Genomic DNA, 54,351 nt, shown 5'->3' with positions numbered 1-54,351 from the left:
CACCGGCCCCGCACCGACGGCAACCCGTTCGACCGGGTGGAGTACCTGCGGTTCCTCGCCCAGCCGAGGAACCGAAACTGAAAGGGCCCGCGCGAGATGCGCGGGCCCTTTCAGAATGCGATCAGCGCCAGCCGCGTGGGCCGAGCACCGGCTTCCAGTTGACCGCCGCGTTCGGGTCACCGCTGCCGTCGTAGCCTGCCCGCAGCGGGTACGCGTACACCGGACGTTCCGTCGTGGTCACGCCACCGCTCACCTTGCTGGCCAGCACCGACGTCGGCGCCTGACCCCGCTCAGTCCAGGCGCGGATCGCGCCGAGCCAGTCGACCCGGTCGGCGCCGGGACCGCCGGAGCAGTGGTAGACGCCGGGCAGCAGGAACAACCGGGCGAACTGCTGTGCGCGGGCCAGCGAGCCATACCGCTTCACCACGTCCTCGTAATACTGGATCGTGCCGAACGGGGTGATCAGCGGGTCAGCCAGACCGTGGTAGAGCATCAGCTTGCCGCCCGCCCTGCGGAAGGCGTCGAGATCGGTGGTGTCGGCGTTGTAGACCTTCGCCATCCTGTCGAGCTCTGCCGCGTCCCGGCTCGGGTCGAAGTCCCAGAGCGAGTAGCCCGCCCCCGGGTCGGTCGGGAAGGCCAGGTAGCGCAGGACCTGTTCGGCGAACGCACCGCCACCGCTCAGACCGGTCGGCGACGTGCTGATGTCGGAACCGACCCAGCCGCCCTCGGAACCCAACGGCAGCCCGCCCGGATACAGCGCGCGACCACGGTTGTCGCGCGGGCTGTCGTACCACTTCTTCACCACCGCGACCTGCGCGGCGCTGAGGCAACCTGCTGCGGCTGCCCCCTGCGGGCAGAGCAGCGTCGCCGGGTCGAACCGGCAGGCGCGTGGGTCGTCCACGACACCGTCCTTCACGACACCGTCGCAGGCGGCCTGCACGCCCTGGTTGACGACCGCCGCGGCGGCGGCGTCGACGATCTGGTTGCGGTCGGCGTTCCGGTTCTGCTGCTCGCGCACGCCCTGCGAGAGCGGGGCGAGGTAGTTCTGCCGGTTGGCCGGTGCGCCGGCGACGATGCCGTCGAAGTCACCGGGCCAGCGCTGCGCCTCGATCAGCGCCTGCCGACCACCGGTCGAACAACCCACGAAATAGGAGTACGCGGGAGCATGGCGGGTCATTCCCTTGAGGAGCGTCTTGGCCGCGAGCGCGGTCAGGTGCTCGGAGAGGTAGCCCCAGGTGTTCTGCGCGGCCTTGTTGTTGAGTCCGAACGAGGCGTCCGAGCCGCTGCCGACGTGGCCGGTGTCGTCGGAGGCGACCGCGTAGCCGAGGTCGACGTTGCCGTTGCCGGAGGTGCCGGCCGTCGGGATGCTGCCGCAGAAGCCGCCGCCGCCCAGCTGGACGTAGCGGCGGTTCCAGTCGGTAGGCACCTGCAGACGCAGCTGGATCACCGAGGTGCTGCCGTCGTCGGCACCGACCGTGATTGCGGCCCGGACGTCGCAGTAGGCCGTGGCCGCCGCCGTGGCGCCGGTCGTGGCGGAGCTGACCGTCGTCGGGTAGCCGACGGCGCGGCTGAGCTTCCCGGCGGCGGCGGTCGTGGAGCAGTCGAGTCGCGGCTTGGCGTGTGCGATGCCGGGCGCCGCGGCGACGGTGAGACCGGCGGCGACGACCACGGCGGAGAGGAGACGTAACCTGTGGAGCACATTGGCCTCCGATGTTTCGCTAGGCGGAACGCGGCAATATCGCCACGGCCTGGGAGTGACGCTAGAGCTGGGCGAATACCCTGTCAACATCCACGCCTGTCGTTCCGCTGGGCGGAACCTACCCGAGCACGTCGCGCTCCCGCAGGGCCGCCATCTCCTCCGCCGACAGGCCCAGCTCGTCGCCGAGCACCGCGTCCGTGTCGGCACCCAGCGCGCGGCCGGTGAACCGGATCCGGCCCGGTGTGCGGCTCATCCGCCACAGCACGTTCTGCATCCGGACCGGCCCCAGGTCCGGATCGTCCACGGTGGTCACCAGTTCCAGTGCCCGCACCTGCGGGTCGTCGAGCAACTCGCTCGGCTTGTAGACCGGCGCCACCGCCGCCCCCGCCTCCTCGAACGCGCGCAGCACCTCGTCGCGGGTCCGCGCCCCGATCCACTCCCCCACGTAGCCGTCGAGCAGGTCGGCGTGCTGCGCCCGCTGGCGACCGGTGGCGAACCACGGCTCGTCGATCACCTCCGGGTGGCCGACCAGCGTCAGCACCCGCCGAGCGATACTGTCGGCGCTCGTGGAAATGGCCACCCACTGCCCGTCAGCCGTCCGGTAGGTGTTGCGCGGCGCATTGTTGAGTGACCGGTTGCCGGTGCGCTGCTGATCGATGCCGAGCTGGTCGGCGTAGATCACGCCGGGCCCGACAGCCGTCATGATGGGGCTGAGCAGGTCGAGGTCGATCTCCTGACCCTGGCCGTCCTTCTCCCGCTGGAACAGCGCCATCGAGACCGCCGCCGCACCCGCCATCCCGGCGATCGAGTCGGCCAGACCGAACGCCGGCAACGTCGGAGGGCCGTTCGGGTCGCCGGTCAGGTGAGCGAAACCGCTCATCGACTCGACGAGCGTGCCGAAGGCCGGCCGCGCCGCGTACGGGCCGGACTGACCGAAGCCGGTGACCCGCAGCAGGATCAGCCGCGGATTGTCCGCGGAGAGCACGTCGTAGCCGAGGCCCCAGCGCTCCAGCGTGCCGGGCCGGAAGTTCTCGATCACGACGTCGGCGGTGGCGGCGAGCTTGCGGAAGATCTCCGCCCCGGCCGGGTCACCGAGATAGAGCCCGACCGTCCGTTTGTTGCGGGCGACCATCTTCCACCACAGCGGCTGGTCGTCCTTGGCCAACCCATGCCCGCGCATGCCGTCCCCGCGGCCAGGGTACTCGATCTTGATGACCTCGGCGCCGAAATCGCCGAGCATCTGCGCCACCAGCGGGCCGGCCAGGATGGTCGACAGGTCGAGCACCCGCAGGCCGGCCAGCGGTCCGTCGTTCACACTGGACATACTCACCCCTGGTACGGACGGTGCACGTAGCGGCCGCCGGGGGTGCCGACGATGTTGCCGGCGTCGAGCACGCGCTGCCCCCGGACCCAGGTGTCGGTGACACGGGCACCGAGTTCGAAGCCCTCGAACGGCGTGTACTCCTGGGTCGACTCGGAGTCCGCGGCGTGCACGGTCCAGGTGGTGTTCTCCACGAGGCACAGGTCGGCGTCGAAGCCCACCCCGATGGTGCCCTTGCCCGGCAGTCCGTAGCGGCGGGCCGGATTCCAGGAGGCCAACTGCGCGATCCGCTGGTGCGACAGGCCGCGCTTGCGCCCCTCCGAGACCAGGCCGGGCAGCAGGTATTCCGCCCCGCCGAAGCCCGACTTCGCGGCGAAGATGTCCTCGCGCGGGTCACCGAACTTCGTCTCGTCCTTGCAGCACGCGTGGTCACTGACCACCCAGTCGACGCTGCCGTCGAGCACGTACTCCCAGAGCGCCTCCACGTCCTCCTGCGGGCGCAGCGGAGGGTTCACCTTGCCACCCAGGCCGTGCGCGCTGTCCACACTGGCCAGCAGGTGCCCGAGGGTGACCTCGCGGCGGAAGTCGACATGCGGAAACGTCCTGGCCATCAACATCGCCGCCCGCAGGGCCTTGCGCGAGGAGAGGTGCAGCAGGTTGATGTTGGGCAGCCCGGTCTCGTCGGCCAGGAACGCCGCGATCGTCACCGCGAGCCCTTCCGAGTGCGGCGGTCGTGACGCGCTGTAGGCAGCCAGGCCCTGCAACGACGCGTCCTGCTCGACCAGCTTCGTGTAGGCCGTCATGATCTCGGCTGTCTCGCAGTGCAGCGACAGCGACACGTGCGGTGCCGCGTCGGTCAGCTTCTCCCGGGCCGCCTGCACGCCGCGCATCACGAACTCGAAGTGAGCGAGGTCGTAGCGCTCGTTCGGCGGGATCATCAGGAACGAACTCTGGTCGCTGGACCGCCCGTGCAGCCCGTGGCTGCCGTAGAACATGAAGATCTTGAAGGAGGTGACGCCGAAGTTCTCGATGATCGAGGGAATCTCGTCGATGTGCTCCCTCATCATCGGCGCGAGGTGGAATCCGTAGTCGATGAACGAGCGTCCTTCCGAGGCGGCCAGCACGTGCGGGAAGAACTCCGCGTACGAGCCACCCCGGTTGAGGTAGTACTGCCCCGTACGCATGTAGGTCAGTCCGGTCGTCACACCGCCCTGGGCGCTGGCGCGGCTCTCGGTGGCGGTGTCCTCGGCCAGCGAGTTGTAGATGCCCCAGTGCTGGTGCGCGTCGACCGCGCCCGGGTACGCGAGCCGGCCGCGCCCGTCCACGACGGTCTGCGCCTCGTCGGCCGGGATGTCGGCCTCGATCCGCACCACCTTGCCGCCGGCAATGCCGATATCCAGCCGGTCGCCATCGGGCGAGCCGGCGTCGGGCCGGACCACGGTTACGTTCTTGATCAGGGTTTCCAGCAGTTTCATGCGTTTCCTCCCGTGGTTCGAGCGACGTGGTTCGCCGCGAGGTAGGCGAGGCCGAGGGCGGGCAGGAGGCCGTTGCCGGCCAGGTAACCGGCCGCGCCATGGCCGGAGATGCCGGCCGCGGCACCGCCCGAGGCGTAGAGGCCGGGGATCGGCGCGCCACCCGGGCGCAGCACCCGGGCATGCTCGTCGACCAGCAGGCCGCCCTGGGTGTGAAAGAGCGCCGGCACCACCCGGGCGGTGAGGTACGGCGGCTCCAGTGGTGCTTCGAAGAACGTGCGGCCGAAGCGGTCGGCCCGCTCGCCGCGAGCCACCGCCGCCGTCTCGGCGAGTTCCGCGACCACGGCCTCGGCCGGCAGCCCGGTGACCGAGGACAGCGCGGCCTCGTCGGCCGCGTCCAGCAGCGCGCCCGACTCCACGCTCTGCCGAAAGTCGGTGAACGCGAGGCAGGCGTCGTGAATCCGGCGGTCCAGCACCAGCCAACCGAACGCGTCCGGGCGGGCTGCGAGCGCAGCGGCGTACTCGGAATAGCCGGTCGTCTCGTCACCGAACCGCCGTCCGGTGGTGTCCAGCAGGACACCGCCGTGCATCACTGTCGCCCAGCCGACCAGCGTCGCGGAGCGGGCCGAAAGAGCGGCATGCCCCTGGTACGCGTCGAGGAAGGCGCTCTGCGCGCCGAGCTCGGTGCCGATCCGCAGCGCATCGCCGCGGGACATCTCACTGCCGTGGTAGACCGCCGCCGCGATCTCCGGCAGGTGCTCGCCGACCATGGTCCGGTCGGCGCCGTAGCCGTTGGTGGCCAGCAGCACCGCCCCGGTCGGGATCTCCTCACGTGTGCCGTCCGGTCGCTCGACCACGGCGGCTCGAACCACGCCGGAGTCGACGACCACGTCGACCAGTCGGGCCGGGACCAGCATGTCGATACCGACCCTGCCCAGCCGCTGGACGAGATGGTCGAGCAGCACGGTGCCGTGCCGGCCCTCGACCGTGTGGCAGCGGTCGACCGAGTGGCCCGGGTAGTGGAAGTCGGTCACCAACGACAGCTCCAGCCCGACGGTGTCAGCCAGCCACTCGACCAGCTCGGCGCTCACCGCGCCGAGCGCACGGGCGAGCCTCTGGTCGCCCTGCCCCTTGGTCTTGCGCGCGACGTCCGCCGCGAACAGCTCGGCCGAGTCGTCGATGCCGGCGGCCCGCTGCCACCGCGAGCCGGCGCCCGGGATCATCGCGGTCGACATCGAGGTGTTGTTGCCCCGGCGGAAGTGCTCGCTGGCCTCAACCACCAGCACGTCGAGGCCGAGCTGGGCGGCGCGCAGGGCGGCGACGAGCCCTCCCCCGGCACCGGCGACCACGAGGTCCGGCCCGCTCACGCGCCCACCTCCCCAGCACCGATCAGCCGCAGCGCCAGGGCGGTCGGGTCGACCACCCGAGCTGGCAGGCTGACGCCGGCCGGCAGGTCGACGGCCGAGCAGCCGTTGATCACCGAACGCGCACCGCCCGCGGCGAGCGTGCCGACGGCACCGCCAAGCGTGCTGGCCCAGCGGGAGGTGTCGGCAATCGCGTGCACGTCGAGGTCGAGCACCTCGACCCCGAGCAGGTCGGCCGACCACCCGTACACCCCGGCCCGGGCGGTGATCTCGTCGGCGATCGCCTTGTTGCGGGCCACCGCCGCGCACCTGCGCCCGCTCAGCACGGCCCAGCCGAGGCTGAGACGGAGCAGTCCGAACACCGGCACCGGCAGGGTGCCGGCGAGGTCCGCGACACCGGGGTCGAGGACGCAGTCCGGCAGCAGCGCGTCGAAGCCGGCCGGCGCGCCGCGCAGCGCCGCGGTGACCAGCACCTCGCTCTCCCGCACCTGCTCGTCGGTGTCCAGGGCGCGCGGTGCGTCCGCTCCGATGTCGTGCAGCACGACGTCGACGCCCGGCGGCGACAGCGCCGCGTAGCGCGCCTGCCGGCGGGCCAGTTCCTCGGCGTCGACATGGATCGGGGTCACGGCATAGATCCGCACGGTCTCTCTCCTAGATCTCGGCGAGCCGGCGCAGGTCGGGCCCGACGTCGGTGGTGGCAGCCAGGCCAGCGGCGATTTCGTGCACGGCTCGGACGGTGTCGGGGTCGAGCAGGCGTCCGAGCAGCGTGAGCACGTCACCCTCGGTCATCGGGTGGTAGGCCGCGTCGCCGACCGGGTTGGGCACCTCAATCACCCTGGGTGCTCCGCCGAGGGTGCGGACGGTGACGCGGGCCGCACGTTCGTCGGGCAGTCGGGCGTCGAGGTCCGGAGCCACCCGCAGCACCACCTTGGCGGCCAGCGCGCGTACCCGCGGGTCGTCACGCTGGTCGTCGGCGGAAACGGCGGGGTCGACGGTGCCGTGCACCAGCGCGGCGGACACCACGAACGGCGTCGAGAACAGCGCGGCCAACCGGCTGTCCCAACTCGTCCGGCCGAGCCCGCCAGCCAGCGAGTGGGTCTCGACCAGGACCTCCTCGATGGAGTCGAGCGTCAGCCCGTCGGCTCGCATCAGCAGGGCCGCGTCGGCCGCCGGGTGGGTGAACGAGCAGGACGCGTGCCGCTTGAAATAGCCGAGCTGCACGTCCCACCGCGTGCCGAGCCCGTCGCTGAGCGGCGCGGGGTCGAACCGGCCGAGCACGTCGCCGAGCGACAACGAGGGGGTACCGGTGTTGCGGGCGACGCCGGCCGCGGCCATCCGTGCCGCCGCCAACCCGGACACGTTGGAGGCTCCCAGCCAGGCGTCGCGGACCGGGTTGCCGTCCAGGGCGCTGGCGAAGTGCCCGGCCACCGGTAGGCCGGCTCCCGCGTCGATCGCTGCGGCGACGCCCTCACCGGACAGGCCGAGCAACCGCGCGCAGCCGGCCGCCGCACCCGCGACGCCCCAGCTGCCGTGCGGATGCGCGTCGGCGCGAAGGGTGGTGGCCCGGCCGAAACGCGCCGCCACCTCGTAGGCCGCCAGCAGCGCCGACATCGTCTCCGGACCGGACGCGCCGAGGTCGGCGGCGAGCGCCAGCACCGCGGGCAGCCCGTGCGCCGCCGGATGACCCTTCGCGTACTTGTGACCCTCGTCGAGCTCAAGCCGCGCCATCGCGGTCGCGTTCAGCCAGGCTGCCGCCTCGACGGTGGTGGTCGCGCCTGCCCCGACCAGCGGCGCGGGCCCGGACCCGGGACGCCATGCGGCGACCAGGGCCCGCTGCTCGGACTGCCGGGCACCGACCACTGTCACCCCGAGCGAGTCGAGCAGCACGAGCCCGAGCCGGTCGCGGACGGTGTCCGGGACGTCCGACCAGCGGAGCGCGGCGGCCCAGGTGCCGAGCCGGGCCACCGCCTCCACTGTGGATTGCACGTCAGAGCCCCAGGTAGGCGGCTCGGACCCGGTCGTCGCGGGCGAGCTCCGGCCCCGGGCCTTCGAGGACCAGGCTGCCGCTCTCCAGCACGTACGCCCGGTCGGCCAGGTTGAGCGCGTGCGCGGCATTCTGCTCGACCAGCAGCACCGAGACACCCCGGTCGCGGATCGCCTTGATCGCGTCGAGCACGGTCCAGGTCAGCTTCGGCGACAGGCCGGTGGACGGCTCGTCGAGCAGCAACAGCCGTGGACCGGCCATCAACGCCCTGCCGATCGCGAGCATCTGCTGCTGCCCGCCACTGAGCGTCTCGGCGGCCTGGGCGCGCCGCTCGGCGAGGATCGGGAACAGGTCGAAGACCTCGCGCAACGGCTCACCGAGCGGCTTGCGGCCACGGGTCCAGCCGCCCATCCGCAGGTTCTCCTCGACGCTGAGCGGCCCGAACAGCGCCCGCCCCTCCGGCACGTGCAGCAGGCCACGGCCGACCAGTTCGCTCGGGCGTACGCCATCGGCCCGTGCGCCGTTGAAAGTGATCGTGCCCGCGGTCGGTTTGACCAGCCCGGAAATGGTCTTGAGCGTGGTGGTCTTGCCGGCACCGTTGGCGCCGACGATCGCCACGATCTCGCCCTCCTCGACCCGCAGGTCGAGCTCGTGCAGGATCTGCAGGCCGTGGTAGCCGGCGCTGACCCCCTCAAGCGTGAGCATGCGGGTCCTCCCCGAGGTAGGCCTCGATGACCCGCGGGTCACGGGTCACCTCCTGTGGTGGGCCCGAGGTGAGCACCCGGCCCAGATCGAGCACGAGCACCGAGTCCGACAGCCGCATGACCGCAGCCATGATGTGTTCGACGAAGACGAGCGTCACGCCGTCCTCGGTGCGCAGCCGCTCCAGCAGCTCCATCACCGGTGCCCGCTCCGCGGGCACCAGGCCGGCCAGCACCTCGTCGAGCAACAGCACGCGGGGTTTGCTGGCCAACGCCCGGGCCAGTTCCAGCCGCTTGAGGGCCGCGGTGGGCAGGCCCTCGGTCGCCGAGTCGCGCCACCGGCCGAGGCCGACCCGATCGATCAGCTCGGCGGCGGTGGTCCGGGCCGTACGCTTGGCGGCGCCGCCGGCCAGCACCGCGATCGTGACGTTCTCCAGCACGGTCATCGAATAGAATGGCCGCATCAGCTGGAACGTGCGGGTCATGCCCGCCGCGGTCACCTTGTGCGGCGCGTGCCCGGTGATCTCCCTGCCGCCCAGGTACACCCGGCCGGTGTCCGGCCGCAACGCACCCGCGATCAGGTTGAACACAGTGGTCTTGCCTGCGCCGTTGGCCCCGATGACGCCGAGGATGCTGCCCTCGGCGACCTCGAAGCTCACCTCGTCGACCGCCCGCAGGCCCTTGAACGACTTGGAGATTCCGTCGACCCGAAGCAGTGTCATCGCCGGGACCACCTTTGGCGGATCGTTCCGTATATGCCTTTCGGCAGGAGCAGCACAATGATGATCAACAGGGTGCCGTAGACGATCACGTCCAGGCCGCTGCGCCCCTGAAGGAACTCCAGCGCGGGCGGCGGGTTGCGCAGCACCGTCGCCGTCACGTCGTTGAGCGGGCCCATCACCACGGCGCCGATCACCGGCCCCCAGATGGTCGCCACCCCGCCGATCACGGCCGGCAGGATCGCCTGGATCGACACGCTCGACCCGAACGCCAGGTCCGGATCGATGAACAGGAAGTACTGCACGTAGAAGGCACCGGCGACAGAGGTGATCGCGGCGGACAGCGCCATCGTCACCAGCTTGTAGCGCATCACCGGGATGCCGACCGCTGAGGCCGCGTCCTCGTCGTCGCGGGCAGCCTTGGTGAACTGTCCGGCACGCGAGCGGACGAACTGCACGCTGATCACCAGTGCGGCGACGGTGAGCGCGAGCGCGATCCAGAAGTAGTTCGGCGAGGCCGGCTCGAACTGGATCCACCACCACGAACTGTCGGAACGAAGCGGCACGTGGTAGCCGACCGCGCGGTTGACGAAGTCGCTGTTCGTCGCCCAGAGCCGGAGCATCTCGGCGAACGCGAAGGTGGCCAGCGCGAAGTACGCGCCGCGCAGCTTGTACCGCAGCGCCAGGAAACCGATCAGCGCGGCGAACGCCGCGGCCATCACCATGCCGGCGAGCATCCCGATCCACGGCGACACGCGGTGCTCGACCAGGAGCCAGGCGCTGGTGTACGCGCCGATTCCGAAATAGGCCGCGTGCCCGAAGCTGAACATGCCGCCGAAGCCACTCATCATGTTCCAGCCGATGCTCATCAGGGCGAAGATGAGCACCCGCACCGCGACCGATGCCTGCGCCGACGGAAGGATCAGCGGCAGCGGCACCAGCAGCACGGCGAGTACCGCGATGGCCAGCAGGTGCTTGTTCCACGGCAGGCGAGGCAGTGGCCTGCTGGCCGCTGTCTCCGCTGCCGGCGTGTCGGTGGTGGTCGTCATGCCGACCTCCCGAAGAGTCCCTGCGGGCGCAGGAAGAGCACGAGGACGAAGACGATGAACACCGACAGCAGGGGCGACTGTCCCGGCAGGTAGATACCGCCGAGCTGCTCGGCCAATCCGATGACCAGACCGCCGACCAGCGCGCCGACGACGTTGCCCATGCCGCCCAGCACCACCACCACGAAGGCAACGATGTTGAACAGCGAACCGGTGGTGGGCTCGATGGTGACCAGCGGGGCGACGAGCGTGCCAGCGGCGCCGGCGCAGGCGGTGCCGAGCGCGAATGTCACCGCGTAGATGACCCGGGTGTCGATACCGACCAGCTGCGCGCCGGTGTCGTTGGCGGCCACCGCGCGGATCGCGGTGCCCAGCCGGGTGCGCTGCAGCAGCAGGTAGAGCAGTCCGGCCAGGACGAGTGCGCCGACGAAGGCGAGGATCCGGGACAGGTTGGCCACCGCTTCGAAGATCGGTACGCCGCGGTCGCCGGGCAGGGCCACCGAGCGCGGGTTCCCGCCGAAGAACAGCAGCAGCGCGTTCTCGATGATCAGCGAAATGCCCAGCGTGATCAGCAACTGGTTCTCCAGCGGCTTGCCCATCGCGCCGGCCAGGATGCCGCGTTGCACCAGCAGGCCGAGCACGAACATCGCCGGCACGCTGACAGCGAGCGCGAGGTAGGGATGCAACCCGGCCTGGGTCAGCCCGAACGTCAGGAACAAGGCCAGCGCCAGGAAGCTGCCGTGGGCGAAGTTGACGATGTCGAGGACACCGAAGATCAGCGTGAGGCCCATCGCGATCAGGCCATAGACGCCGCCGATCAGGACACCGGTGGCCATCGCCTGCACGACGACGACCCCGCTGCCGGAGCGGACGTACGCGAGCACGACCGCGAGCACGACCAACGCGGCGATCACCGCGATCCGCAACCACGGCACGGTACGGACGGGAGTCGGGCGTACCTCGTCGGGATCCAGGGTTGCCACGCCGCCGCTGCCGGCGGCGTGGCCCTGGTCGGCTGGCGTGGTCACTGGCTCTTGAAGGCGGGGTAGAGGGGCTTCTCCTCCGCCTTGTCGGCCGGGAACACCTGCTTGACCACGCCACCCTGGACCTGCATGAGGATCGGCGTGGCGTTCTCGTTCTCTCCGGTCGGGCCGAACTTGATCGGGCCGTTGCCGGCGATCAGGGTCGGCACCGAACCGCTGGCGATCGCGTCGCGCACCTTGGCCGGTTCGGCGCTGCCGGCGCGCTCCAGCGCGTCGGCGATCACCTTGACCGAGTCGTGTGCGAGCACCGCTCCGGTGCGGATCTGGTCGTTGTAGCGCTCCTGGTAGAGCTTGGCCAGCGCCTGCGTGTCGGCGTTGGTCATGTCGGCGTGGTAGTTGGCGTCGAAGAAGCCCTCGGCTGCGGCGCCCGCCTCCTTCGGGAACTGCGGGAGGTCGAACGCACCGTTGGCGACCCCGTAGACCGCCTTCAGGGCCGGCGGCTTGACGGTGGCGACGGCCTTGGCCGCCAGCACGCCGTCGCGGTAATAGCCGGCCACCATCAGCACGTCGGCGCCACTGGCCTTGACCTGGGTGACCTGGGTCGTCAGGTCGGAGACGTTGGCGGCGTCGTAGGCGAGCGCCGGGCCGACCTTGATGCCGGCCTTCTCCGCCTCGGCCTTGAAGGCGTCACGTACGGCGCTCCCGAACGGACCCTGCTCGTGCAGCACCGCCACCGTCTTGACCGGCTGGTTGGCCGCCTTGGCCACCTGGTCGAGGAACTGCGCGCCGGCGGTGCCGAGCACTGTGGAGCTGGGCTGCACCCGGAACGTGTACTTGTAGCCCTGGGAGAGAATCGAGTCCGCGCTGGACACGTCGATCACCAGCGGCACCTTGTTGCGTTCGGCCACCGTGGACACGTTCGCGGTGACCGCGCTCTGGTAGGTGCCGACCAGGCCGACCACGCCGTCCTGAATGAGGCGCTGCGCCTCGCTCTGGCCGACCTCCGGCTTGCCCTGGGTGTCAGCGCTCACCAGTTCCAGCTTCTTGCCGCCCTGCGACTTGATGCCACCGGCGTTGTTGATCGCCTCGACGGCCAGCTTGGCTCCGTTGTCCATCTGCTGCCCGTCAGCCGCGGCCGCTCCGCTCAGCGGGTGCAGGGAACCGATCTTTATGGTGCTGCCGGACTGGGCGCCGCCGCCGTTGGTCGTGCCGGCGGGCCCGGACCCGCCGCACGCGGCGAGGGCCAGCGGCAGGGTCAGGGCGAGGCTCAGGGTCCAGGTCTTCCTCATGTCAGCTCCTGGGGTGACCGTGTTCCGCCGCACGGAACATCGCATGGGGCATGATGCTGGCACTGCCCCTTCGCCTGGGTCAAGGGTTCACCGAATAATCTTCTTCAACCCTGGATAGCGCCTCATTGGGGACTTGACCCCCGGGCCGGTCGGTGCTGCAATCGTGTTCCGCTGGCGGAAACACCCGCATTGGGAGATGAAGACTTGGCAGAGAGTCAGGGCACTGAGGCGGCGAGCCGCGTGGCCGACGTCCTTCTCCTGTTCACCGACGGGCCGGACTTCCTCGGGGTCACCGCGATAGCGCGCAGCCTCGACCTGTCCAAGGCCGTGGTGCACCGGATCCTGCAGACATTGGTCGAACGCCGGTTGCTGGTCAGCGACCCGGCGAGCCGTGGCTACCAGCTCGGCCCGGCGGCCGCCGCACTCGGCGCCCGCGCGCTGCGCGAATCGCAGCTGCGCACGGTCGCGATGCCGGTCCTGCGCGAGCTGCAACTGGCCACCGGCGAGACGGCGACCGTGTCGGCGCACGTGCACGGCGGCCGGGTCTACCTCGACCAGGTCGAGTCCACCCGGGAAATCAAGATGACGGTCGAGGTGGGCCGCCGTTTCCCCCTGTACGCCGGCAGCTCCAGCACCTGCATCCTGGCCTTCCTGCCCGACACCGAGCGGGAGTCCCTGCTCGCCACCGAACTGCCGTCGCTGACGAACCGCACAGTGACCGACCACGACCTGCTCCGCGCGCGGCTCACCGCGATCCGCAAGACCGGGGTGGCCAACTCCGACGGCGAACGCCAGGAGGGCGCGGGCTCGGTCGCCTCGCCCGTCTTCGGCATCGACGGCACCGTCGTCGGCGCCGTCTCGGTCTGCGGCCCGGCGCACCGGGTCGACGAGGCCGCCCGGGAACGGTTCGGTCCACTCGTGTGGGAGGCCGCCGACAGCATCTCGCGGGCGCTGGGCTGGTCCGGCGGGCTCCCCAAGTGACCCCGCGATCCTGGCTCTACGTGCCCGGCCACCGCGCCGACCGGGTCGCGAAGGCCCTCGCCGCCGGCGCCGACGCGGTGGTCGTCGACCTTGAGGACGCGGTGCCGCCGGACCAGAAGGAGACCGCCCGGGCAACCGCGCTGCGGCTGGCCTCCCAGGGCCCCCACGAGCGACCCCTGTGGGTACGCGTGAACGACCCGACCGGCCCGTGGGGCGAGGACGACATCGACGCGCTGGCCGGGTTGGAGCTGACCGGATTGCGGGTGCCCCGGTGCGAAGACCCGGCCGTGATCCGCGACGTCGCCACCCGCGCCGGGCTGCCACTGCAACTGCTCCTGGAAAGCGCTGCCGGGCTGGCCCGGGCGGCCGAGTTGGCCACCGCGCATCCACTGGTCGCCGGGCTCGGGCTGGGCGAGGCCGACCTGTCGGCCGACCTCCGGGTGACCGGCGACGACGGGCTGGCCTGGGCGCGCGGCTGGGTGGTGGTCGCGGCCCGCGCCGCAGGCCTCCCCTCACCCGTGCAGAGTGTCTACACCGACGTCGCCGACCTCGACGGCCTGCGCGTCAGCACCGAGCGGGCCAGGGCCAACGGCTTCGTCGGCCGGTCCGTGGTGCACCCCCGACAGATCCCGGTCGTGCACGAGGTCTTCACGCCGACAGCCGCCGAGGTGGCGGCCGCGCGGGCCGTCCTTGCCGCAGCGGCACGCGCACAGGAGGCCGGCGAGGTGGCCGTGCTCGACGCCGACGGCCGGTTCGTCGATCCCGCTGTGGTGCGCCGGGCCCGACTCGTTCACGACCTGACCGAACCGTCCGACCCACCATCCGGAGGAACGAGTTGACCACCGAGCCGCAGGCCCGCCCGGCACGCACGACCGACGACGCCCTACTCGCCGCGGTGACCGCGGGGGTACGGCTCGTCGAGCTGGGGCACCCGCATTTCACGGGCATGCCGTGCTCGCCGAACCATCCCGGTTTCCGAATGAGCCTGATCCGCCGCCACGGCGACATGGTCCGCCCGGACGGTGGCTCGGCGGCCAACGAGATGATCGTGACCGGGGGGCACGTGGGCACCCACGTCGACGCGCTCTCGCACGTCAGCCACGACGGCAGGCTGCACGGCGGCGTGGACGCCGCGGCGGCGCAGACCGGTGGCCGGTTCAGCGCGCTCGGCGCCGAGCACACGCCCGCGCTGCTCACCCGGGGTGTGCTCCTCGACGTGGCCGCCGTCCACGGGGTGGACGTGCTACCCGCCGGCTACGGCGTGACCGCGGCCGACCTGGCCGCCGCCGCCGAACGGGCCGGTGTCGAGCCGGGGCCCGGCGACGTCGCGCTGGTGCGCACCGGCTGGGCGCGGCACTTCGACGACGCGACGACCTATCTCGGACAGGCCGCCGGCGTACCGGGCGCCACCACCGACGCCGCCGAGTGGCTGGCCGCGCGTCAGGTGGTCGCCACGGGCTCGGACACCACGGCGTACGAGCAGATCCGTCCGGGCAACGGCCACAGCGTGCTGCCCGTGCACCGAGTACTGCTGGTCGATGCCGGCGTCTACATCATCGAGCACCTCAACCTGGAGCACGCGGCCGCCGAAGGGCTGACAGCGTTCGTCTTCGCGATGGCGCCGTTGCGCATCGTCGGCGGCACCGGCTCGCCGATCCGACCGTTCGCGGCGGTGGCGGCATGAGCACGCCGACCATCGTCCAGCGGCTCGCAGCGGTGGCCGACGACGTACGGCGCGATGGGCTTCCCGGCGACCTGCGGCAGGACGTGGCCCGCAGGGTCCTCGACCTGATCGGCAACAGCCTCGCCGCCACCGGGCTGCCGCCCGCACGGGCGGTCACCGCGTACGTCCGGGCGGCTGGCGGCACGCCGGAGGCCGTCGCCATCGGCACCGGGCTGCGTGTCCCGGCCGCGAACGCGGCGCTGGTCAACGGCACGCTGGCGCACTCGCTCGACTTCGACGACACCCACCTGCCATCGGTTCTGCACCCCTCCTCGCCGGTGGTGCCGGCGGCGTTGGCGGTGGCCGAGGCGCGCGGCGCGTCCGGCGCCGCGCTGCTCGACGCGGCCGGAATGGGCATCGAGGTCGCCGTGCGGCTCGGCATGGGCGGTTACGACCGCGCGCTCGGAAATTCCGAGTTCTTCGAGCGCGGGCAACACGCGACTTCGATCTGCGGCGCGGTCGGGGCAGCCGTGGCCGCCGCGATGGTCGGTGGCGCCGACGCCGAGGGCATCGCGCACGCGGCCGGGATCGCCGCGAGCATGGGTGCCGGCCTGCTGGAGGCCAACCGGACCGGCGGCACCGTGAAGCGGGTGCACTGCGGCTGGGCGGCGCACTCCGGCGTGGTCGCCGCAGAGTTGGCCCGGCACGGGCTCACCGGCCCGCCGACCGTGGTCGAAGGGCGGTTCGGTTTCCTGCACGCGTTCTGCGGCGAGCGGGCCGACGTCGACGCGGTGGTGGACCGGCTCGGCACGCACTGGGAGCTGCCGGGCATCTTCTTCAAGCCGTACCCGTGCAACCACTTCACGCACGCGGGCATCGACGCGGCGCTGGCCCTGCGCGAGCGCGGCGTCGACCCGGCCACGATCGAGTCGATCGAGTTGGGCGTCCCGTCGCCGGTGCTGCGCACGATCGCCCAGCCGCCGGAGGACAAGGCGCGGCCGGAGTCCGGCTACCACGCGGCGTTCAGCGGCCCCTACACGGTGGCGGCCGCGCTGCTCGGCGGCGGCGGCCTGGGCCTGGGCCACGAGGACTTCACGGACGCTGCGGCAGCGGACGAGACGCGGTTGGCGCTGGCGGCGAAGGTGCGCTGCGTGGCGGACGCCCGCTGCGACGAGATCTTCCCGAACCAGTTCCCTGCGGTGCTGCGGGTGGTGCTGCACGACGACACCCGGCACGAGGTACGGGTCGACGTCAACCGGGGTGGACCGGGCAACCCGCTCAGCTCGGCCGAGCTGGCCGCCAAGTTCGCGCTCAACGCCGCGCTGGTGCCCGACCGCGAGGACATCGCCGCGGCCGTGCTGGACCTGGCCGCCGCGCCCGACGTGGCCGGTCTGATGGCCCGGGTGCGGGAATGATCGAGCGGCTGGCCGCGACCGCCGCCGGCACCGAGTGGGTGTCGGCACCCGCCCGCGTCCAGGACCGGGTGGTCGACCTGGTCACGGACACGATCGCGGTCGCCGCGCTGGGCAGCGGGCGGGCCGAGCTACGCGCGCTGGCCGCCGGGTCCGGCGGTTCGGGTGAGTCGACAGTGGTGGGCTCGTCACGCGGCTGGCCAGCCGCGGAGGCTCAGTTCCTCAATGGCAGCGCGATCGCTGCGGATCAGCTCCAGGACGGCCATCGGCCGGCCCGTGGCCATCCGGCATCGCACGTGGTCCCGGCCGTGCTGGCGCTCGCCGAGGACCGGGACCTACCGGGTGTGGAACTGCTGTCGGCGGTGCTGGCCGGTTACGAGGTCGGTGTCCGGGTCGGCCGGGCGATGGGGGGCACGCCGGACGGCGTGCACGACATCGGCACCTGGGGTCAGGTCGGCGCGGCCGCCGGGGTGGCCCGGCTGCTGGCGCCCGGCGATGCGGCCGCCATGCGCCGCGCCATCGAGCTGGCCGGCTCGGCTGTGCTGCTCAGTGACGCGGCGACCATTTTCGCCGGGCGTGCCGGCGGGCACGCGTTCCTGGGCGCGTCGGTGCAGCTGGGCGCGAGCCTGGGCGCGGCCGCCGTGGCTGGTCTGGAACCGCTGCCCGGCGCACTGGATCGGCATTTCGCGACGGTCGCCGCCCGTGACTGGTCGGGTATCGGGCAGGACCATGGCCACGAGGTGCTGCGTGGCTACACCAAGGCGCACCCCACCTGCGCCCACCTGCACGGCGTGAACGACGCGGTGGCGGACATCGTCTCCGTGACCGGCCCGTTGTCGGATGTGGAACGCGTCGAGGTGCGCACGTTCGCGCACGCGGCCCGGTTCGACGCGGTCGCCGACAGTGAGCTGGCCGCCCGGTTCAGCGTGCCCACCTCGGTCGCGGTCGCGCTGCTCACCGGCACACTCGACGAGACCACGCTGACCGCGGAGACGGTCTGCTCGGCGACGGTCCGCGACTTGGCCGCGCGGGTCGAGGTGCGGCACGACAGTGAGCTGGACGCCGGCTATCCGGCCGGCCGCCCCGCCCGGGTGCGGGTCCTCCGCGCCGACGGCAGCGTGCTGACCGGCGCGGCGGACCTGCCACGCGGCGACGGTCCACGGGCCTTCGACCGGGACGCGTTGCGCACGAAGGCCCGGCGGCTGCTCGACCACCGCTTTCCCGGGCATGCCGACGGGGTGCTCGCCCTGATCGACGGACTGGCGGCCGGCGGCACCGCCCGCTCGCTCGGCGCCGCGCTACGGGCGGCGGCCGCGTGATCGTCACCCGACGCGACGGCGCGCTGCGCCTCGTCGAGCAGGTCGAACACGGACGGGTCGCTGGCGAGTTGGCGGCCGTGTGGGGCAACGACCGGTTCGAGACGCCGACGCCCGGTTCGCCGGTGCGCACCGCGGCCACACGGCACGACGAGGGCTGGCGGGCCTGGGACGCCCGGGTGCTCTTCCACGAGCTGGAACGCCGGCCGCTGCACTTCCTGGAGATCGACGCCACCGAACACGTGCGGCTCTACCGCCAGGGCGTCGAGCGGGTGGCGCTCGGCGACGTGTACGCGGGCGTGCTGGTCGGCATGCACTGGACCGGCCTCTACCGGGGTCGGTGGTCGGCCCCGGACGCCCGAGGCAGGCTGAATCTCGGCCCCGAGGGCCGGGCGGCGCAGGACGCGGCGGTCGACGCCGAGGAGCGGCGGTGGGTGACGGCGAAACGGCTGGCCTGGGCGGCGGCCGAGCCCCGGGCCGCATTCGAGACCAGGCTGTGGCACAACTACGAACTGCTTCAGCTCTGGGACCTCCTCTCGCTGTACCTGTGCGTGATGCCGCCACAGCCGGCGGCCGTGCCCGGACCGGCGCGGCCCTGGGGTCCGCAACTGGCCGACCTGGAGCATTCGGCCCAGGACGTGCTGCTGCCGCCCGTGCGCACGCACCCGTTCGGCTCGGTCGAGCGGATCACCGTCGGTGTCCGTAGACCGGGCGTGCTCTGGCTCGACCCGTACCCGTTCACCCGGCCCGGCGTCACCGTCGACGTGCTCAGCGCGGTCGTGCCGGACCGGACCTACAGCCATGCGGAACTCGCCGCACGAGTCGGACGGACGCCGGCCACCGTGATGACCTGGCACCTCGCGCCGTGGACTCGCTGATGGACCTCGCCACGGCCCGCGCCGCCGCACACGCCTTCGTGCTCGGCGAGGCCGGCTTCGCCCAGCTGACCACCATCGACTCCGACGGCTTTCCGGTGAGTCGCACGATGACCGCGTTCCTCGAACCGGACTGGTCGGTCAGCCTGGTGCAGCGGGCCGGCCACCGGCGGCTCGAGCAGTGGCGACGCGATCCGCACACGCTGGTCACCTGGGTCGGCACTCCCGCGCCGGGCGCCACCAACGAGCGGCCGCATGTCTTCGACATCGGCCTGCTTCCGCCCCGGATGGTGTCCATCCGCGGGACGGCGTCGGTCATGCCGCCGAATTGGACGATCGCTGTGTACCGGCGTGAGGTTGCTCGGCAGCGGGCGTCCGGCTTCACCAAGGCGCCCTTGCGCTCGGATGACGAGGTGACCGCCGAGTTGGCCGGGGTGCGGATCGAGCCGGCGCGAGTGCGACTTGAAGGGTTCGGCGTGGGCGCCGAATCCCATCTGTGGACCGTCAGAAAGGCAACCACATGATCAAAACCATTCTGGGTTACGAGATCGAGGAGGGCGTCAGCCCCGAGGAGTACGAGTGCTGGCTCTTCGACGTGCACGCGCCGGACCTCCTGACCAACCCCTACCTCGACCGGATCGTCTTCAACAAGGTGCTGCGCCCGGTGCGGCAGGCCTCCGGCGGCACGGCGTCCGTGCCGGAGGGTTACACGTTCTACCGGATCGCCGAGATGCACTACGCCGACGAGGAGGCGTACGCGAACTACCTGCGCTGGTTCGAGGAGCACCCGCTGCCGGCCGAACGCGGCCCGGCCGGCCGCACGAAGTTCAAGTTCTACCTGGTCACCGACAGCACTGAGGTGAACCGGGAATGAGTGTCGTCGCGCTGCTCGCCGGGTTCGCCGCGCTCTCACCACCGGAGGGGTCCCTGGCCAGGTGGGCGGCCCGGATCGGCACACCGGACGGGGAGTTCCCACTGATCGGCGCCGGCACCCGGGCGGAGACCTACGTCGCTCTGCAGTGGAATGGCGAACGGTGCGCGTCGCTCGGCCCGGAGGTCGCGCCGACGCTCGTCGGTCTCGCGGTCGGCGCGGCCCGGCGCCGGTCGGCGGCCCAGCTGTCGGCGGCCGTCGACGCCGGGCTGGCCGCCGCCGCCGAGGTGTCGACGCCCATGGTGCCGGTGAGTACCGGTGTGCTGGCCGCCACCGTGTGCGCGGCGCGACTGGCCGAGGTGCCGGAGAACGAACTGCCGGCGCTGCTGGACCTCGCGGCGAGCCTGATGGTGATCGGCCCGCCCGGTGTCGCGCCCGGGCACGACCCGGCCGCCGCCTGGCTCGCGATGCGGGCCTGGGATTCCGGCATCACCGGCATGCCCGGCGGGCTGGCCCACACCCTGTCAGTGGTGTCCAACGGACTTCCCGACCGTGCTGCGGCCGACCTGGATGTCTTCGACCTCGTGGAGGCGCTGCGATGATCGTGCTCAACGTGGCGCGGCCGGTCGGCGAGGCGGACCCGGTCGAGCTGGCCGGCGCCGCGCTCGCAGCCGGGCTCGACGGTGTCGCCCTGGCCGACAGCCCACGGCTGTTTCCCGACTGCCTGGTGGAGACCGAACGGGTGCTCAGCGCCACCCCGGCACGGCTCGCCGGGCCGTGCGTGCTCAGCCTCGGGCTGCGGCACCCGGCAACGGTGGCCGGCGCCGTGCGCACCCTGGAGGCGCACCATCCCGGCCGGGTGCTCACCGTGGTCGGGCGGGGCGAGAGTTCGGTACGCAACGAAGGGCTGACACCACCGTCTCTGCGTGCGTATGAAGCGGCACTCGACGTGCTGCGCGAACTCGTGCCGGCGTCGGCGCTGCTGCTGGGCGCCGCGTCCGGACCCCGCACCATCGCGGCCACCGCCGCCCGGCTCGGCGGCGTACTGATCGACGCTGGGGCGGACCCCACGATCGTCGGCAAGGCGGTGGCGTTGGCCCGCTCAACGCGGGCAGATGTGCCGGTCTGGATGTTCGTCCGCGCGGTAGTGACCGACGACGAAACGGACGCCGACGCTGCCGCTGCGCCCGTGCTCGGGTCGTGCGCGGCCCGGCTGGTGCAGGCGCCGGACTGGTTCGACGTGCCGGCCACGCTGCGCTCCGGCGTCGCCGCCGTGGCCGAGGCGCACGACTACCGGCGGCACGGCACGGCCGATGCCCGCGGCGCCGGCGACGTACCCGCCGAAGCCGACCGGTTCGTGCGTGAACGCTTCGTGGTGACCGGAGACCGGCGCGCGGTCACGGAACGGTTCGCCGCGTTCAGCGCTGCCGGCGTCGACGGCGTGGTGCTGGCCGGCGCTGTCGGTGGGGTCCTGGACCGGCTCGACGAGCTGGGCCGGGCGGTCCGCGATGGCCTGACGAAAGGCTGATGATGCAAGGAATCGACACCACCCGGATCGCCGCCTTCGCACACGACACCAGCCTCGGGGACCCGCCCGAGGAGATCCTCACCTTCACCCGCGCGCTGCTGCTCGACACCCTGGGCGCAATGCTGGGTGGCCTTCGGTATCCGGCCGTCCGGGCGCTGGCCGAGTCACTACGCCCGTCGGCCACCACCGACCTACCGTTCGGCCGACTACTCACCCTCGGTACGGCTGCCACCTGGCTGGACGCGGATTCCGGTGGGTCCTTCCATCCGCAGGGACACCGGCTACCACCGGTGCCGACGGCGCATCCGGCACCGCACTCGCTGCCCGTGCTGCTGCACGCCGCGGCCCACGGCGTCGACGACCGGCGGCTCGTCGAGATCTTCCTGATCGCCAACGAGATCGGCATGCGTTTCGGCGTCGGCACCACCCTTCGGCCCGGGTTGCACCCCCACGGCATCCACGGCCCGATCGCCGCAGCGGTTGCCACCGCTCTGTTGGATGGCCTTCCCCCTGCCACCACCGCCACTGCCATCGAGCTGGCCGGCGCGGTGCCGATGGCCGCGACCCTCGCCGTCCCGATGCGCGGCGGTACCGTCCGGAACCTGTGGACCGGCCTGGGCGCCTACTACGGCGCCTCCGCCGCCCGTCGCGCCGCCGATGGCGCCACCGGGTCGGAGGCCCTGCTCCGCGAACTGCTCGACGGCCTGGTCTGCACGGATCTGTCCGCCGCGGAGCTGACCACGGGGTTGGGCACCCGCTGGCGGTTGACCGACAGCTATCTCAAGCCGTACGCCTGCGCACGCTGGGTGCACCCCGCGCTGGACGCGTTCCGCGCCGCCGTCGCGGGCGTGGCCGACCCGGTGCGTGAGCGCGGGGGCCTGGCCGCGATCGAAGTCGACACCTTCGCCTTCGCCGCGTCGCTGTCCACCGTCGACGTCTCCTCGGATCTGCAGGCGCGGTTCTCGGTGCCGGTCAGCTTGGCCACCCTGGCCCTCGACGGCGAACTGGCCGCAGCGGGTTTCCTGCCCGACCGGCTGGCCCGCCCCGAGGTTGGCGCGCTGGCAGCTCTGGTCCGGCTGCGCGAGGAGCCGCTGTTCACCGCCGCCCTCCCGCACGAGCGGCCGACGAGGGTCACGGTCCACTGGCGGGACGGTTCCACGGCGTCGGCCACGGTTCGCAACGCCCGCGGCAACCCGGACGACCCGCTGACCGCCGACGAGGTGGCCGCCAAGTTCCGGCGCAACGTCGAGGACGTACTCGACCCGACGACCGCCGACGCGGTGGTGGCCGGGCTCCTCGATGGTGCTGGCGGCGACACCATGGCACGCGCGGCTGCCGAGGTGATCGGCCGGTTCTGCCCGTAGGGCCCGCCCGTCGGCGCTCGTCAACTCTCGGAGCGGCGCTCCGCCACGGCGGCGTCGAACCAGTCCCGCAGGTCCTCCGCGGCCGGCGGGGTGCGCGGGTCCACCGGGTCAGGGTTGCGCAGGTGGTAGACCTTCCCCATGAGCGGCCTCAGCGAGCTGATCGGCTCAAGGTCATGACCACGCCCGGCCAGCACCGGCTGACCCGCGTACACGTATCCCCGGGTTTCCCCGTGCCCCACCTGCCAGCTCAGCTCGGGTACGGCGTGGCGGACGCACTCCGCGGCGTAGAACGCGACCGCGTCGATCAGCGCGAGGGACTCGTCCGACCAGATGTGCGGGGCGAGGAGCGCACTCCGCCCGTACCACATCGGCAGGACGGCGTCCGTCGGGCGTTGGAAGACGCTCCCGTTTTCGAGGATCACCTTCTCCCGGGGAGCATCGGCGGGGCGCAACTCGAGGCGGCCGATGGCCCAGCCCCAGATCGGGGCCAGGCTGTCGCGGGAATGGTCGAGCCGTTGCGGTCTGCCGGTGCGGGCGGCCTGGTCGTGCAGCCAGGCGAGCCGTTCGTCTCCGGCGGCCAGGTAGCGCCCCAGGAAGTCCTCGTCGGACTCGGCCGTGGTGCTGAGGACCATCCCGGCAGGTGTCCGGTCGTCCTCGTCCGACAAGATCATGTCGAGGACCTCGCCGAGCGGCGCGCCGGTGACATCGCCCTCCTGGACGACGAACCGACCGCCGGTCGCCTGCGCCACCTCCTGCAGCACCTCGACGACCCGCGTCACCTCGGCCCGAAATCCGGCGGCCGGCAGCAGGGGGAAGGCGTCCCAGATCGAGACGACCAGCTCGCTGACTCCCGTCTTGCCGGGGTGCACGAACCACTGCGTGCCGAGCCGCTCCCCCTCCCAGACCAACTCGGCGTACTCCCCGCCGGCGACATCCTCGTGGAGATCCGGATCGTCACCGAAGACCCTGCTGAGCAGGGCGACCGTGGTCGCCCTGCTCAGCTCGGCCCCGGACGGGATGACACCCATTTCCAGGCTCACTGCAACTGTGCCCCGCTCGGTGCGTAGGAAGCACTCGGAAAGAAGTGCCAATGTACTTGTCGAGTTTCTCGGTGACGCCCCGTTCGACACCACGTTCAGCCTCGTCAACCGAGGCGCCGTCTGACTCGCGCGTGAGCGGGACGTCGGCTACGTCGAATCGTGGAGTGCTGCCGGTACACGGTTCGTTGCAGCCTGTTCCGGTACGTTCGATCCGTTCACCCTCGGGCAGCCGCTGAGGCCATGGCAACAGCGCCGAGGCGAGCCGGAGCGTGTGGCCGACTGGCCGAGAAGGCCGGCAGATGATGGGGATTCGATCGGAAGTGGGTGTTGATGACGCGGCCGACACTGTTCCTGACGGTCGGGCTCCCGTGCACCGGTAAGACCACTGCCGCTTGGCGTATCGAAATCGAGTGGAAGGCGCTTCGTCTGACGAAGGACGAATGGGTGAAAGCTCTCTACGGGCACGAGAATCCGCCATCGGCTCAGGACGTGATCGAAGGACGACTCATCGAGATCGGGCTGCGCGCCCTCGAACTCGGCAACAACGTTGTGATCGACTTCGGTCTCTGGAGTCGGGACGAACGCTCCGCCCTGCGGCAGGCAGCAGCAGACCTCGGCGCGCTCGTGGAGATGCGCTACTTCGCGCTCACCCCAGCCGAGCAGCGCAGACGACTCGACCGGCGGCAAGCCGAAGCGCCGCACACGACGTGGCCGATGTCCGACGAGGAACTCGCCGAGTGGGCCGCCACCATCGACATCCCGACGCCAGGCGAACTCGACGGCAGCGAACCCGTCGATGAGCCACCGGCTGGTTTCGCGACCTGGAACGAGTGGCGCGCACGCCGCTGGCCGCCGGCGGTCTCCTGACGCCGGGCCGCCAGGAGCCGGTTTCCCGGCCGGTCGTTCGGGTACCGCCGCTGGTCAGGACAGAGGAAGGAACACATATGACCGAGCGGGACGAGCGACTCGATGGGGAGCAGACCGGGGTGCCGCAGGACGAGGGGGCCCGCAGCACCCGGGCGGCGCAGGACGCCCACGGCGGCAGCATGGCGCCGGGGCTGGTCGACGACACGGGCCACCCGGTGGCGCAGGCCCCGGCCGACCAGTTGGCCGACAGCGAAAACGAGGCCTGAGGCACGAGCGGCGGGCTGGTCGGGAGCGGTCCGGGCCAGCCCGTCGGTCGCTTGAGCGCGATGTGAGAGTTCGATGGTGTCCCGTCTCACCCCGATCTCGTTCGCCAGGTCGCCACAGCCCGCCGGTACTCTTGATCGAGTACGGACTGTACCCATATGTCCACCAGCCGAGGGGTGACCATGCACGATCACGCGTCCGGCCACATCGACCTCGCTCGCCTGCGGGACGTGCTCGACGGACCGTGGGCAAAGGTGCGCAACGCGCACCGGGAGCACCTCGACGAGCGTTTCCTTCCGGTGTACGGCGAGACCGGTGACCAGGCACGTGAGCGGATCTCCCGGCTGCTGACCGAACTCCCCGTCGAACTGGGGATCGCGTCGGCCTTTCCCACCGAGTACGGCGGCAGCGCCGACGTCGGCGGCTCGATCATCGCCAGCGAGATGCTGGCGCAGGTCGACCTCTCGCTGATGGTCAAGGCGGGCGTGCAGTGGGGCCTGTTCGGTGGCGCAGTGCAAGCCCTCGGCACCCAGCGCCACCACGACACCTACCTGCGGGACATCATCTCGGGCACCATTTTCGGCTGCTTCGCGATGACCGAGACCGGCCACGGGTCCGACGTCCAGCAACTGCGCACCACCTGCACGTACGACCCGCAGACGCAGACCTTCGACCTGCACACCCCACACGAGGCGGCCCGCAAGGACTACATCGGCAACGCCGCCCGGGACGGACGCATGGCGGTCGTCTTCGCGCAGCTGATCACGAACGGTCAGCGGCACGGCGTACACGCGTGGTTGGTGCCGATCCGCGACGCACAGGGCAAGCCGCTGCCCGGCGTGACCATCGGCGACGCTGGGCCCAAGGCCGGCCTGCTCGGCGTGGACAACGGGCGGCTCAGCTTCGACCACGTGCAGGTGCCCCGCGACATGCTGCTGGACCGTTACGGTCAGGTCGCCGAGGACGGCACGTACTCCAGCCCGATCGAGAACGACTCCCGGCGCTTCTTCACGATGCTCGGCACCCTGGTCCGTGGTCGGGTGAGCGTGGGCGGCGCCGCGTCGGCGGCCACCAAGTCCGCGCTGACCATCGCAGTGCGCTACGGCGACATCCGGCGCCAGTTCGACACTCCCGGCGCCGACCGGGAGGTGCTGATCAACGACTACCTGGCCCACCAGCGCAAGCTGCTGCCGGCCCTGGCCACCACGTACGCGCTGCACTTCGCCCAGACCGAGCTGGTCGCTGCGCTGAATGAGGTGCAGGGCGGCGACGGGCCGGTCGACGAGCACCGGCAGAGGGAGCTGGAGTCCCGAGCCGCCGGTCTCAAGGCCGCGCAGACCTGGCACGCGACCCGCACCATCCAGATGTGCCGCGAGGCGTGCGGCGGCGCCGGCTACCTGGCGGAGAACCGGCTACCCAGTCTCAAGGCCGACACCGACGTCTTCACCACGTTCGAGGGCGACAACACGGTGCTGCTGCAGCTGGTGGCCAAGGGGTTGCTCACCGGCTACCGCGACGAGTTCGGCTCGTTGGACGGCTGGGGGCGCGCCTCCTTCGTCGCTGAGCAGGTCCGCGAGATGGTGCTCGAGCGCACCGCCGCACGGTCGCTCATCGAACGGCTGATCAGCGCGGTGCCCGGCCGCGACGAGGAGGTCGCCGTCACCGACCGCGGCTGGCAGCTGAAGGCCTTCGAGGACCGTGAGCGGCACCTCCTCGAGGGCGCTGTCCGCCGCCTTCGCGGCGGCGCGGCCACCAAGAAGGACCGCCCCTTCGACATCTTCAACGACGTCCAGGACCACGTCCTGGCCGTTGCCGCCGCGCACATCGACCGGGTCACCCTGGAGGCGTTCGTTGCCGGCATCGAGAACACCGCCGACCCGGCGGTCCAGGCGCTCCTCTCCCGCGTCTGTGACCTGTACGCGCTCAGCGTCATCGAGGCGAACAAGGGGTGGTTCCTGGAGCACGGCCGGCTCACGCCGGCCCGCTCGAAGGCGATCACCGGCGTGGTGAACGGATTGCTCAAAGAGCTGCGCCCGCACATGCGAACGCTCGTGGACGGCTTCGCCATCCCGGACACGTGGCTGCACTGCGCCATCCTGCGCGAGGAGCCCCGCAGGCAGGAAACGATGTCCGCCCATGACGCCACCAGTGGTACGCAGGCAGTCCCGGTGTAGGCAGGCAGACTCGCTGACCGACAGGGCTCATTCAGAGGGAGCGGGTTTCCTCAAGGATGACCCGGCCACCGACCTCGACGGTGCCGTTCGGACCGGGTCGGGTCAGGATCTGAGATCCCTTGCCCTGGATGATGTCCAGCGCCCGCTGCAGTTCCGCGGTGAGCACGATCGCGGACGCGCCGGTGGCTTCATCCTCGGCGATGGCGTCGCCCCGGCGGGGAAATCCTCTGGTACGCACCCGACCGGCGGCCCGGTCTTGCCACGCCCACGCGTACAGCCACCCGTCACCTGGCGGCGGGCACGGCAATGCGTCGACCTCCTCGGCTGAGGCGTACTGCTGCATGCGCCTGTCGGGCACCCACTGCGAGCGACCACTGATCCAGGTGAACTCGCCGTCCTGCCAGGTTGGCACCGATCCCGCTGGCGGGTGTAGGAGTTCCGGCCTGGCTCCGAGCCGACTCAGCAACCAGGAGGTGCCCACCAACGGATGACCGGCAAACGGCAGCCGCACGCTCGGCGTGTGGATATCGACGGTTCCTGTGCCGGCATCATCGACGAAGACGGTTTCGCTGAAGCCCAGTCGCGCCGCCACGGCATGGCGGTCCTGCCCAGCGGCCACGGCATGGCCGTCAAGAACAACGCCCAGCTGGTTTCCGTACGTGCCGCCGGGACCGCAGAACACACGAAGTACATGCAGATCTGTCACGAGCGATGCTAACCACACCAAGTCTGCTGGGCGGACACCGTGCGACTCATCGGCGCGTTCGGCATCCCCGCTCCCTGTTACTCCGCGTGCCACGCGGATCGCGGCTGCCGGTGATCTGAGCCGCAGCCACGTAGCGACAGGCTCAGCGCTGGGAGGTCGCGCCAGACCGTTCGCGCGCATCACCCCAGGTCAAAGCGTTCCGCGAACGTGCGATACACCGGTGTTTCCGGCAGGTTGTCGCGGATGGCAAACACCACGTGGTCGAAGCGATCGACCTCCCGCAGCGCATGGGCGAAGGCGTCGGCGACCGTAGCGGGATCGTTGCGGAACACGCCGCATCCCCACGCGCCCAACACCAACGTCCGATGTCCGTGCGCGGCCGCGACCTCCAGCACTCGGCGAGCACGCCGGGTCAGCACCGCCGGTACGTCCGCAACGTGTTCGGGCTGGTTGCGGAGGATCGCGCCCAGGTTAGGCGCCGCTGCGGTCAAGAACGACGTCGTGTGTGGCCGGTCGAGCAGATTGCCCCTGTCGTCCCGGAAGACCGGCACGTCCGGGGAGAAGATGACGCGGTCGCTGTAGCGCAGGTCCCGCTGTTCGCGGTGGAACGCATAGAACTCCCGGGCAGCAAGGAGACATGGGTACAGCGCCGAGGAGCGGGCGATGCTCTCCTCCTGCGCCTTCGCTCCGCCCAGGAACCCACCACCCGGATTCTTCGCCGAGGCGAACACCAGACAGGCCGCTCCGGGCGCCAACCGACGAGCTGCCTGCAACGTCGACTCGTACGTCACCTCCACCCTGCCTGCACCGGGCTCCGCGTTTCCCACCGCGGGCACCTCGTCCGGCAGGTAGAGACGAGTGCCGGCGACTGCAGCACGTACCATCTCGCCGATGCCGACCTCGTCGCCGGCACCATTGCGATAGCGACCCGAGTCAGCGATTGCAACCGTCTGCCGGGCAATCTCGCGCAGACGACCGCTCACCCGGCGCACTCGTCTGCGCTACGACCCTTGTTCTCCACGAGGAGCAAGCTAGGCAGTCCCGCCCCAACCGGCAACCGGGTTAGTGATGTCCGTCAGCTGAGAAGATTTCCGGACCTCTGTGACCGCATCGGCGAGGGCTTCCACTCCGTCGGCGATGGCGCGTTCGGTGAGGGTGGCGTAGCCGAAGAGAAGCCCGCCGGGTCCGGTGGGGCTCAGTCGGTACCGGGAGACGCCTTGCACCACCAGTCCGCGCCGGGCGGCGGCAGCGACGACCGGGGCCTCGTCGAGGTCGTGCGGGAGCCAGGTGACGACGTGTTGGCCCGCCGCGACACCGACCGGTTCCAGTTCGGGCAGCCGTGCGCGCAGCGCGGCCAGGAGTGCGTCGCGGCGGCGGCGGTAGACCGGGCGCATGCGCCGTAGGTGCCGGTCGAACTCGCCGCGGGTGAGGAAGTCGGCGAAGGTCAGTTGGTCGATGACGGGAGAACCGCGGTCGGCCCGTACCTTGGCCGCCGTGATGTCGTCGACCAGGTGTGACGGCGCAAGAAGCCACCCGAGGCGCAGCCCTGGTGCCAGGGTTTTGCTTGCCGTGCCGCAGTAGACGACGGTGTCGGGTGCCAGCCCCTGCATGGCGCCGACGGGTGAACGGTCGTAGCGATACTCCGCGTCGTAGTCGTCCTCGATCACCACGGCGCCGCGACGCTGCGCCCACCCGATGACCCGGGCCCGTGCGCTGGCCGACAGGACGCCGCCGGTGGGCCACTGGTGCGAGGGCGTCAGCACGACGGCGTCCGCGTCGGTCTGTTCGAGCTTCTCGACGAGAATGCCGTCCGGCCCGACCGGGACGCCGATCACGTCCAGGCCGACGGAGGCCGCGACGAGGCGGGCGTCGTCGTCAGCGGATGGGTCCTCGACGGCCACCCTGCGCGCGCCGCGCGCCGCGAGCACCTGGAGTATCAGCGCGATGCCTTGGCCGTAGCCACTGCAGATCACGACATTCTCCGGGCGGGCCGATGTGCCGCGGACACGGTTGAGGTAGTCGCTCAGGGCTGTGTGCAGTTCGGGTACGCCACGCCCGTCGAGGTAGGCGAAGCGTTCGTTCGGCGTGGTGGTGAGGATGGTTCGCACCGAACGCAGCCAGGCGGCCCGGGGGAACGACGACACGTCGGTGCGGCCGTACCCGAAGTCGATCCCGGCCGCCGGCCGATCCCCGCCGCGCCGACTCGCCGACGGTGGTACCGGATCGACGGCGACCTGGGTGTAACCACCCGCCCGACTGGTGAGGTAGCCCTCGGCGACGAGTTGCTGGTAGGCCTCGACCACGACGCCGCGTGAGACTCCCAGATCGGCCGCGATGGTGCGGGTGGGCGGCAGGGACGTCCCGAGACGCAACCGGCCAGCCCGGATGCTGCCCCGGATCGAGGCGGCGATCTGCCGGTGCAGCGGTTCGCCCACAGACCGGTCGACATCGATGAGCAGGTCCTCCGCAGTGCTCGAATTGGTCCTGGTTCGACCCATGAAATCGGACCTTACCGGGTGTACCGATTTCCATCAGGCTCGGACGTATGACGACAACGACCAGCCCTCGCTTCGACGGCCGCCTCCTCACCCCGGGCAACCCGGGGTACGACGCGGCCCGCACCGTCTGGAACGCCATGATTGACCGCCGCCCGCGGATGATCGTGCAGGCCGCGAGCGTCACCGACGTGGTGACCGCGGTGCGCCTGGCCCGCGAACTCGATCTGGAGATCGGGGTACGCTGCGGCGGGCACAACGTGGCCGGCCTCGCCGTCCCGGCGAACGGCCTGATGATCGATCTGACCCCGTTGAACGGCGTTCGGGTCGACCCGATCCGACGACGCGCCCGGGTCCAGGGCGGCGCGCTGCTCGGCGCACTCGACCGGGCGTCGCAGCCATACGGCCTCGCCACGACCGCCGGTAACGTCTCGCACACCGGGGTCGGCGGCCTGGCCCTCGGCGGCGGCATGGGCTGGCTCGCCCGCCAACACGGGTTGGCCTGCGACAACGTCGTCTCCTACACGATGGTCACCGCGGACGGGGAAGTGGTGACCGCGAGCCGAACCGAGAACCCCGACCTCTACTGGGGTCTGCGCGGCGGGGGCGGCAACTTCGGCATCGTCACCGACTTCGACTTCCAACTGCACCACATCGGAACGCAGACCCTGGTCGCCGAGTTCGACTTCCGCGCCGAGGACGCCGTACCGGTGCTCGAAGGCTGGCGCGACCTCAACGCCGTCGCGCCGCGGCAGGCGACCTTCACCGCCGATGTCCACAGCACGGCCAGGGGCCCTGTCGCCACCGTCGGCTTCGTGTGGGTCGGCCAGCCGGCACAGGGTCACCGGTTGCTGCCGGCGATGCGCGCGCTCGGGCGCCCGGGCGCGGAGCGGGTCACCACCCCGTCATACCTGGAACTTCAGCAACGCGACGACACCGTCGGCGGCCACGCCTACCGCCGGTACTCCAGTGCGCACTACCTGCGGCAGTTCCCCGCCGCCGCGATCGAGGCGTTCCTGCTGCGCGGCGAGTCGGACCTGCACACCGGCGCCCACCTCGCCGACGTCGGCCTGCAGGCGCACGGCGGCGCCATCGCCGACGTCGTGGACGCCGACGCCGCGTTCAGCCACCGCGGCACCATGTTCGAGTTCGGTGCCAGCTCCCGCTGGACCGAGCCATCCGAAGACGACGTTCGGATGGCAGCGGCTCGCAGTGCCGGAGCCGCGCTCGACCCGTACGCCGACGGCGTCTACGTCAACTCGCTCGCCGCCGACGAGGGGCAACGCGGGGTACGCCGCGCGTACCCGGCCGCCAAGCTCGCCAGGCTCACCGCACTCAAGACGATCTGGGACCCGCACAACGTGTTCCACCTCAACCACAACATCCGGCCCCACAGCCAGTAGGGCAGCCGGCTGCTGCCTTGGCAGTCAGTCCTCGTCGCTCTTCTTCTTGTCGCTCTTCTTCTTGTCGCGGTCCATGGCCAGGTCGAGCGCGAGGACGCTGCCGATGATGAGCAGCGGGTCGACGCCGGCAGTGACCTGCACGGCGTAGGTGTCCCGGATCGTCAGCCACCTCTTGGAGACCACGGCCACCTCGGTGCCGTCGCGTTCGATCACGTACTCGTGGTCGAGCAGGTCACCCTTCATCTCCAGGTCGTCGGGCCCTGGCACGTCGATGGTGAACTTGTCGCGGAACGGCGTGAGCAGATTCTTGCGGACCTCTGCGGCCTTCTCGCCGCCGATCCTGATCTCGTACGTGGGACGCAGCGCCACCAGGTGCCGGTGCAGCGTGGCGACCTCATGGCCGGAGGCGTCCTCGATGATGACCTTGTTGCGGACGCTGAGCACCTTGCCGTCGACGTGGAAGACCTTGGTGCCGTGCTCGTCGAGCACGTCGAAGTCGTCGCCGATCGAGAAGAACCGCTCCCTGATGACAAACATGAACCGATTCTCCCCCACCCCGCCCGGAAGTGCCGGCCGGCCGGGAGCGGCCGACCCTTCGGCTCCCCCATCGGGAACAGCATCCCGCTCGCTCTCCGCAGTGGATGGCAGTCGAGGCCGTGACCGGGATCGAACCGGCGTACGCGGTTTTGCGGACCGCTCCCTCACCACTCGGGCACACGACCAGGCAGAAGCGCCCGCGGAGGGAATCGAACCCCCGACACCCAGCTCCGGAAGCTGGTGCTCTGTCCCCTGAGCTACGCGGGCATGCGTGGGAGTGGAGAGATTCGAACTCCCTGAGCGCGAACGCACCGGGGTTACAGCCCGGCCCACCTCACCATCGGTGGCGCACTCCCCTGGGGTGACTGGCGGGTACCGACCCCGCGTCCTTCCGGGTCACAACCGGACGCTCTACCACTGAGCTACAGCCACAACTACGGCCCGAAGGCCAGTGCCCGTGGAAGGTGTCGAACCTCCGACCCCCTGGGTGTAAACCAGGTGCTCTTCCGTTGAGCTACACGGGCTTGGCTCTGGCGACAGGGCTCGAACCTGTAGAGGGCTGACGCCCGCCGGATTAACAGTCCGGACCGCTACCAAATTACGGTTTACGCCAGATCGGCAGCGCGGACGGGACTCGAACCCGCACATGTCCCGGGTGAAAGCCGGGCGACTCTTCCATTCGTCCACCGCGCCAGGTGGGTTACGTGCCCCGAGCTGGATTCGAACCAGCGGCCCCCGGTCTGTCGAACCGGTGCTCTCCCGCTGAGCTACCAGGGCGCGAGTAGGGGGCTGGTCGCGGAGTGTGTGCCGCGCTTACGCCTGGCACTCCCTGTGCCAGGGCCAACCCGAACGGACAGGAACGTGGGAGCGGGAGCCGGATTCGAACCAGCGGCCTCTGGGTTATGAGCCCAGCGCGCTTCCATAACTGCGCCATCCCGCAAGTGGGCCGCCAGAGGATCGAACTCTGGACACTCCGATTAAAAGTCGGCAGCTCTACCACTGAGCTAGCGGCCCGAATATAGACGTCCCCCGAGCAGGGCTCGAACCTGCGACGACCCGGTTTAGGAAACCAGCGCTCTATCCGCTGAGCTACCGGGGGGTCTGGTACGCCGCCAGGGACTCGAACCCTGCACTTACTGATTAAGAGTCAGCAGCTCTACCCCATGAGCTAGCGGCGCTCGTTCTTCCAGCCGTGCCCACCCGAAGGTGCGGGCTGTCCGACGGCGGTGGTCGTTAGCGCAGACCACCTCACACTTTTCGATCTCGGCAAGGATGCGCTCCCAGGGAGCGCCAGCACCCACCAGTTCGCTCACCCCGACTTCCTTGTCGCGCTGGTGGTCGAAGTCCAGGACTACGATGTCCGCCTCGCCGCAGTCGACGCAGGGGTGCTCGCGCAGGTACTCGATAACGCGAGCGGTCGCCTCGGCCTTCGCCTGTCGCCGCCGCTCGGCCCGGCTCGGGTTGTGCCGGTCCTTCGTGAGCGTGTAGTAGGTCGCGTTGTACTGCTTCTTGCAGCTCTTGCAGTAGGTCGTTCGGCCATCGGCCCGCCTACGGTTCAACGCGAAGTCAGTGAGCGACTTAACCTGCTGGCACTTCGAGCAGCGCTTCTCCACGGCTCAATTGTCTACTAATAGTCTGACAACAAGAGCCACGCTGCGTGGCGGAAGGTAAAGGAGTTGAACCCTCGGGCTTTCGCCCGGTGCCGGTTTTCGAGACCGGTTGCGGACGTGTTCCGCACTACCCTCCATGCGTCGGGTACGGGCGATTCGAACTCCCCTCCTCCGGCTCCCGAAGCCGGCGCTCCACCAAGTTGAGCTAGTACCCGTTGAGTCGGGATAGCCGGATTCGAACCGGCGACTTCCGGTCCCCCAGACCGGAGCGCTACCTGACTGCGCCATATCCCGAAAGAGCCCCCGACTGGAATCGAACCAGCGACACCGAGATCCGTAATCTCGTGCTCTATCCACTGAGCTACGGGGGCATGTACTGCGGCGAGGGAAGCCGACCGGTACGCCGGGTTCTGTCCCACCCCGACAGGGTGGGGGCGACCATCCATCTCGGCCTACCGTCGCCGGGCAGGCTCTAGCGGCCAACCCGCACGCATCAGGCGGGCCGCCCGCGTGCTGTTCGGCCTTGCTCCGGGTGGGGTTTACCGTGCCGCCCCCGTCACCGAGGACGCGGTGGGCTCTTACCCCACCGTTTCACCCTTACCGGCGGTCGTGCTGCGGACGGTCTGTTCTCTGTGGCACTGTCCCGCGGCTTTCGCCGGGTTCCCGTTAGGAACCACCTTGCCCTGCGGAGCCCGTACGTTCCTCGGCGGCCTGGTGGCCGACGCGGTCGCCTGGCTGGCATTCTCGCTGCGTGCCGACGGGAGGAATCGAACCTCCGGCCCCGAGTTATCAGCTCGGTGCTCTAACCGCTGAGCTACGACGGCTTGGCGAAGGGTGAGGGATTCGAACCCCCGGCGGTGTGACCCGCTCCGCGCTAGCAACGCGGCGCCATCGACCAGACTCGGCCAACCCTTCATGCGCGCTGACGACGGGACTCGAACCCGCGATCCCCTCGCTGACAACGAGGTGCCTTAGCCGCTTGGCCACGCCAGCATGGTCCCGGCCGAGGCCGGGGGAGTGGAGACGAGGGGAGTCGAACCCCTGACCTTCTGAGTGCGATACAGATGCCCTACCAACTGGGCCACGTCCCCATGGTGTTGCGTGCGCTCGGGGAGAGTCGAACTCCCATGCCTTTCGGCACACGGGTCTGAGCCGTGCGTGTCTACCAGGTTCCACCACGAGCGCGTGATGTGCGTGCCGACGCCCGGTGTCGAACCGGGGGCCTCTCCGTTATGAGCGGAGCGCTCTGACCACCTGAGCTACGTCGGCGAGAGAGCCAGCGACGGCAGGCGGACCCGCATCCTCGCCCTTACGAGGGGCCCGCTCTGCCCTGGTGAGCTTCGCTGGCGTGGAGCCGGCGGCCGCACTCGAACCGGCTGCCTCCGAGTTAGAAGGTCGGTGCTCTGGCCCGGTGAGCTACGCCGGCTTGGTGCCCTCGACACGAGTCGAACGTGCAACTACGGCCGCCTCACGACCGCGCCTCTTCCATTGGGCTACGAGGGCATGTTCGCGGCAGGGTCCCTTCCGGTTCGCCGGCGCCGATGGGTGCACCCTGTGCCGACCCGCTTACGCGCCCTGCCGTGGCTCCCAGGCCAGGATTCGAACCCAGCTCCCCGCATCCAGAGTGCGGTGTCTTACCGAATAGACGACCCGGGAATCGTGGCCGGCGAGCCGCGGACTCGCCGGCCGGTGATCAGCGCTGCACGTGTCGGACGAGGCGCAGGACCTTGGGTATCGGGAAGACGCCGATGAGCCGGTCGGGCTCGGCTTCGTGGATCTCGGTGACCTGGCGCATGAGCATCCGGATCGCGTGTTTGATCGGGACCGGGTGCAGCGGTCCCAGGTCGGCGTTGAGGACGAGAACGGCGTCCACCGGGCCCTCCTTCTCTCGTGGGCGGTGGTGCTTGGAGCCGCCGGCCGGAGTCGAACCGGCGACCTGCTGAGTGCCCCGAGCGGGATTCGAACCCGCACTGTGCGCAGTTTGAGTGCGCCGCCTCCTACCAGTTGGGCTACCGGGGCAGGCTTCCGCAGGTTGCGGCATCGTCCACTGGGGGCAGTCGAGTTCCGGATCTGCAACCCCAGCGGCGACTTTTCCCGCTGGTCGAGTGTTGCTCCGGGAGCAGGAATCGAACCTGCGTTTGTACCGGGATCCAAAGTCCCGTCGCCCTTGCCAGCAGAGCACCCCGGAATGGTAGAGCGGTCGGCGGGCACCGACCCCGCTTCTTCGGTTTGGAAGACCGACGTGTCCGCCAAGTTCACCACGACCGCATGGCATTTCACTTGCGTAGGCCGTACGGGGCTCGAACCCGTAACCTCCTGGCTGAGAACCAGGTGAGCTGCCAGCTTGCTCCAACGGCCCATGGAGCCGGCGGGAATCGCGGTCGCGAGCCCACGATCGCCGCCAACGTGCCCTCCCCCGGAGCCCTCGGGGACTTCACTCCCGTGCGTTACCAGTTACGCCAGGAGGGCACGGATGCGTGGAGAAGAAGGGATTCGAACCCTCGACCTCCGGTCTGCCGAACCGGCGCTCTCCCAGCTGAGCTACAACCCCATGATCCGGGACCGGGGTGTCGAACCCCGTGTCTCTCGCTCCCAAAGCGAGCGGGTCAGCCGTCTCCCTCGCCCCGGAGGTAATGCCCCCGGCCGGCCCCGCGCAGGCGCCGGCCGGGGTTTTGCTATGCCATCCACTGTGAAGTTGAGAATCTGCAACGCCGCCGGCCGCAGCCGGGACGAAAAGCAGGGGCGGCAGGACTCGAACCCGCGACCTTCGGTTTTGGAGACCGGTGCTCTACCAGTTGAGCTACGCCCCTATGAAGTTGTTCAGTAACGAGAAAGCCGCCCTGTCCCTGTCGGGGTGGGCGGCTTCGCAGCTTGCGCTGGCGCTATTCGCGCCGCCACCCCGGCTTCCAGTTCTGCTCACTCGCGCACAGATCGTGGGCTCGCGCAATCGAGGGCAGCACGTCACCGCCGCGCGGCATGAGCCGCGTGGTTTCGGTGTAGGCGTGCTGCAACACGGGGAACTCCTTGGGTTGGTCGGGACGGCCTTGCTCATTCAAGGTAAGCGTTGTGCCGATCAGATGGCAATGGATATTCCGACGGACCGGCTTCGAAGCCTGGCGGGCTGAGACGGTTCCCGGGTTGATGTTGCCCTGCCGTAGCGGTCGGCATGCTGGAGACCGGCCGCACCTCAAAATCAGGTTCTGTCGCGGTGACGGCGAGCTTCGATGTCGCGCAGCACATCCGGGTCCCATTGGCCGGCGTTCCAGTCCTCCCTGGTCGGAGTGGGCGACAGCGGCCACGCCGGGTCCTGCCTGGCGACCGGCGAGTAGTGTCCGGCGACGACTCTGTTGACGTGGGCGATCAGCCGCAGGACCCGCGTCCGGCTGTGCAGCACGCCCCCGATCAGTGCGGCGGCTCCGAGGGTGCGCAGGGCCGCTTGGCCGAACAGGACGGCAGGGGCGGTTCGGTCGGTGGCCAGCCAGGCGATGGCCGCGCTGCAGACGACGCAGGCGGGGAAGACGCGCGTGCCCCAGTGGCGGCTGTACGAGCGGCCGGATGAGCCGTGCGCCTCGGCGAGCTGGCGCGTGCCGCGTCCCCAGATCAGCCCGCTGACAGCCAGGCCGATGATGGCGACGAACAGGGTCAGGTTGGCCAGGACGAAACCGACCGCTGCGCCGGTGCCGGACGGGGGCAGCGGCCGGGCCCGGGCGCTCGGGATGCTGCCGAGGACGGCCGCGGCGATCGCGGCCAGGGCAAAGAGGATGGCGAACCCGACGACGAACCAGGTCGCGACGTCCCAACCTGCTGTCCGAGGCGCGGGCGGCGGTGTCGAGGACCGGCACGTGTGGCCTTGGCCGGGATGTTCGAGACTGGCGCCGCATTTCATGCAGTGCAAAGTGTTCTCCTGAGCGGCCAGGCCGAGCATGGGCGGAGTAGACGGCGAGAACCGCGCTCCGCTCGACGGAGTCGAGCTCGGAGTCGTCGATGCGCTGCCAGTTCGCTTGCCGAGCGTCGCGGGCTTCGACCTCGGCCCACCGGCGGACAGTGTTGCCGATCAGCGGGCCTGCGCAAGCAGGACCTCGATCATCGTCTGAGGTTCGATGGTGGTTGGTCGGTCGCTGACCTGCCCGTCGCCGAGTTCGATGACCCGCCACATGCCGTCAGCACGCAGAGCGAGGTCCACGGTGACGAAAGACAGGCCGAGCCCGCCGATCAACGGTGCGACCGTGGCCAGGTCGAGCTCGACCGGCGCCGAGTCGTTCGGGCTGTCGGGATGCGCTCCGATCAGAACGCACGCCCCGTCGATCCACCACGTGCGCACCTCGGTCGAGGCGAACCGCTCGAAGCGCCGCAGCACGAGCCCGCCCACGAAGTCGTCGTCACGCAGTTCCAGAAACCGCGACGCCACGCCCCACGCGGCCGCGCCGTCCTCAAGGTCGGGGATGAACGCGGCCGCGTCCCAGTAGTGCTTCATCGACTTGCTGTAGTCACGCAGCACCGCTGGTCCCGCGCCAAGCTCGGCACGCGCGCGGTCGAAGTCGGCCCGCTCGGAGCCCGTGGTCCACACCGATGGCGGGGTCACGGGAGCCAGAGCTGCATACCAGCCAGGCAGCTCATGCGCCCGCTGGTACTGCTCAGCACCAGTCCGCACCACCACACCACGCTCAGCGAGTGTCTCAGCGAACACGGCGTACTGCTCGCTACGTAGCATCCAGCCGCGGTACACAGCCGGACCGCTGCTAGAGACCGAGGCGACCGCGCGGCGCACGTCTCCGCCCCGCGCCAACGCGTCGTGGTCGACCACCGCCACATCCATCCCGGCAGCACGTGCAGCCCGCGCCTCCGCGGCGAAGTGCTCGTCCGGGTGGCGCGGCCGAAGCGGGTCCGCGGGAACCAACAAGATCACGCCTGCATCATGCCCCAGGCGGCCGTTCGACCTCGACCTGTTATCGCGGCCCGCCGCCCGGTCCCGGCACGAGCGGGCATGACGCGGTCAGCGTTCGCCCCGAGCGTGGCGTCCAGGCCAGGGCGGGGGTCGAGTACGCGTCCATGTCCCTACGACTCTCGCGTGCGGTTACGGCGGTGGTGGACGAGCAGCGTGACCGCGCAGAGCACCGCCACCAGGCCGAACGCCGAGCTGATCCACGGGTTGTCCGCTGCGGTCGACAGCACCACGTTGGCCGCCGCACTGATGAAGAGCACCAGCCACAGCAGCGGGCGTAGCAGGCCGCCCGGCTTCTTCGGCGCGGCGACCGGGGTCTCGGTGATGCGGTACGGGTCGGTCATGACTGCCTCCTTGAGCGAGCGTTCCTCGATGCCGTCAACGCTAGGCGCGGGGTGTGGCGGGGACGATCCCGCCAGCTCGACGACAGTGGTACAGCAGGCTGTACCTTCCGCGCCGAGCGTTGCCGGGCGCGGCCCGTGGTGGCCTATGTTGGCGGGGGAGGTGGGTCGATGGCGTACGTGCGAGGCCGGGTTCGCGCCTCGGTCGACGCTCTGGAGCACCTGGTCGGGGGGCTGGGCACGGCCACGCTGGCGCTGGGCGCGCTGCTCTGGGCGGTGATCGTGGCGGTGACCTGCCTGCTCGGGGTGGGGCTGCTGGCGGCGCCCGGTGCGTTACGGGCGGTGCGCTGGGTGAGCGACCGCGAGCGGGCCCGGCTGTCCCGCTGGGGCGAGCCGATCCCCACGCCGGGGCCGGTGCCGGTCGGGTTGCGGACGGCGGCACGCGATCCTTTCGTACGCCGGGAGCTGGGCTGGGTCGGGCTTTCCTCGCTCATCGGCCTGGCGACCGGGGTTGTCGGCCTCGCGCTGCCCCTCTCTGCCATGCAGTACGTCACGTTCCCCCTGTGGTACCAGCTGATCCCTGCCGACGCCGGCGCGCCGGGGATCGTCTGGTGGCGCATCGACGGATTGTCCGAGGCACTCGCGGTCGGGTTGCTCGGGGTCGGCTCGCTGGCCGCCGCGATCTGGTTCAGCCCGGTCCTGGCCCGTCTCCAGGCATGGCCGGGCCGGTTGCTGCTGCCTCCGCCGCCGGGTGTCGACCTGTCGCTGCGGGTGGCCGAGCTGACCGCCACCCGCGCTGCGGCGCTCGACGCCCACGCTGTCGAACTGCGCCGGATCGAGCGGTCGCTGCACGACGGCACCCAGAACCGGTTGGTCGCGGTCAACGTGTTGCTGGGTGCCGCGCGGCGGGCCGTGCGCCGCAATCCGGACCGCGCCGACGAGATCCTCGGGCAGGCGCAGGACGCCGCGGAACAGGCACTCGGAGAGCTGCGTACGGTGGTGCGCGGGATCCTGCCGCCCGTGCTGGACGACAGGGGTCTCGCCGGCGCGCTGGCGGGCCTGGCCGGCAGCTGCGTGGTGCCCTGCCGACTTGAGGTGGACGTGGCTGTGCGGTGCGCGGCCTCGGTCGAGGCCACCGCGTACTTCGTGGTGGCCGAGGCGCTGACCAACGTCGTCCGGCACAGCGGTGCGAGCCGGGTGGACGTGGCCGTGCGCCGCGAGCGCGGTCGGCTGCTGGTGTGCATTGAGGACGACGGGCACGGCGACGCGGACGAGACACGTGGCTCAGGGCTCACCGGTATCCGCCGGCGGGTCGAGGCGTACGACGGCCGGATGACGCTGACGAGCCCACCGGGAGGGCCGACGAGAATGGACGTGGAGCTGCCATGCGGATCGTGATCGCCGAGGACGACCCGCTGCTGCGTGAGGGGTTGGCTCTGCTGCTGCGGGCGGAGGATCTGGACGTGGTCGCCACGGCCGGCACTCCGGGCGAGTTCCTGGTCGCCGTCGACGAACATGCGCCGGACGTCGCGATCGTGGACGTACGGATGCCGCCGACCCACACCGACGAGGGCATCGTGGCCGCGGTGGAAGCCCGGCGGCGCCGCCCCGGCCTCGCGGTGCTGGTCCTGTCGGCGTACGTGGAGCAGGCGTTCGCCACCGACCTGTTCTCGGTCGGCGCGGTCGGGCTCGGTTACCTGTTGAAGGAGCGGGTGGGCCGGGTCGAGGAGTTCCTCGCCGCGCTGCACCGCGTCGCGAACGGCGGCAGCGTGATCGACCCGGAGGTGGTGGCGCAGTTGCTCGCCCGCAACCGCCGGACGGACACGGCGCTGAGCGAGCTGTCGCCGCGTGAGCGTGAGGTGCTGGGGCTGATGGCCGAAGGGCTCGGCAACAGCGCGATCGCCGAGCGGCTGTTCGTCACCGACGGCGCGGTGCACAAGCACATCCGCAGCATCTTCTCGAAGCTTCAGCTTCCACCGGACGACCAGGCCGACCGCCGGGTCACCGCGGTGCTGCGCTACCTGGACGGCGGTCGGCGGTAGCGCCTGCTGTACCCGGACCTGGCAGCCCGCGGGATGGTCGCCGTTCTCGCACGTCAATAGCGTTTCTGGTGCGCGCAGTTCTTGCCGATGACACGGAAAGAGGCCACCAGAATGCCGGACTATCCGGGACAGACAATCGAACCGGCGGTACGCGTCGAACAACTCACCCGCGTGTACGGCGCCGGCCGTAACCAGGTGACTGCGCTTGCGGGCATCGATGTCGGCTTCGACAGGGGCACCTTCACCGCGGTGATGGGGCCCTCGGGCTCCGGCAAGAGCACGCTGCTGCAGACGGCGGCCGGGCTCGACCGGCCCACCTCCGGTCGGGTGGTCATCGGCGGCACCGAGCTGTCAGGGCTGTCCGAGACCCGCCTGACCGAGCTGCGTCGTACCCGGATCGGGTTTGTCTTCCAGGCTTTCAACCTGATCGGCGCGCTCACCGTCGAGGAGAACATCGTGCTGCCCCTGCGCCTGGCCGGCGTCCGTCCGGACCGGGCCTGGCTGACCCAGGTGGTCGAGCGGGTCGGCCTCGCCGACCGACTGCACCACCGGCCGGCCGCACTCTCCGGTGGCCAGCAGCAGCGGGTGGCGATCGCCCGGGCGCTGGCCACCCGCCCCGAGGTGATCTTCTGTGACGAGCCCACCGGCGCGCTCGACTCGCGGACCGCGGCGGAGGTGCTGACGCTGCTTCGCGCAGTCGTGGACGAACACGGGCTGACGGTGGTGATGGTGACCCACGATCCGATCGCCGCGTCGTACGCGGACCGCGTGCTCGTGTTGGCCGACGGTGCGATCGTCGCCGACCTTCCGCAGCTCGGAGCCGCCCGTATCGCCGAGCACCTGGCATCGCTGGATCGGCGGGTCCTCCGATGATCGGGCTCGCCGCCCGCCTCCTGCGGCACCGGGCCGGCCCCGCCGCCGCGACCCTGCTGGCCCTGATCGTCGGCGTGCTGATCCTGGTAGCGATGGGCACCCTCGTCGAGTCCGGGCTGCGGTTCCGCCCGGAGCCACGGCTCTGGGCCGCGGCCGACGTGGTCGTCGCCAACCGCACGGTCAGCCACACGTTCAGGGAGTTCGACGGCGAAACCACCACGAGCACCGTCATGCTGCCCGAGGGCGGCACGGTGGACGCGGCGCTGGTGGACCGGATCCGCCAGGTGCCGGGCGTCGCGGCCGTCACCGGCGACGAAGGGGTGCTGATCGGCTCACCCGCTGCAGTGGGACACGGCTGGGACACGTACGCCTTCACCGGTCGTCCGATCGCCGCGGGTGCCGCGCCACGGGCCGACGACGAAGTGCTGGTCGACACCCGTCTCGGCGTGGCGCCGGGCGACCGCATCGACCTGGTCGTCGGCGGGGTCGGCCGGTCGTACCGGGTGAGCGGAACCGCCGAGACCGGTTCGGCGGCGGTGTTCTTCACCGACGCGCAGGCCGCCCGGTTGTCCGCCCACCCGGGCCGGGTGGATGCGATCGGCGTGCGGATGGTGCCCGGCGCCGACGTCGGCGCCGTACGCGAGATCGCATCGGCGGCCGGCGCCACGACGTACGGCGGGAAAGACCGTGGGAACGTCGAGCAGTCGGAGAACCAGGCCGCCCAGACGTTGCTGGTCAGCGCCGGATCGGCCTTCGGGGGGTACGTCGTCCTGCTGATCGTCTTCGTGGTGGCCGGCACCATCGGGCTGTCCGTCCGGCACCGTCGACGTGACCTGGCGTTACTGCGCGCGGTTGCGGCCACGCCGGGGCAGGTGCGCCGCATGCTGATCGCCGAGGCCGCGCTGCTCGCCCTGATCGGCTCTGCGATCGGCGGCCCGGCCGGCCTGCTGGCGGCCCGCTGGGTGCACGGCGAGCTGGTCGGGCGGGGGTTCGTGCCGGAAAGCTTCCCGATGGTCGGCGGCCTGTTCGCGGTGCCGGCCGCGATCGGTACGGCGGTCCTCGTGGCGGTGCTCGCCGCGTTGGTCGCCGCACGCCGGGTGACCGGGATCAAGCCGATCGAGGCACTCGGCGAGATCGCTGTCGAGCCTCGTCGTAGCGGCCGGGTGCGGCTGATCGCCGGCGTGCTGACGCTGGTGGCGGCCGGCACCTCCGGGGCGTTCACGCTCGGTGCCGCCGGGTCGACCGGGGCACTGGCCGGCGCGGTCGGCATGCTGTACCTGTTCGTCATCGCGGTGGCGCTGCTCGCACCGAGGATCAACGCGTACGCGGCACGCCTGCTCACACCGTTGTTGCCGCGGATGTGGAGGGTCAGCGGCTATCTGGCTGCGGCCAATCTGCGGGCCAACGCGCAGGGCATGGCGACCGTCCTGACCGCCCTCGTGCTGTCCGTGGGGTTCGGCGGCTCGGTCTGGTTCCTGCAGACCAACCTGGAACGGCAGACCACCACGCAGAGCAGCGCGGGAACCCTCGCCGACCGGGTGCTTGTCGCCCCGGGTGGGCTGCCGGCGGACGCGGCGCGGGAGATCCGCGAATTGGCCGGGGTGCAGGCGGCCACCGGTGTGCACCGTACGCAGGTGGTGGTGCGGGCGCTCGACGGAATCGAGCCGGTCAGCGCGCAGTCGGTCGACCCGGCGGGCATCACGGCGACGATGGACCTCGCCGTGCGCGAGGGCAACCTGGCCGACCTGCGCGCGGGCACTGTCGCCCTGTCCGCGACGCAGGCGTCCTCGTCCGGCTGGGACGTCGGCGATCAGGCGAAACTCTGGCTGGGCGACGGCACCCCTGTCACGTTGGACGTCATCGCGGTCTACGACCGTGGCCTCGGATTCGGCGACGTCACGCTGGCCGCCGAGACGGTCGCCGGGCACACGGCCGGGAATACCAACGACGAGATCCTGGTCAGCGCCGGCCCGGAGGCCGACACCGCATTGGCCACGTGGTCGGCTGGGCGACCAGGCACCGAGGTTCTCGACGCCGCAACCCGTACGCGCCTGATCAGCACCGATTTGGCGCTCGGTGCCTGGCTGAACCGGCTGCTGATCGGCGTGATGGTGGGCTACGCGGCGCTGGCGGCGGCCACCACGATGGTGATGGCCGCGCTGGCCCGCCGCCGCGAGTTGGCGTTGCTGCAACTGGTCGGGGTCACCCGCCGTCAGATTCGACGGATGGTCCAGGCCGAACAGGCCGGGCTCCTCGGCAGCGCGGTGCTGATCGGCGCGACGATCGCGGCGCTGACCCTGAGCGCGATCGTCAACGGACTGACCGGCAGCCCGATCCCGTACGTCCCGCCGCTCGGTTGGGTGGCGGTGCTCGGCGGCACCACTCTGCTGGCGTTGGCAACCACTGTGTGGCCCGTCCGCCGGCTGCTCAGCGCTCCTCCGATCGACAACATCGGTGTGAAGGAGTAGACGTCGCGGCTCGAACATGGACGACCGTGCCGCCTCCGCGTACGTCGCTGGGGCAGCACGGTCGGCTCTGGCTGATGCCGGCGCCCGTCCAGGGACCGTCAACCCCAGGCGCACCCGACCTGCTCCCACGACACCGGCCATGACCAGCCGCCCTCACTGACGCTGCGCCCTATCAGGGCAGATGCGGACGCACGGACCGGCGGCTGGATCCGTCCTCATTCGATCAGCTAAGTTGTGCAGCCATGACTACCGGGACGGCATCGCGCCACGCACAGGTTGGTGACCCGGTGCCCTTCTGAGCGCCGTACGGGCCGGTACCGGCCCGCTCACGGATCGAGATTCCTGCACTTCCGCGCGGGCTCCACCTCCGTCGTGTTGACCAAGGCTCTAGACCTCAACGACGACAGGAGAAGTCATGCCCACCAAAACGCTGCACATCCCCACTGCGGACGGCCAGGCCGACGCGTTCGCCGCGCTCCCCGACGCTGGCGGGCGACGCCCAGCAGTGCTGATGTACCCGGACGGCTTCGGCATCCGGCCCGCGCTTCGGCAGATGGCCTGTGAACTGGCCGAGCACGGATACTACGTGCTCGTCCCCAACATCTTCTATCGACACGGACCGGCACCCCTGATCGAGCTTCCCGAACACATCGGAGACGAAGCCCGGCCGGCGATTTTCGCCGAACTCATGCCCATGATTGAAACGCACACCGCCGAACGGACCCTGAGCGACGCCGACGCCTATCTCAGGTTCCTCACCACCCAACCCGAGGTCAGTACCGGACCGGTCGCGGTGACCGGCTACTGCATAGGTGGCCTCATGGCGGTACGCACCGCTGCGGCCCACCCCGGCCAGGTGGCTGCTGTTGCCGGATTCCACGCCCCCGTAGGCGCCGACGGCCCGGACGTCCTCTCCAAGCTCACCGCCCAGCTCCACTTCGGTCACGCCGAGGGCGACATAACCCCTGAGGCCCTCAAGGAGCTCAACGAGATTCTGAATGCCTCGGGCGTCAGCTACACCTCCGAGATCTATCCCGGCACCATCCATGGCTTCACCATGTCCGACACCGACGCATTCAACCCGGCCGCGCTGCAACGCCACTGGGACCGCCTGCTGTTCCTGCTCGGCAACACCCTGCCCACCAGCTGATCGTTGAGTTGTTCTGGGGTCAGGCTGCCCGAGTCGGCGGGCTGGCCCCAGCAACGTTGTCGTTCGCTGCAGATGCAAAGAGGCTCACCACCCACCTCGAACCAGCGCCTCGAACGATCGGCGGCAGATCCGGATGGTCGGTGACGACACCCGGGGCTCCGGATCAGCAGCCGAGCCGCTTGCTCGACAGGGCGATGTCGTCAATCCAGAGGTCGAACTCCCCCGGTGTCGTGCCGCCCTGGTAAAGCTGCCAGCCGATCTTCACCGTGTCGACAGTCGGCAGGACGAAGGGAACATCGTTGCCGCCGTGGTCACTCGTGGAGGCCGTCAGCTCCGGGTTCGCCACGCCATCGATCCACACCGCGACGCGGTTGTCCGCGGCGTCCATCTCCCACTCGAAGCACTGCCAGGTGTCCTCAGCGACCGGGGCGGACTCCCGCCAGTTGGTCCAGTCGCCGGTCGGACCGCCGTCGGCGCCGACCCCCCAGAAGGTTCCGGGGACCGTGGGCGCGTACTGGCCACCGACCGGACGGACGACCTCCGCGCTGCCGGTGCCGGTTGCTTCCACCAGCGTGAAGTGCGCCCAGTCCGGGGCCGTGGGGAAGGCGTCGACGCGCAGGCGCATCCGTCCGTAGAAGCGGTTGCCCGGCGCGGCGAAGTCGTCGACGCGCAGGAAGGCGCGTCCGTTGTCAACAGTGTGGATGTGCAGCACCTGGTTGCCACGACGGGCACGTTCGACGGTGAGCGTGCCGTGGCGGGTGTCGACGCCCCAGTTCAACGTGCTGGGCCCCCCGGGAGGCAGTCGCTCGAAGTCCTCACAGAAGAGCAGGCCACTGCGGCACGAGGGCGGAGAGGCCCCCGATGCTCCGGCCGGAACGCTGCCGACGGCGGCACCGAGAATCAGGGCGGCGCTGAACACTGCGAGAAAACTGCGCATCGTCATCCTCCAAGACGGCTGGTGCCCCACCACAGGGGCCGGGCCAGCAGGAACACCGCCGCATCAACCCCCACAGTATCGATGAACGTCATTATATGTGAGGGGGTTGGCTTCGGTCGGCCGGCAGTGGATTCCCACCAGGAGCCGGCAAGCGTCCGGTCGACCATCGTGGACCGGGGTCCGACCGGCCGCGACGGCACCCAGGCCCGGAGCAGGTGACTCCGGGCCTGCCCGGCACCCGTCGCCCACTGTCACGACGCGCCTCGCATCCAGCTCCAGACCCAGCGCTCGGTGCTCGTCGGCCCAATAACTGACCCCACCCGTTCGACCGGGGCTGGTAGCGTCCGCCGAACATGAAGATCATGGGGGAAACATCGATGAACCGAACTCGACTCGTCCTGACTGGCTTGGCCGTTGCGGCGGCGATCGCAGTGTCCGGCTGCGATCCGCAGCCCGAATCTGAGGGCACCGCAACCTCGCCGTCCCCGGCGGCCTCGAGCGCCGCCCCGACCGGCGGTGCGGCCACCACCGCGGCCAGCACCGCCGCCAACGACGCTGCCACAGTGAAGGCCTGCGCCGACATCAAGAAGGACATCAAGGACAACGCAGCCAAGGTCACCAAGGCTGAAAAGATCGGCCCGCCAGCCGGGCACTTCGCGGTCAGTGCCCAGTGGGCCGCCGGCTCGGTCGCGATCCTGGCGCACGCGATGGGTGCCAACGAGGCAGTCACCGCCGCCTCCGAAAAAATTCAGAACGAGATGATGGGCCTGAGCGACGCGTACAACAAGTCCGCCGACGCCAAGCCCAGCAAGAAGGCCCTGGAAGCCGCCATCAAGGAGCTGGACACCGCCTGCTCGGCCGCCTGACCGGTTCGACCACGCAATCGGCGGTGACCGTCACCTGGACGGTCACCGCCGATTCGTGGACTGATCCTCGGCTACGGCCCCATCGAGACGGAACGGCTGCCTGAGAAATTCCGGCTGCTAGCCCGCCGCTTCTCGGCTGGGACGGGGAGGCGGGCGGTCAGGTCCGGCGGTGTGAGATCCGTTTGACAATCCGGGCTCGGACGGCCCGGATTGTCACCGCCTATGCCGGTTCGCGCACACCGCCGTCGCCGCCGCCGTCATCCGGCATCGGTTCGACAGGGGCCTGCGGCAGTTCGTCGGGTGTGTCCGGCAGCAGCTCGCCGGCGTCGTCCGGTGCGGGTTCACGCGGGTCGATGGGCGGATACTGTTCGGGGTCGAGGTCCGGTCCAGTCATCCAGCGAGTATCCGTCACATGCGGGGCTGCCGCTCGTGGGACCGAAGGGCCACGCCCCGCCGAACGTCGGACATGCGAGGCCGGACACTCGTGTCAACCTGTGGGGCCGCCACCGGCGGTGCTGATGACCGCCATCATGACCAGGGTGCGCTGCCGCCGCCGGGTCAGCAGCGCGAAGCAGGCGGTGAGCGCCACCAGATCCAGCTCGGCCCACTCGCCGGTGACGTCGACGCGGATCGGCCCGCCCGCCCGGCCGGGGAGGCGCACCGCGAGCCGATGCCCGTCGCGGACCAGCTCACCGCCGCAGCGACCGGGCGCCCAGCGCGTCACCCCGCCCGGCCCCGGCACGTGTGACCGGCTCGGGTCGAGCCGCACCGCAGCGCCGTGCTCGGCCCGCGCTGTGACCCCGATGCGCCGGCGGTCGGTCGGCTCGACCGTCCAGAGGCCCGCGTCGGTTCGGATCTCGCCACATCGCCAGGTCCAGCCGGTGGTACGCAGCCAGGCGCGCGGCCCGGCACCGGAGTCGAGGACGAAGGCGCCGTGCTGCTTGCGTACGGTCAGCGCGGTCATCGGTTCAGCCCTTCCCGGCGCGGCCGGGGCAGGCCGAGGATGAGGACGACGCCGACGCTCAGGTGCAGCAGCGCGAGCGCCGCCTTCGCTCCCCCACCGACGCCGCTCGGCGGCCCGATCAGCAGTGACAGCAGCAGGACCGCGACCGCGATCAAGGTCCACCAGACGCGCGCCCGGTTGGTGAGGTGTTCCAGCACCGCGAGTATCGCCCAGCCGAGCAGTGCCGCGACGGCGGCGGCCACCACGACCGCGGCCAACGTGATCTGCCGGGTCGCGTCCGGGGTGCCGGCCGCCAGGTCGACGCCGGCCGCCGAGTGCAGGATCGCGAACTCCGCCGCCGCCACCAGGATCGCACCGGCCGCCACCGCGGCTCGGCGCAGGAAGAGGTTGTTCGTCATGCCCCGAGTCTGTGGACCGGCCCGGGTCGGGCACGTCGGTCCCGACGCCGCGGCGCGTACACCCGTCGGCGACGCCGCGTACTACCAAAGGAGGTGGCCCTGCCCTCCGCGAGCCCATTAGCCTGCGCTGGTGGATGCGGCGACGTGCGACGTGGACCCGCCGCGGACGTGGCGTTCCGTCCCGGTGGGAGCGGCGACCGTGGCGATGGGCGTGCTCATCGCGACCGTGCTGTGGTCCGCCACCCGCTCCGGGCCGACCGCCCTGGTCCGCGCCGATGTCGCGCTGGCGGTGGCCGCCCTGGCCCTCGTCCCGGTGGTCGTCCGCCGCCCAGAGGTCGCTGGTGTGCTGGCGGGCCTGCTGGTGGCACTGTCGCCGGTGGCCACCCCGGTGGCGAGCTTCGCGGTGCTGTTCACCGCCCGCAACCGGCCGTTCCGGCAGGCCGTGGTGGTGGCGGCGGTCGGCGTGGCGGGCGAGGCGGTGCAGGCGGTGTGGCGGCCGATACCCAGCCTGCCGTACGGGTGGCGGCTGGTGCTGATGACGGCCGCGTACGCTGCCCTGCTCGGCTGGGGCACCTGGGCGCAGGCTCGACATGCCCTGCTGGCGGCACTGCGCGACCGGGCCTGGCGGGCGGAGCAGGAGCAGGAACGCCGGGTCGTCGAGGCCCGGGCGGCCGAGCGCAGCCGGATCGCACGGGAGATGCACGACGTGCTGGCCCACCGGCTGTCGCTGCTGGCAGCGGCCGCCGGCGCGATGGAGTACCGGCCGGACGCGCCACCCGAGCGGCTCAGCGCCGCCGCCGGGGTTATCCGCGCCAGCGCGCACCACGCCCTCGACGAGCTGCGCGAGGTCATCACGCTGCTGCGCAGTGACGACGCCGAGGCGCCGGGGGACACACCACCCGGGCAGACCCTCGCCGATCTGCCGCGCCTGGTCGAGGAGGCCCGGGCCGCCGGGCAGCACATCGAGGTCGACGAACCCCTCGGCCCACCGGTCGAGGTCCCCCCGACGGTCGGCCGTACCGCCTACCGGATCGCGCAGGAGGCGCTGACCAACGCCCGCAAGCACGCCGCCGGGCAGCCGGTCCGACTCGCCCTCGGCGGGGCGCCCGACTCCGGCCTGAGCATCACGGTGAGCAACCCGACCACACCCGACAGCGGTGCCACCGGGCACGACGGCGCGGGCCTGATCGGTCTCGCCGAACGGGCCGCCCTCACCGGTGGCCGCGTCACCCACCACATCGACGCCTCGGGTCGGTTCCACCTCACCGCATGGCTACCGTGGTCGAGGTGACGGGCCTGGTCCGGGTCGTCATCGTCGACGACGACCCTCTGGTGCGGGGAATGCTGACGATGATGCTGGACGGCGCTGACGGGATCGTCGTCGTGGGCGAGGCCTCCGACGGTGCTGCGGCGATCACCGCGGTGGACCGGCACATGCCCGACGTGGTGCTGATGGACATCCGGATGCCCGGCGTCAACGGCATCACCGCCACCGAACGCCTGCGCCGCCGCGCCCGGCCGCCAGAGATCATCGTGCTCACCACGTTCGACACCGACGAGCATGTGGTGCGGGCGCTACGGGCCGGGGCCAGCGGCTTCCTACTCAAGGACACCCCGCCGGAGCAGATCAGCCAGGCCGTCCGCGCCGTCGCCGCCGGCAGTCCGATGCTGTCGCCGGGCGTCACGCGCCGTCTCATGCAGCGGGTCGCGTCCGGCGCCGAGTCCTACGAGCACGCGCGTGGCCGGCTGGCCCTGCTCACGCCCCGGGAACGTGACGTCGTACGGGCCATCGCGCAGGGACGCTCCAACGCCGAGATCGCGACCGAGCTGCTGATGAACGTGACCACAGTGAAGGCCCACGTCTCGCACATCCTGACCAAGCTGGACCTCGACAACCGCACCCAGATCGCCCTGCTCGCCCATGACGGCCGGCTCGCTTGAGCAGGAGGTCAGGCCATTGCGCGGACGCGGTCGGGCGCGATGGTGAGCAGAAACCGCGTCTGGTCCCGGCCCATTCGCGCGATCGCTGAACCCGACCCCATGATCAGAGTGGCGGTTGACCTGCGGTTGCGCTGACCTGGTCCGGCAGTTCCGGGCCAGACGCCCGGTCGCCGCCGTCTCGCAGCCGGATGGAATGCCATGCCGCGCGTACGTGGCTGCGCATGACCGACTCCGCCCAGTCGGGGTCGGGCGCGGCCAGGGCCGCCACCAGTTCGTGATGGTGAGCCAGGCTACGGCGCAGCGCGTCCGGGCTGTAGCGGGAGAAGGTACGCCAGACGAGCGGCATCTGGATCACCGATGAGACAACGCCGGCCAGTCGGCTGTTGTCGGACGCCTCAAGGATCATCCGGTGGAACCGGTTGTTCAGCTCGGTGAGCTCGTCCACATCGGTCGGTCGCCCGTCTGGCGCCACCTCGTCCATCCGGTGGGCCAGCGCGTCGAGCGCGTCCACGTCGATGGTGCCCGTGGTCGCCGCCAGTCGGCAGCCCCACGGCTCGAGCACGGCCCGCAAGCTGAAGATTTCGTCGAGATCGTGGATGCTCCACGCCTGGACCTGCACGCCACGGTTGCGTTCGTGACGGACCAGTCCCTCCGCGGTCAGCCGTCTGAGCGCCTCCCGGACGGGCGTGCGACTCACCCCGAACGACTCGGCCAACTCGCCCTCGCGGAGCCACGCGCCGGCCGACCGTTGCCCGGACAGGATCTGTTCCCGGATCAGCCGATAGGCGTCGTCGGCGGCGTGGCCGTTGTCGGCCTCCCGCGGTGGCGTGTGGTCGCTCATGATGCTCGGCACCGTAGCAACACGGCAGGTTGTATGCAATCTTCCCGCAGGGCATTGACACCGGAGGAGCACGGGCCTACTTTCCCAGCACAACCTGCTGTAACGACAGTCACAGACCTGTGAATTGCATGCAAAGAGACGTTGATTGAGGGGTTCATGAGCACTCCACTGCCGCTTGACGACATCCGGGTGATCGAGCTCGGGCAGCTGCTGGCGGGGCCGTTCTGCGGTCAACTCCTGGGTGACTTCGGCGCCGAGGTGATCAAGGTCGAGGACCCGGGTCAGGGCGACCCCATGCGGCAGTGGGGGCGCGAGAAGCCGTACGGCAAGTCGCTCTGGTGGCCGGTGGTGGCGCGGAACAAGAAGTCCGTGACCGCGAACCTGCGGACCGAGCAGGGTCAGGATCTGGTACGCCAGCTCATCGCGCGGGCGGACGTGTTGATCGAGAACTTCCGGCCCGGCACGTTGGAGCGCTGGGGCTTGGCCCCGGAGCGGCTGTGGGAGATCAACCCCGGCCTGATCGTCACCCGGGTGACCGGCTTCGGGCAGACGGGCCCGTACTCGTCACGTGCCGGATACGGATCGATCGGCGAGGCGATGGGCGGAATTCGGTACGTGACCGGCGACCCCGATCGCCCTCCGGCCCGGGCCGGCGTCTCTCTGGGAGATTCGCTGGCGGCAACATTCGCCTGCCTGGGCACCCTGGTGGCGCTGCACCAGCGCGGACGCACCGGTCGAGGCCAGGTGGTGGACTCGGCCATCTACGAGGCCGTGCTGGCGATGATGGAGTCACTCATCCCCGAGTACCAGATCGCCGGCTACCAGCGGGAGCGGACCGGAACGACCCTTCCGAACGTGTCCCCGAGCAACGTCTACCCGACGGCCGACGGCGAGATGGTGCTGATCGCGGCGAACCAGGACACGGTCTTCCGCCGGCTCGCCGAGGCGATGGGACGGGTCGAGCTGGCCACCGACGAGAAGTACGCCACCCACGGCGCCCGGGGCCGGTGGATGGAGCAGCTGGACGGCCTGGTCGCCGAATGGAGCTCGACGCTGGCGGCCGACGATCTGCTCGAACGGCTGCACGCCCAGGGCGTTCCGGCGGGCCGCATCTTCAGGGCCCGGGACATGCTCGAGGACCCGCACTTCGCCTCGCGGGAGGCGATCGTCCGGCTGACCCACCCCGGTCTCGGGGAGTTCGCCATGCACAACGTCGTACCCAAGCTCTCTGACAGCCCGGGCCGGGTCCGGCACGTCGGCCCCGAGCTCGGTGAACACAACGAGGACATCTATCGCGACCTGCTGGGGCTCGGCGACGACGCGATGGCGTCGCTGCGTTCTGCCGGCGTCATCTGAGGAGGAACCATGACCTACCGACTCGGTGTGGACGTGGGGGGAACGTTCACCGACATCCTGCTGATCGACGAGGCGACCGGAGAGACCTACCGGGCCAAGACCTCCTCCACGCCCGAGGACCAGTCCATCGGGGTGCTGCGTGGCATCGAGCGGGCCTGCGAGGCCGCCGGCGTGCCCATGTCGGACATCACTGAGGTGTTCCACGGCACCACGGTCGCCACGAACGCGATCCTCGAGGGCAAGGGCGCCCGGGTTGGGCTGGTCACCACCGACGGCTTCCGGCAGGTGCTCCAGATCGCCCGTTCCTTCGTGCCAGGTGGCCTGGCCGGCTGGATCATCTGGCCGAAGCCGGAGCCGCTGGCGGCGCTGGAGGACACCGTGGAGGTCGTCGGCAGGATCGGTGCCGACGGCGCGGTGGTGACCGACCTCGACGAGGCTGACGTCCGTACGAAGCTGCGCAAGCTCCGCGCGCAGGGCATCGAGGCGTTGAGCGTCAGCCTGATCAACTCTTACGCCAACCCGCAACACGAGCGCCGGGTGGCCGAGCTGTCCGCAGAGGAGCTTCCGGGCGTACCTGTGTCGCTGTCGTCCTCGGTGTTGCCGGAGCTTCGCGAGTACGAGCGGACCATCACCACCGTCGCGAACGCGGCCGTGCAGCCGCAGGTGGCGCGCTACGTGGCCAACCTTGAGGCGCAGCTGCGCGAGTCCGGGGTGGACGGCCGGCTGTGCATTCTGCGCAGCGACGGTGGTCTGGTCTCCGCGGCCGTCGCCGCGGACAACCCGGTGAACCTGCTGCTGTCCGGCCCTGCCGGCGGGGTTACCGGTGCGACCTGGGTGGCGGAGCAGGCCGGCTACCCGGACTTCCTGACCTTCGACATGGGCGGCACCTCCACCGACGTCGCCCTGGTTCAGGGGCTCACGCCGCGGGTGGGTCGGGAGACCACGGTCGGGGACCTCAAGGTCCGCGCCACCTCCGTCGACGTACGCACCGTGGGTGCCGGTGGCGGATCCATCGCCCACGTACCGCCGTTGACCCAGGCGCTCCGGGTAGGGCCGCAGTCGGCCGGCGCCGCACCCGGTCCTGCCGCGTACGCGGCGGGCGGTGAGCAACCGACGGTGACCGACGCGAACGTGGTGCTCGGCTACCTGCCCACCGAACTGGCCGGTGGCGAGATCACGCTGGACCGTGCGGCGGCACGAGCGGCGGTGAAGTCGATCGCCGACGCCACCGGTTTGGAGTCGGTCGAGGCCGCCGCCGCGGGCATCATCGACATCGTCAACGAGAACATGTTCGGGGCGTTGCGGCTGGTGTCGGTGCAGCAGGGCTTCGACCCGCGCGACTACGCACTGGTGGCCTTCGGTGGCGCCGGCCCGTTGCACGCCAACGCTCTCGGCAGACTGACCGGGGCCTGGCCGGTGATCATTCCGCCGTCGCCGGGAGTGCTGTGCGCCTACGGCGACGCGACGACCAATCTGCGCGACGAGTCAGTACGGACGTTGGTGCGCCGCTTCAACGAGATGACCGACGAGAGCCTTCGCGGGGTGCTC

General features: G+C 70.7%; 51 protein-coding genes, 32 tRNA genes, 1 other RNA gene and 1 pseudogene (2 of these 85 running past the window's edge). 27 read left to right on the top strand and 58 right to left on the bottom strand.

The window, feature by feature from the left end; translation table 11 throughout:
* On the top strand, positions 1–81 hold the 3' portion of the coding sequence (locus tag KBX46_RS21295; protein ID WP_210793777.1) for a GTP-binding protein. 1,902 nt of this gene lie to the left of the window's left edge; only the last 81 of its 1,983 coding nucleotides appear in the window; its start codon lies off the left edge, out of view; its stop codon occupies positions 79–81.
* A gap of 40 nt (positions 82–121) precedes the next feature.
* Here the strand turns inward: KBX46_RS21295 and KBX46_RS21290 are convergent, their stop codons facing one another.
* The 11 genes from KBX46_RS21290 to KBX46_RS21240 all read right to left on the bottom strand — a co-directional run bounded on the left by KBX46_RS21290 (position 122) and on the right by KBX46_RS21240 (position 12,578).
* On the bottom strand, positions 122–1,699 hold the full coding sequence (locus tag KBX46_RS21290; RefSeq protein ID WP_210793776.1) for a tannase/feruloyl esterase family alpha/beta hydrolase: 1,578 nt from the start codon (positions 1,697–1,699) through the stop codon (positions 122–124).
* A 118-nt stretch (positions 1,700–1,817) separates the two neighbouring features.
* Positions 1,818–3,014, bottom strand: coding sequence for a CoA transferase (locus tag KBX46_RS21285; protein ID WP_308159650.1), 1,197 nt, complete (start codon positions 3,012–3,014; stop codon positions 1,818–1,820).
* A gap of 11 nt (positions 3,015–3,025) precedes the next feature.
* On the bottom strand, positions 3,026–4,495 hold the full coding sequence (locus KBX46_RS21280; RefSeq protein ID WP_210793774.1) for a dihydroorotase family protein: 1,470 nt from the start codon (positions 4,493–4,495) through the stop codon (positions 3,026–3,028).
* Positions 4,492–5,859, bottom strand: coding sequence for an FAD-binding protein (locus KBX46_RS21275; protein WP_210793773.1), 1,368 nt, complete (start codon positions 5,857–5,859; stop codon positions 4,492–4,494). Before KBX46_RS21275 ends, KBX46_RS21280 begins: the two co-directional genes overlap by 4 nt.
* Complete coding sequence (locus tag KBX46_RS21270) at positions 5,856–6,497, bottom strand: aspartate/glutamate racemase family protein (RefSeq protein ID WP_088948999.1); 642 nt, start codon at positions 6,495–6,497, stop codon at positions 5,856–5,858. Before KBX46_RS21270 ends, KBX46_RS21275 begins: the two co-directional genes overlap by 4 nt.
* 10 nt (positions 6,498–6,507) lie before the next feature.
* Positions 6,508–7,842: an MmgE/PrpD family protein gene (locus tag KBX46_RS33180; protein WP_210793772.1), complete on the bottom strand. Its 1,335-nt coding sequence runs from the start codon at positions 7,840–7,842 to the stop codon at positions 6,508–6,510.
* Between the two features lies 1 nt (position 7,843).
* Positions 7,844–8,545, bottom strand: a complete 702-nt coding sequence (locus KBX46_RS21260; protein ID WP_210793771.1) for an ABC transporter ATP-binding protein — start codon at positions 8,543–8,545, stop codon at positions 7,844–7,846.
* Complete coding sequence (locus KBX46_RS21255) at positions 8,532–9,263, bottom strand: ABC transporter ATP-binding protein (protein WP_210793849.1); 732 nt, start codon at positions 9,261–9,263, stop codon at positions 8,532–8,534. Before KBX46_RS21255 ends, KBX46_RS21260 begins: the two co-directional genes overlap by 14 nt.
* Positions 9,260–10,309 carry a branched-chain amino acid ABC transporter permease gene (locus KBX46_RS21250; RefSeq protein ID WP_210793770.1) on the bottom strand — a complete coding sequence of 350 codons (1,050 nt, stop codon included), beginning with the start codon at positions 10,307–10,309 and terminating at the stop codon, positions 9,260–9,262. The genes KBX46_RS21255 and KBX46_RS21250 overlap by 4 nt, the downstream gene beginning before the upstream one ends.
* Positions 10,306–11,334 carry a branched-chain amino acid ABC transporter permease gene (locus KBX46_RS21245; protein WP_210793769.1) on the bottom strand — a complete coding sequence of 343 codons (1,029 nt, stop codon included), beginning with the start codon at positions 11,332–11,334 and terminating at the stop codon, positions 10,306–10,308. Before KBX46_RS21245 ends, KBX46_RS21250 begins: the two co-directional genes overlap by 4 nt.
* Positions 11,331–12,578: an ABC transporter substrate-binding protein gene (locus tag KBX46_RS21240; RefSeq protein WP_088949002.1), complete on the bottom strand. Its 1,248-nt coding sequence runs from the start codon at positions 12,576–12,578 to the stop codon at positions 11,331–11,333. Before KBX46_RS21240 ends, KBX46_RS21245 begins: the two co-directional genes overlap by 4 nt.
* Positions 12,579–12,782: 204 nt before the next feature.
* Here KBX46_RS21240 and KBX46_RS21235 point away from each other — a divergent pair, with 204 nt between their 5' ends.
* The 11 genes from KBX46_RS21235 to KBX46_RS21185 are packed head-to-tail and all read left to right on the top strand — an operon-like array spanning position 12,783 to position 22,588.
* Positions 12,783–13,559, top strand: coding sequence for an IclR family transcriptional regulator (locus KBX46_RS21235; protein WP_141910090.1), 777 nt, complete (start codon positions 12,783–12,785; stop codon positions 13,557–13,559).
* Entirely contained in the window at positions 13,556–14,398 is an 843-nt protein-coding gene (locus tag KBX46_RS21230) for a CoA ester lyase (protein WP_088949004.1), read from the top strand. The genes KBX46_RS21235 and KBX46_RS21230 overlap by 4 nt, the downstream gene beginning before the upstream one ends.
* A complete protein-coding gene (locus KBX46_RS21225; RefSeq protein WP_247667905.1) occupies positions 14,395–15,243 on the top strand; it encodes a cyclase family protein in 849 nt (282 codons plus the stop codon). The genes KBX46_RS21230 and KBX46_RS21225 overlap by 4 nt, the downstream gene beginning before the upstream one ends.
* Positions 15,240–16,637, top strand: coding sequence for an MmgE/PrpD family protein (locus KBX46_RS21220; protein WP_141910091.1), 1,398 nt, complete (start codon positions 15,240–15,242; stop codon positions 16,635–16,637). The genes KBX46_RS21225 and KBX46_RS21220 overlap by 4 nt, the downstream gene beginning before the upstream one ends.
* A complete protein-coding gene (locus KBX46_RS21215) occupies positions 16,634–17,953 on the top strand; it encodes an MmgE/PrpD family protein (protein ID WP_210793768.1) in 1,320 nt (439 codons plus the stop codon). The genes KBX46_RS21220 and KBX46_RS21215 overlap by 4 nt, the downstream gene beginning before the upstream one ends.
* On the top strand, positions 17,950–18,828 hold the full coding sequence (locus tag KBX46_RS21210) for a DUF3891 family protein (protein WP_088949007.1): 879 nt from the start codon (positions 17,950–17,952) through the stop codon (positions 18,826–18,828). The genes KBX46_RS21215 and KBX46_RS21210 overlap by 4 nt, the downstream gene beginning before the upstream one ends.
* Positions 18,828–19,349, top strand: a complete 522-nt coding sequence (locus KBX46_RS21205; RefSeq protein WP_210793767.1) for a hypothetical protein — start codon at positions 18,828–18,830, stop codon at positions 19,347–19,349. Before KBX46_RS21210 ends, KBX46_RS21205 begins: the two co-directional genes overlap by 1 nt.
* Complete coding sequence (locus KBX46_RS21200; protein WP_210793766.1) at positions 19,346–19,699, top strand: hypothetical protein; 354 nt, start codon at positions 19,346–19,348, stop codon at positions 19,697–19,699. The genes KBX46_RS21205 and KBX46_RS21200 overlap by 4 nt, the downstream gene beginning before the upstream one ends.
* Positions 19,696–20,298, top strand: a complete 603-nt coding sequence (locus tag KBX46_RS21195; protein ID WP_210793765.1) for a hypothetical protein — start codon at positions 19,696–19,698, stop codon at positions 20,296–20,298. The genes KBX46_RS21200 and KBX46_RS21195 overlap by 4 nt, the downstream gene beginning before the upstream one ends.
* Complete coding sequence (locus KBX46_RS21190) at positions 20,295–21,224, top strand: LLM class flavin-dependent oxidoreductase (protein ID WP_141910095.1); 930 nt, start codon at positions 20,295–20,297, stop codon at positions 21,222–21,224. Before KBX46_RS21195 ends, KBX46_RS21190 begins: the two co-directional genes overlap by 4 nt.
* Positions 21,224–22,588 carry an MmgE/PrpD family protein gene (locus KBX46_RS21185; protein WP_210793764.1) on the top strand — a complete coding sequence of 455 codons (1,365 nt, stop codon included), beginning with the start codon at positions 21,224–21,226 and terminating at the stop codon, positions 22,586–22,588. Before KBX46_RS21190 ends, KBX46_RS21185 begins: the two co-directional genes overlap by 1 nt.
* A 20-nt stretch (positions 22,589–22,608) precedes the next feature.
* Here the strand turns inward: KBX46_RS21185 and KBX46_RS21180 are convergent, their stop codons facing one another.
* A complete protein-coding gene (locus KBX46_RS21180; protein WP_210793763.1) occupies positions 22,609–23,616 on the bottom strand; it encodes a hypothetical protein in 1,008 nt (335 codons plus the stop codon).
* 342 nt (positions 23,617–23,958) lie between these two features.
* On the opposite strand from KBX46_RS21180, the gene KBX46_RS21175 reads away from it, so the two are divergent.
* The 3 genes from KBX46_RS21175 to KBX46_RS21165 all read left to right on the top strand — a co-directional run bounded on the left by KBX46_RS21175 (position 23,959) and on the right by KBX46_RS21165 (position 26,933).
* The gene (locus KBX46_RS21175; RefSeq protein ID WP_247667904.1) at positions 23,959–24,495 is read left to right on the top strand and encodes an ATP-binding protein; all 537 of its coding nucleotides are present in this window, start codon (positions 23,959–23,961) and stop codon (positions 24,493–24,495) included.
* A gap of 77 nt (positions 24,496–24,572) precedes the next feature.
* Entirely contained in the window at positions 24,573–24,761 is a 189-nt protein-coding gene (locus KBX46_RS21170) for a hypothetical protein (RefSeq protein WP_210793860.1), read from the top strand.
* A gap of 180 nt (positions 24,762–24,941) precedes the next feature.
* The gene (locus tag KBX46_RS21165; protein ID WP_210793762.1) at positions 24,942–26,933 is read left to right on the top strand and encodes an acyl-CoA dehydrogenase; all 1,992 of its coding nucleotides are present in this window, start codon (positions 24,942–24,944) and stop codon (positions 26,931–26,933) included.
* A 31-nt stretch (positions 26,934–26,964) separates the two neighbouring features.
* Here KBX46_RS21165 and KBX46_RS21160 read toward each other — a convergent pair whose 3' ends face one another.
* The 3 genes from KBX46_RS21160 to KBX46_RS21150 form a co-directional block, all read right to left on the bottom strand.
* Positions 26,965–27,639 (bottom strand): PhzF family phenazine biosynthesis protein, encoded by a 675-nt coding sequence (locus KBX46_RS21160; RefSeq protein ID WP_088949018.1) that lies wholly within the window; start codon positions 27,637–27,639, stop codon positions 26,965–26,967.
* 179 nt (positions 27,640–27,818) lie between these two features.
* Positions 27,819–28,622, bottom strand: coding sequence for a TIGR02452 family protein (locus tag KBX46_RS21155; RefSeq protein WP_210793760.1), 804 nt, complete (start codon positions 28,620–28,622; stop codon positions 27,819–27,821).
* Between the two features lie 48 nt (positions 28,623–28,670).
* The gene (locus KBX46_RS21150) at positions 28,671–30,137 is read right to left on the bottom strand and encodes a PLP-dependent aminotransferase family protein (RefSeq protein WP_210793759.1); all 1,467 of its coding nucleotides are present in this window, start codon (positions 30,135–30,137) and stop codon (positions 28,671–28,673) included.
* A gap of 47 nt (positions 30,138–30,184) precedes the next feature.
* Between KBX46_RS21150 and KBX46_RS21145 the strand changes: the two genes are divergently transcribed.
* Positions 30,185–31,537 carry an FAD-binding oxidoreductase gene (locus KBX46_RS21145; protein ID WP_210793758.1) on the top strand — a complete coding sequence of 451 codons (1,353 nt, stop codon included), beginning with the start codon at positions 30,185–30,187 and terminating at the stop codon, positions 31,535–31,537.
* A gap of 24 nt (positions 31,538–31,561) precedes the next feature.
* On the opposite strand, the gene KBX46_RS21140 is transcribed toward KBX46_RS21145, so the two are convergent.
* From KBX46_RS21140 to KBX46_RS20970, 35 genes and pseudogenes are all read right to left on the bottom strand, one after another.
* Entirely contained in the window at positions 31,562–32,074 is a 513-nt protein-coding gene (locus tag KBX46_RS21140) for an LURP-one-related/scramblase family protein (protein ID WP_088949023.1), read from the bottom strand.
* 114 nt (positions 32,075–32,188) lie between these two features.
* Positions 32,189–32,259, bottom strand: a tRNA-Cys gene (locus tag KBX46_RS21135).
* Positions 32,260–32,268: 9 nt separating this feature from the next.
* Positions 32,269–32,341: transfer RNA gene (locus tag KBX46_RS21130), tRNA-Arg, on the bottom strand.
* Positions 32,342–32,346: 5 nt separating this feature from the next.
* A tRNA-Tyr gene (locus KBX46_RS21125) sits at positions 32,347–32,430 on the bottom strand.
* Position 32,431: 1 nt separating this feature from the next.
* Positions 32,432–32,506: transfer RNA gene (locus KBX46_RS21120), tRNA-His, on the bottom strand.
* 20 nt (positions 32,507–32,526) lie between these two features.
* Positions 32,527–32,598: transfer RNA gene (locus KBX46_RS21115), tRNA-Val, on the bottom strand.
* A 1-nt stretch (position 32,599) separates the two neighbouring features.
* Positions 32,600–32,689: transfer RNA gene (locus KBX46_RS21110), tRNA-Asn, on the bottom strand.
* Between the two features lie 4 nt (positions 32,690–32,693).
* Positions 32,694–32,767: transfer RNA gene (locus tag KBX46_RS21105), tRNA-Glu, on the bottom strand.
* Positions 32,768–32,779: 12 nt separating this feature from the next.
* A tRNA-Val gene (locus tag KBX46_RS21100) sits at positions 32,780–32,851 on the bottom strand.
* A gap of 85 nt (positions 32,852–32,936) precedes the next feature.
* Positions 32,937–33,014, bottom strand: a tRNA-Met gene (locus KBX46_RS21095).
* Positions 33,015–33,016: 2 nt separating this feature from the next.
* Positions 33,017–33,088 (bottom strand) — tRNA-Lys (locus KBX46_RS21090).
* An 11-nt stretch (positions 33,089–33,099) separates the two neighbouring features.
* Positions 33,100–33,173, bottom strand: a tRNA-Arg gene (locus tag KBX46_RS21085).
* A 3-nt stretch (positions 33,174–33,176) separates the two neighbouring features.
* A tRNA-Lys gene (locus KBX46_RS21080) sits at positions 33,177–33,252 on the bottom strand.
* 480 nt (positions 33,253–33,732) lie between these two features.
* Positions 33,733–33,820, bottom strand: a tRNA-OTHER gene (locus tag KBX46_RS21075).
* 5 nt (positions 33,821–33,825) lie between these two features.
* Positions 33,826–33,899 (bottom strand) — tRNA-Pro (locus KBX46_RS21070).
* 5 nt (positions 33,900–33,904) lie between these two features.
* Positions 33,905–33,978 (bottom strand) — tRNA-Pro (locus KBX46_RS21065).
* A 4-nt stretch (positions 33,979–33,982) separates the two neighbouring features.
* Positions 33,983–34,055: transfer RNA gene (locus KBX46_RS21060), tRNA-Arg, on the bottom strand.
* Positions 34,056–34,067: 12 nt separating this feature from the next.
* Positions 34,068–34,427: RNase P RNA component class A (rnpB, locus tag KBX46_RS21055), an RNA gene on the bottom strand.
* Between the two features lie 9 nt (positions 34,428–34,436).
* Positions 34,437–34,508, bottom strand: a tRNA-Ile gene (locus tag KBX46_RS21050).
* Between the two features lies 1 nt (position 34,509).
* Positions 34,510–34,599 (bottom strand) — tRNA-Ser (locus KBX46_RS21045).
* Between the two features lie 5 nt (positions 34,600–34,604).
* Positions 34,605–34,677, bottom strand: a tRNA-Asp gene (locus tag KBX46_RS21040).
* A gap of 25 nt (positions 34,678–34,702) precedes the next feature.
* A tRNA-Ala gene (locus KBX46_RS21035) sits at positions 34,703–34,775 on the bottom strand.
* Between the two features lie 11 nt (positions 34,776–34,786).
* Positions 34,787–34,869, bottom strand: a tRNA-Leu gene (locus KBX46_RS21030).
* 10 nt (positions 34,870–34,879) lie between these two features.
* Positions 34,880–34,953: transfer RNA gene (locus KBX46_RS21025), tRNA-Met, on the bottom strand.
* Between the two features lie 5 nt (positions 34,954–34,958).
* Positions 34,959–35,032, bottom strand: a tRNA-Thr gene (locus tag KBX46_RS21020).
* Position 35,033: 1 nt separating this feature from the next.
* Positions 35,034–35,110 (bottom strand) — tRNA-Arg (locus tag KBX46_RS21015).
* Between the two features lies 1 nt (position 35,111).
* Positions 35,112–35,187: transfer RNA gene (locus tag KBX46_RS21010), tRNA-Leu, on the bottom strand.
* Positions 35,188–35,265: 78 nt separating this feature from the next.
* Positions 35,266–35,340 (bottom strand) — tRNA-Gln (locus tag KBX46_RS21005).
* Positions 35,341–35,386: 46 nt separating this feature from the next.
* Positions 35,387–35,557, bottom strand: a pseudogene (locus tag KBX46_RS21000) (HNH endonuclease); the annotation flags it as partial.
* 71 nt (positions 35,558–35,628) lie between these two features.
* Positions 35,629–35,703: transfer RNA gene (locus KBX46_RS20995), tRNA-Leu, on the bottom strand.
* 92 nt (positions 35,704–35,795) lie between these two features.
* Positions 35,796–35,872: transfer RNA gene (locus KBX46_RS20990), tRNA-Gln, on the bottom strand.
* 7 nt (positions 35,873–35,879) lie between these two features.
* Positions 35,880–35,952, bottom strand: a tRNA-Gly gene (locus tag KBX46_RS20985).
* Positions 35,953–35,969: 17 nt separating this feature from the next.
* Positions 35,970–36,043, bottom strand: a tRNA-Glu gene (locus tag KBX46_RS20980).
* Between the two features lie 119 nt (positions 36,044–36,162).
* A tRNA-Ala gene (locus tag KBX46_RS20975) sits at positions 36,163–36,235 on the bottom strand.
* 186 nt (positions 36,236–36,421) lie between these two features.
* Positions 36,422–36,494 (bottom strand) — tRNA-Trp (locus KBX46_RS20970).
* Between KBX46_RS20970 and KBX46_RS20965 the strand changes: the two genes are divergently transcribed.
* Positions 36,468–36,809: a hypothetical protein gene (locus KBX46_RS20965; protein ID WP_210793757.1), complete on the top strand. Its 342-nt coding sequence runs from the start codon at positions 36,468–36,470 to the stop codon at positions 36,807–36,809. The two genes, KBX46_RS20970 and KBX46_RS20965, sit on opposite strands and share 27 nt — an antisense overlap.
* Positions 36,810–36,877: 68 nt before the next feature.
* Here KBX46_RS20965 and KBX46_RS20960 read toward each other — a convergent pair whose 3' ends face one another.
* From KBX46_RS20960 to KBX46_RS20950, 3 genes are all read right to left on the bottom strand, one after another.
* Positions 36,878–37,609, bottom strand: a complete 732-nt coding sequence (locus KBX46_RS20960; RefSeq protein WP_247667903.1) for a hypothetical protein — start codon at positions 37,607–37,609, stop codon at positions 36,878–36,880.
* Between the two features lie 129 nt (positions 37,610–37,738).
* Positions 37,739–38,500, bottom strand: coding sequence for an ATP-grasp domain-containing protein (locus KBX46_RS20955; protein ID WP_247667902.1), 762 nt, complete (start codon positions 38,498–38,500; stop codon positions 37,739–37,741).
* A gap of 239 nt (positions 38,501–38,739) precedes the next feature.
* Entirely contained in the window at positions 38,740–38,970 is a 231-nt protein-coding gene (locus KBX46_RS20950) for a hypothetical protein (protein WP_210793755.1), read from the bottom strand.
* 168 nt (positions 38,971–39,138) lie between these two features.
* Between KBX46_RS20950 and KBX46_RS33030 the strand changes: the two genes are divergently transcribed.
* The 5 genes from KBX46_RS33030 (at position 39,139) to KBX46_RS20925 (ending at position 45,500) form a co-directional block, all read left to right on the top strand.
* Positions 39,139–40,365: a sensor histidine kinase gene (locus KBX46_RS33030; RefSeq protein ID WP_210793754.1), complete on the top strand. Its 1,227-nt coding sequence runs from the start codon at positions 39,139–39,141 to the stop codon at positions 40,363–40,365.
* On the top strand, positions 40,353–41,009 hold the full coding sequence (locus KBX46_RS20940; protein WP_099855124.1) for a response regulator transcription factor: 657 nt from the start codon (positions 40,353–40,355) through the stop codon (positions 41,007–41,009). The genes KBX46_RS33030 and KBX46_RS20940 overlap by 13 nt, the downstream gene beginning before the upstream one ends.
* Positions 41,010–41,120: 111 nt before the next feature.
* Positions 41,121–41,882 (top strand): ABC transporter ATP-binding protein, encoded by a 762-nt coding sequence (locus tag KBX46_RS20935; protein WP_099855126.1) that lies wholly within the window; start codon positions 41,121–41,123, stop codon positions 41,880–41,882.
* Positions 41,879–44,350 carry an FtsX-like permease family protein gene (locus tag KBX46_RS20930; RefSeq protein ID WP_210793753.1) on the top strand — a complete coding sequence of 824 codons (2,472 nt, stop codon included), beginning with the start codon at positions 41,879–41,881 and terminating at the stop codon, positions 44,348–44,350. Before KBX46_RS20935 ends, KBX46_RS20930 begins: the two co-directional genes overlap by 4 nt.
* 415 nt (positions 44,351–44,765) lie before the next feature.
* A complete protein-coding gene (locus KBX46_RS20925; RefSeq protein ID WP_210793752.1) occupies positions 44,766–45,500 on the top strand; it encodes a dienelactone hydrolase family protein in 735 nt (244 codons plus the stop codon).
* A 163-nt stretch (positions 45,501–45,663) separates the two neighbouring features.
* Here the strand turns inward: KBX46_RS20925 and KBX46_RS20920 are convergent, their stop codons facing one another.
* Complete coding sequence (locus KBX46_RS20920) at positions 45,664–46,437, bottom strand: hypothetical protein (RefSeq protein ID WP_210793751.1); 774 nt, start codon at positions 46,435–46,437, stop codon at positions 45,664–45,666.
* 353 nt (positions 46,438–46,790) lie between these two features.
* Here KBX46_RS20920 and KBX46_RS20915 point away from each other — a divergent pair, with 353 nt between their 5' ends.
* Complete coding sequence (locus KBX46_RS20915; RefSeq protein WP_210793750.1) at positions 46,791–47,303, top strand: hypothetical protein; 513 nt, start codon at positions 46,791–46,793, stop codon at positions 47,301–47,303.
* Positions 47,304–47,523: 220 nt separating this feature from the next.
* On the opposite strand, the gene KBX46_RS20910 is transcribed toward KBX46_RS20915, so the two are convergent.
* The 3 genes from KBX46_RS20910 to KBX46_RS32600 all read right to left on the bottom strand — a co-directional run bounded on the left by KBX46_RS20910 (position 47,524) and on the right by KBX46_RS32600 (position 48,665).
* Positions 47,524–47,697, bottom strand: coding sequence for a hypothetical protein (locus tag KBX46_RS20910; protein WP_210793749.1), 174 nt, complete (start codon positions 47,695–47,697; stop codon positions 47,524–47,526).
* A gap of 93 nt (positions 47,698–47,790) precedes the next feature.
* Positions 47,791–48,267, bottom strand: coding sequence for a hypothetical protein (locus KBX46_RS20905; RefSeq protein WP_210793748.1), 477 nt, complete (start codon positions 48,265–48,267; stop codon positions 47,791–47,793).
* A complete protein-coding gene (locus KBX46_RS32600; protein ID WP_247667901.1) occupies positions 48,264–48,665 on the bottom strand; it encodes a DUF6069 family protein in 402 nt (133 codons plus the stop codon). The genes KBX46_RS20905 and KBX46_RS32600 overlap by 4 nt, the downstream gene beginning before the upstream one ends.
* 130 nt (positions 48,666–48,795) lie before the next feature.
* Here KBX46_RS32600 and KBX46_RS32595 point away from each other — a divergent pair, with 130 nt between their 5' ends.
* Positions 48,796–49,956 (top strand): histidine kinase, encoded by a 1,161-nt coding sequence (locus KBX46_RS32595; protein ID WP_210793747.1) that lies wholly within the window; start codon positions 48,796–48,798, stop codon positions 49,954–49,956.
* A complete protein-coding gene (locus KBX46_RS20890; protein WP_374225000.1) occupies positions 49,953–50,606 on the top strand; it encodes a response regulator in 654 nt (217 codons plus the stop codon). Before KBX46_RS32595 ends, KBX46_RS20890 begins: the two co-directional genes overlap by 4 nt.
* 103 nt (positions 50,607–50,709) lie before the next feature.
* On the opposite strand, the gene KBX46_RS20885 is transcribed toward KBX46_RS20890, so the two are convergent.
* On the bottom strand, positions 50,710–51,447 hold the full coding sequence (locus KBX46_RS20885; RefSeq protein WP_141910118.1) for a GntR family transcriptional regulator: 738 nt from the start codon (positions 51,445–51,447) through the stop codon (positions 50,710–50,712).
* 156 nt (positions 51,448–51,603) lie between these two features.
* Here KBX46_RS20885 and KBX46_RS20880 point away from each other — a divergent pair, with 156 nt between their 5' ends.
* Both KBX46_RS20880 and KBX46_RS20875 read left to right on the top strand, forming a co-directional pair.
* Positions 51,604–52,803 carry a CaiB/BaiF CoA-transferase family protein gene (locus KBX46_RS20880; RefSeq protein ID WP_088949051.1) on the top strand — a complete coding sequence of 400 codons (1,200 nt, stop codon included), beginning with the start codon at positions 51,604–51,606 and terminating at the stop codon, positions 52,801–52,803.
* Positions 52,804–52,812: 9 nt separating this feature from the next.
* On the top strand, positions 52,813–54,351 hold the 5' portion of the coding sequence (locus KBX46_RS20875) for a hydantoinase/oxoprolinase family protein (protein WP_247667900.1). 537 nt of this gene lie beyond the right edge of the window; the window shows 1,539 of its 2,076 coding nt (coding positions 1–1,539); it begins with the start codon at positions 52,813–52,815; its stop codon lies beyond the right edge, outside the window.

It is taken from the genome of Micromonospora sp. C81, from assembly GCF_018070425.1.
GTDB classification, from domain to species: domain Bacteria; phylum Actinomycetota; class Actinomycetes; order Mycobacteriales; family Micromonosporaceae; genus Micromonospora; species Micromonospora zamorensis.
The sequence above is the reverse complement of the archived record's forward strand: the minus strand, read 5'-3'. Positions and strand labels throughout refer to the sequence as shown.

Excerpts from the sequence above, each read along its gene's own strand:
- KBX46_RS20940 (WP_099855124.1), top strand. The coding sequence starts at position 40,353 with ATGCGGATCGTGATCGCCGAGGACGACCCGCTGCTGCGTGAGGGGTTG.
- KBX46_RS21280 (WP_210793774.1), bottom strand. The coding sequence starts at position 4,495 with ATGAAACTGCTGGAAACCCTGATCAAGAACGTAACCGTGGTCCGGCCC.
- KBX46_RS21165 (WP_210793762.1), top strand. The coding sequence starts at position 24,942 with ATGCACGATCACGCGTCCGGCCACATCGACCTCGCTCGCCTGCGGGAC.
- KBX46_RS20915 (WP_210793750.1), top strand. The coding sequence starts at position 46,791 with ATGAAGATCATGGGGGAAACATCGATGAACCGAACTCGACTCGTCCTG.
- KBX46_RS20955 (WP_247667902.1), bottom strand. The coding sequence starts at position 38,500 with ATGGATGTGGCGGTGGTCGACCACGACGCGTTGGCGCGGGGCGGAGAC.
- KBX46_RS20880 (WP_088949051.1), top strand. The coding sequence starts at position 51,604 with ATGAGCACTCCACTGCCGCTTGACGACATCCGGGTGATCGAGCTCGGG.
- KBX46_RS21240 (WP_088949002.1), bottom strand. The coding sequence starts at position 12,578 with ATGAGGAAGACCTGGACCCTGAGCCTCGCCCTGACCCTGCCGCTGGCC.
- KBX46_RS20960 (WP_247667903.1), bottom strand. The coding sequence starts at position 37,609 with ATGCTCGGCCTGGCCGCTCAGGAGAACACTTTGCACTGCATGAAATGC.
- KBX46_RS21140 (WP_088949023.1), bottom strand. The coding sequence starts at position 32,074 with ATGTTTGTCATCAGGGAGCGGTTCTTCTCGATCGGCGACGACTTCGAC.
- KBX46_RS21215 (WP_210793768.1), top strand. The coding sequence starts at position 16,634 with ATGATCGAGCGGCTGGCCGCGACCGCCGCCGGCACCGAGTGGGTGTCG.
- KBX46_RS20910 (WP_210793749.1), bottom strand. The coding sequence starts at position 47,697 with ATGACTGGACCGGACCTCGACCCCGAACAGTATCCGCCCATCGACCCG.
- KBX46_RS21205 (WP_210793767.1), top strand. The coding sequence starts at position 18,828 with ATGGACCTCGCCACGGCCCGCGCCGCCGCACACGCCTTCGTGCTCGGC.
- KBX46_RS21180 (WP_210793763.1), bottom strand. The coding sequence starts at position 23,616 with ATGGGTGTCATCCCGTCCGGGGCCGAGCTGAGCAGGGCGACCACGGTC.
- KBX46_RS20930 (WP_210793753.1), top strand. The coding sequence starts at position 41,879 with ATGATCGGGCTCGCCGCCCGCCTCCTGCGGCACCGGGCCGGCCCCGCC.
- KBX46_RS33030 (WP_210793754.1), top strand. The coding sequence starts at position 39,139 with ATGGCGTACGTGCGAGGCCGGGTTCGCGCCTCGGTCGACGCTCTGGAG.
- KBX46_RS20885 (WP_141910118.1), bottom strand. The coding sequence starts at position 51,447 with ATGAGCGACCACACGCCACCGCGGGAGGCCGACAACGGCCACGCCGCC.
- KBX46_RS21195 (WP_210793765.1), top strand. The coding sequence starts at position 19,696 with ATGAGTGTCGTCGCGCTGCTCGCCGGGTTCGCCGCGCTCTCACCACCG.
- KBX46_RS32600 (WP_247667901.1), bottom strand. The coding sequence starts at position 48,665 with ATGACGAACAACCTCTTCCTGCGCCGAGCCGCGGTGGCGGCCGGTGCG.
- KBX46_RS21190 (WP_141910095.1), top strand. The coding sequence starts at position 20,295 with ATGATCGTGCTCAACGTGGCGCGGCCGGTCGGCGAGGCGGACCCGGTC.
- KBX46_RS21250 (WP_210793770.1), bottom strand. The coding sequence starts at position 10,309 with ATGACGACCACCACCGACACGCCGGCAGCGGAGACAGCGGCCAGCAGG.
- KBX46_RS20925 (WP_210793752.1), top strand. The coding sequence starts at position 44,766 with ATGCCCACCAAAACGCTGCACATCCCCACTGCGGACGGCCAGGCCGAC.
- KBX46_RS20950 (WP_210793755.1), bottom strand. The coding sequence starts at position 38,970 with ATGACCGACCCGTACCGCATCACCGAGACCCCGGTCGCCGCGCCGAAG.
- KBX46_RS20935 (WP_099855126.1), top strand. The coding sequence starts at position 41,121 with ATGCCGGACTATCCGGGACAGACAATCGAACCGGCGGTACGCGTCGAA.
- KBX46_RS21255 (WP_210793849.1), bottom strand. The coding sequence starts at position 9,263 with ATGACACTGCTTCGGGTCGACGGAATCTCCAAGTCGTTCAAGGGCCTG.
- KBX46_RS21185 (WP_210793764.1), top strand. The coding sequence starts at position 21,224 with ATGATGCAAGGAATCGACACCACCCGGATCGCCGCCTTCGCACACGAC.
- KBX46_RS21170 (WP_210793860.1), top strand. The coding sequence starts at position 24,573 with ATGACCGAGCGGGACGAGCGACTCGATGGGGAGCAGACCGGGGTGCCG.
- KBX46_RS20905 (WP_210793748.1), bottom strand. The coding sequence starts at position 48,267 with ATGACCGCGCTGACCGTACGCAAGCAGCACGGCGCCTTCGTCCTCGAC.
- KBX46_RS20920 (WP_210793751.1), bottom strand. The coding sequence starts at position 46,437 with ATGCGCAGTTTTCTCGCAGTGTTCAGCGCCGCCCTGATTCTCGGTGCC.
- KBX46_RS21260 (WP_210793771.1), bottom strand. The coding sequence starts at position 8,545 with ATGCTCACGCTTGAGGGGGTCAGCGCCGGCTACCACGGCCTGCAGATC.
- KBX46_RS21145 (WP_210793758.1), top strand. The coding sequence starts at position 30,185 with ATGACGACAACGACCAGCCCTCGCTTCGACGGCCGCCTCCTCACCCCG.
- KBX46_RS21150 (WP_210793759.1), bottom strand. The coding sequence starts at position 30,137 with ATGGGTCGAACCAGGACCAATTCGAGCACTGCGGAGGACCTGCTCATC.
- KBX46_RS21220 (WP_141910091.1), top strand. The coding sequence starts at position 15,240 with ATGAGCACGCCGACCATCGTCCAGCGGCTCGCAGCGGTGGCCGACGAC.
- KBX46_RS21175 (WP_247667904.1), top strand. The coding sequence starts at position 23,959 with ATGACGCGGCCGACACTGTTCCTGACGGTCGGGCTCCCGTGCACCGGT.
- KBX46_RS21200 (WP_210793766.1), top strand. The coding sequence starts at position 19,346 with ATGATCAAAACCATTCTGGGTTACGAGATCGAGGAGGGCGTCAGCCCC.